General features: G+C 52.0%; 49 protein-coding genes and 1 pseudogene (1 of these 50 running past the window's edge). 30 read left to right on the top strand and 20 right to left on the bottom strand.

All coding sequences use genetic code 11. The features are described from left to right. Positions 1 to 222: 222 nt before the first annotated feature. Positions 223 to 900, bottom strand: a complete 678-nt coding sequence (locus tag OGV77_RS19325) for an isochorismatase family protein (RefSeq protein ID WP_043015737.1) — start codon at positions 898 to 900, stop codon at positions 223 to 225. Positions 901 to 916: 16 nt separating this feature from the next. Next, a complete protein-coding gene (locus OGV77_RS19330) occupies positions 917 to 1,777 on the bottom strand; it encodes a pirin family protein (protein ID WP_087051495.1) in 861 nt (286 codons plus the stop codon). Positions 1,778 to 1,885: 108 nt separating this feature from the next. Here OGV77_RS19330 and OGV77_RS19335 point away from each other — a divergent pair, with 108 nt between their 5' ends. Next, positions 1,886 to 2,797, top strand: coding sequence for a LysR family transcriptional regulator (locus tag OGV77_RS19335; RefSeq protein ID WP_087051494.1), 912 nt, complete (start codon positions 1,886 to 1,888; stop codon positions 2,795 to 2,797). 79 nt (positions 2,798 to 2,876) lie between these two features. Here the strand turns inward: OGV77_RS19335 and infA are convergent, their stop codons facing one another. The 5 genes from infA to trxB all read right to left on the bottom strand — a co-directional run bounded on the left by infA (position 2,877) and on the right by trxB (position 8,699). After that, entirely contained in the window at positions 2,877 to 3,095 is a 219-nt protein-coding gene (gene infA / locus OGV77_RS19340) for a translation initiation factor IF-1 (protein ID WP_002211347.1), read from the bottom strand. A 283-nt stretch (positions 3,096 to 3,378) separates the two neighbouring features. Further along, positions 3,379 to 4,083 (bottom strand): leucyl/phenylalanyl-tRNA--protein transferase, encoded by a 705-nt coding sequence (gene aat, locus OGV77_RS19350; RefSeq protein ID WP_075144931.1) that lies wholly within the window; start codon positions 4,081 to 4,083, stop codon positions 3,379 to 3,381. Positions 4,084 to 4,127: 44 nt separating this feature from the next. Further along, positions 4,128 to 5,849 (bottom strand): heme ABC transporter ATP-binding protein/permease CydC, encoded by a 1,722-nt coding sequence (gene cydC / locus OGV77_RS19355; RefSeq protein ID WP_043015740.1) that lies wholly within the window; start codon positions 5,847 to 5,849, stop codon positions 4,128 to 4,130. Beyond that, positions 5,850 to 7,616 carry a heme ABC transporter permease/ATP-binding protein CydD gene (gene cydD / locus OGV77_RS19360; RefSeq protein WP_043015741.1) on the bottom strand — a complete coding sequence of 589 codons (1,767 nt, stop codon included), beginning with the start codon at positions 7,614 to 7,616 and terminating at the stop codon, positions 5,850 to 5,852. It abuts the gene before it with no gap. Between the two features lie 114 nt (positions 7,617 to 7,730). Further along, positions 7,731 to 8,699: a thioredoxin-disulfide reductase gene (gene trxB / locus OGV77_RS19365; protein ID WP_016152427.1), complete on the bottom strand. Its 969-nt coding sequence runs from the start codon at positions 8,697 to 8,699 to the stop codon at positions 7,731 to 7,733. A gap of 547 nt (positions 8,700 to 9,246) precedes the next feature. Here trxB and lrp point away from each other — a divergent pair. The 8 genes from lrp (at position 9,247) to OGV77_RS19405 (ending at position 21,608) form a co-directional block, all read left to right on the top strand. Beyond that, positions 9,247 to 9,741 carry a leucine-responsive transcriptional regulator Lrp gene (lrp, locus tag OGV77_RS19370; RefSeq protein WP_002439523.1) on the top strand — a complete coding sequence of 165 codons (495 nt, stop codon included), beginning with the start codon at positions 9,247 to 9,249 and terminating at the stop codon, positions 9,739 to 9,741. Positions 9,742 to 9,875: 134 nt separating this feature from the next. After that, positions 9,876 to 13,973 (top strand): DNA translocase FtsK, encoded by a 4,098-nt coding sequence (gene ftsK, locus OGV77_RS19375; RefSeq protein WP_286502961.1) that lies wholly within the window; start codon positions 9,876 to 9,878, stop codon positions 13,971 to 13,973. A 111-nt stretch (positions 13,974 to 14,084) separates the two neighbouring features. Continuing rightward, positions 14,085 to 14,696 carry an outer membrane lipoprotein periplasmic chaperone LolA gene (gene lolA, locus OGV77_RS19380; RefSeq protein WP_043015744.1) on the top strand — a complete coding sequence of 204 codons (612 nt, stop codon included), beginning with the start codon at positions 14,085 to 14,087 and terminating at the stop codon, positions 14,694 to 14,696. A 10-nt stretch (positions 14,697 to 14,706) separates the two neighbouring features. Continuing rightward, the gene (gene rarA, locus OGV77_RS19385) at positions 14,707 to 16,050 is read left to right on the top strand and encodes a replication-associated recombination protein RarA (RefSeq protein WP_047412364.1); all 1,344 of its coding nucleotides are present in this window, start codon (positions 14,707 to 14,709) and stop codon (positions 16,048 to 16,050) included. 92 nt (positions 16,051 to 16,142) lie between these two features. Next, positions 16,143 to 17,435: a serine--tRNA ligase gene (gene serS, locus OGV77_RS19390; RefSeq protein WP_003831902.1), complete on the top strand. Its 1,293-nt coding sequence runs from the start codon at positions 16,143 to 16,145 to the stop codon at positions 17,433 to 17,435. Positions 17,436 to 17,670: 235 nt separating this feature from the next. Continuing rightward, entirely contained in the window at positions 17,671 to 20,115 is a 2,445-nt protein-coding gene (gene dmsA, locus OGV77_RS19395) for a dimethylsulfoxide reductase subunit A (protein ID WP_080625462.1), read from the top strand. A 10-nt stretch (positions 20,116 to 20,125) separates the two neighbouring features. Further along, positions 20,126 to 20,743 (top strand): DMSO/selenate family reductase complex B subunit, encoded by a 618-nt coding sequence (locus tag OGV77_RS19400; protein ID WP_003035741.1) that lies wholly within the window; start codon positions 20,126 to 20,128, stop codon positions 20,741 to 20,743. Between the two features lies 1 nt (position 20,744). Then, a complete protein-coding gene (locus OGV77_RS19405; protein ID WP_043015747.1) occupies positions 20,745 to 21,608 on the top strand; it encodes a dimethyl sulfoxide reductase anchor subunit family protein in 864 nt (287 codons plus the stop codon). Between the two features lie 108 nt (positions 21,609 to 21,716). Here OGV77_RS19405 and ycaC read toward each other — a convergent pair whose 3' ends face one another. Beyond that, a complete protein-coding gene (ycaC, locus tag OGV77_RS19410) occupies positions 21,717 to 22,343 on the bottom strand; it encodes an isochorismate family cysteine hydrolase YcaC (protein WP_043015748.1) in 627 nt (208 codons plus the stop codon). 385 nt (positions 22,344 to 22,728) lie between these two features. On the opposite strand from ycaC, the gene OGV77_RS19415 reads away from it, so the two are divergent. Together OGV77_RS19415 and OGV77_RS24920 are read left to right on the top strand one after the other, a co-directional pair. Further along, positions 22,729 to 23,877, top strand: coding sequence for an MFS transporter (locus tag OGV77_RS19415; RefSeq protein ID WP_087051451.1), 1,149 nt, complete (start codon positions 22,729 to 22,731; stop codon positions 23,875 to 23,877). 179 nt (positions 23,878 to 24,056) lie between these two features. After that, positions 24,057 to 24,125: pseudogene (locus tag OGV77_RS24920) on the top strand (transporter); the annotation flags it as partial. A 4-nt stretch (positions 24,126 to 24,129) separates the two neighbouring features. On the opposite strand, the gene OGV77_RS19420 reads toward OGV77_RS24920, so the two are convergent. Genes OGV77_RS19420 through OGV77_RS19440 form a run of 5 tightly spaced genes read right to left on the bottom strand, consistent with a single transcriptional unit; the run spans position 24,130 to position 27,898 of the window. Next, positions 24,130 to 24,567 (bottom strand): PTS sugar transporter subunit IIA, encoded by a 438-nt coding sequence (locus tag OGV77_RS19420; protein WP_087051452.1) that lies wholly within the window; start codon positions 24,565 to 24,567, stop codon positions 24,130 to 24,132. A gap of 51 nt (positions 24,568 to 24,618) precedes the next feature. After that, complete coding sequence (locus tag OGV77_RS19425) at positions 24,619 to 25,530, bottom strand: transketolase family protein (RefSeq protein WP_047412354.1); 912 nt, start codon at positions 25,528 to 25,530, stop codon at positions 24,619 to 24,621. Then, positions 25,527 to 26,327: a transketolase gene (locus OGV77_RS19430; protein ID WP_075144927.1), complete on the bottom strand. Its 801-nt coding sequence runs from the start codon at positions 26,325 to 26,327 to the stop codon at positions 25,527 to 25,529. The genes OGV77_RS19425 and OGV77_RS19430 overlap by 4 nt, the downstream gene beginning before the upstream one ends. 12 nt (positions 26,328 to 26,339) lie before the next feature. Continuing rightward, positions 26,340 to 27,605: a PTS ascorbate transporter subunit IIC gene (gene ulaA, locus OGV77_RS19435; RefSeq protein WP_042309469.1), complete on the bottom strand. Its 1,266-nt coding sequence runs from the start codon at positions 27,603 to 27,605 to the stop codon at positions 26,340 to 26,342. Positions 27,606 to 27,622: 17 nt separating this feature from the next. After that, positions 27,623 to 27,898 (bottom strand): PTS sugar transporter subunit IIB, encoded by a 276-nt coding sequence (locus tag OGV77_RS19440; RefSeq protein ID WP_042309466.1) that lies wholly within the window; start codon positions 27,896 to 27,898, stop codon positions 27,623 to 27,625. A 121-nt stretch (positions 27,899 to 28,019) separates the two neighbouring features. Between OGV77_RS19440 and OGV77_RS19445 the strand changes: the two genes are divergently transcribed. Beyond that, positions 28,020 to 28,868: a MurR/RpiR family transcriptional regulator gene (locus OGV77_RS19445; RefSeq protein WP_042309464.1), complete on the top strand. Its 849-nt coding sequence runs from the start codon at positions 28,020 to 28,022 to the stop codon at positions 28,866 to 28,868. A gap of 5 nt (positions 28,869 to 28,873) precedes the next feature. Here the strand turns inward: OGV77_RS19445 and OGV77_RS19450 are convergent, their stop codons facing one another. The 6 genes from OGV77_RS19450 to ycaO all read right to left on the bottom strand — a co-directional run bounded on the left by OGV77_RS19450 (position 28,874) and on the right by ycaO (position 36,855). Continuing rightward, positions 28,874 to 29,668 carry a PA3715 family protein gene (locus OGV77_RS19450; RefSeq protein ID WP_087051453.1) on the bottom strand — a complete coding sequence of 265 codons (795 nt, stop codon included), beginning with the start codon at positions 29,666 to 29,668 and terminating at the stop codon, positions 28,874 to 28,876. Between the two features lie 11 nt (positions 29,669 to 29,679). Next, complete coding sequence (locus OGV77_RS19455; protein ID WP_043015753.1) at positions 29,680 to 30,414, bottom strand: hypothetical protein; 735 nt, start codon at positions 30,412 to 30,414, stop codon at positions 29,680 to 29,682. Between the two features lie 25 nt (positions 30,415 to 30,439). Beyond that, positions 30,440 to 31,180, bottom strand: coding sequence for a pyruvate formate lyase 1-activating protein (gene pflA / locus OGV77_RS19460; RefSeq protein WP_003035751.1), 741 nt, complete (start codon positions 31,178 to 31,180; stop codon positions 30,440 to 30,442). Positions 31,181 to 31,490: 310 nt separating this feature from the next. Then, a complete protein-coding gene (gene pflB, locus OGV77_RS19465) occupies positions 31,491 to 33,773 on the bottom strand; it encodes a formate C-acetyltransferase (RefSeq protein ID WP_043015754.1) in 2,283 nt (760 codons plus the stop codon). Between the two features lie 59 nt (positions 33,774 to 33,832). Continuing rightward, positions 33,833 to 34,690, bottom strand: a complete 858-nt coding sequence (focA, locus tag OGV77_RS19470; protein ID WP_140389852.1) for a formate transporter FocA — start codon at positions 34,688 to 34,690, stop codon at positions 33,833 to 33,835. A 404-nt stretch (positions 34,691 to 35,094) separates the two neighbouring features. After that, positions 35,095 to 36,855, bottom strand: coding sequence for a 30S ribosomal protein S12 methylthiotransferase accessory factor YcaO (gene ycaO, locus OGV77_RS19475; RefSeq protein ID WP_043017872.1), 1,761 nt, complete (start codon positions 36,853 to 36,855; stop codon positions 35,095 to 35,097). A 136-nt stretch (positions 36,856 to 36,991) separates the two neighbouring features. Between ycaO and OGV77_RS19480 the strand changes: the two genes are divergently transcribed. From OGV77_RS19480 to OGV77_RS19545, 14 genes are all read left to right on the top strand, one after another. Continuing rightward, complete coding sequence (locus OGV77_RS19480) at positions 36,992 to 37,684, top strand: DUF421 domain-containing protein (RefSeq protein WP_043015756.1); 693 nt, start codon at positions 36,992 to 36,994, stop codon at positions 37,682 to 37,684. 212 nt (positions 37,685 to 37,896) lie between these two features. Further along, on the top strand, positions 37,897 to 38,985 hold the full coding sequence (gene serC, locus OGV77_RS19485; RefSeq protein WP_043015757.1) for a 3-phosphoserine/phosphohydroxythreonine transaminase: 1,089 nt from the start codon (positions 37,897 to 37,899) through the stop codon (positions 38,983 to 38,985). Between the two features lie 69 nt (positions 38,986 to 39,054). Next, positions 39,055 to 40,338 (top strand): 3-phosphoshikimate 1-carboxyvinyltransferase, encoded by a 1,284-nt coding sequence (gene aroA / locus OGV77_RS19490; RefSeq protein WP_087051457.1) that lies wholly within the window; start codon positions 39,055 to 39,057, stop codon positions 40,336 to 40,338. A gap of 140 nt (positions 40,339 to 40,478) precedes the next feature. Further along, positions 40,479 to 41,240, top strand: coding sequence for a metalloprotease LoiP (gene loiP, locus OGV77_RS19495; RefSeq protein WP_048225883.1), 762 nt, complete (start codon positions 40,479 to 40,481; stop codon positions 41,238 to 41,240). Between the two features lie 171 nt (positions 41,241 to 41,411). Further along, a complete protein-coding gene (cmk, locus tag OGV77_RS19500; RefSeq protein ID WP_005123561.1) occupies positions 41,412 to 42,095 on the top strand; it encodes a (d)CMP kinase in 684 nt (227 codons plus the stop codon). A gap of 113 nt (positions 42,096 to 42,208) precedes the next feature. Beyond that, complete coding sequence (gene rpsA / locus OGV77_RS19505) at positions 42,209 to 43,882, top strand: 30S ribosomal protein S1 (protein ID WP_003035776.1); 1,674 nt, start codon at positions 42,209 to 42,211, stop codon at positions 43,880 to 43,882. Between the two features lie 160 nt (positions 43,883 to 44,042). Continuing rightward, positions 44,043 to 44,327, top strand: coding sequence for an integration host factor subunit beta (ihfB, locus tag OGV77_RS19510; RefSeq protein ID WP_003035780.1), 285 nt, complete (start codon positions 44,043 to 44,045; stop codon positions 44,325 to 44,327). 205 nt (positions 44,328 to 44,532) lie between these two features. Next, a complete protein-coding gene (locus OGV77_RS19515; protein WP_087051459.1) occupies positions 44,533 to 46,797 on the top strand; it encodes a ComEC family protein in 2,265 nt (754 codons plus the stop codon). Positions 46,798 to 46,833: 36 nt separating this feature from the next. Beyond that, positions 46,834 to 48,582, top strand: coding sequence for a lipid A ABC transporter ATP-binding protein/permease MsbA (gene msbA, locus OGV77_RS19520; RefSeq protein ID WP_043015761.1), 1,749 nt, complete (start codon positions 46,834 to 46,836; stop codon positions 48,580 to 48,582). Beyond that, the gene (lpxK, locus tag OGV77_RS19525) at positions 48,579 to 49,556 is read left to right on the top strand and encodes a tetraacyldisaccharide 4'-kinase (RefSeq protein WP_087051461.1); all 978 of its coding nucleotides are present in this window, start codon (positions 48,579 to 48,581) and stop codon (positions 49,554 to 49,556) included. The genes msbA and lpxK overlap by 4 nt, the downstream gene beginning before the upstream one ends. A 41-nt stretch (positions 49,557 to 49,597) precedes the next feature. Then, a complete protein-coding gene (locus tag OGV77_RS19530; protein WP_087051462.1) occupies positions 49,598 to 50,830 on the top strand; it encodes a winged helix-turn-helix domain-containing protein in 1,233 nt (410 codons plus the stop codon). Positions 50,831 to 50,881: 51 nt separating this feature from the next. Next, positions 50,882 to 51,064 (top strand): protein YcaR, encoded by a 183-nt coding sequence (gene ycaR / locus OGV77_RS19535; RefSeq protein WP_003035793.1) that lies wholly within the window; start codon positions 50,882 to 50,884, stop codon positions 51,062 to 51,064. Then, on the top strand, positions 51,061 to 51,807 hold the full coding sequence (kdsB, locus tag OGV77_RS19540; protein WP_043015764.1) for a 3-deoxy-manno-octulosonate cytidylyltransferase: 747 nt from the start codon (positions 51,061 to 51,063) through the stop codon (positions 51,805 to 51,807). The genes ycaR and kdsB overlap by 4 nt, the downstream gene beginning before the upstream one ends. Positions 51,808 to 51,970: 163 nt before the next feature. After that, positions 51,971 to 52,864: a YcbJ family phosphotransferase gene (locus tag OGV77_RS19545; RefSeq protein ID WP_080625454.1), complete on the top strand. Its 894-nt coding sequence runs from the start codon at positions 51,971 to 51,973 to the stop codon at positions 52,862 to 52,864. Positions 52,865 to 52,957: 93 nt separating this feature from the next. Here the strand turns inward: OGV77_RS19545 and elyC are convergent, their stop codons facing one another. Beyond that, positions 52,958 to 53,722, bottom strand: a complete 765-nt coding sequence (gene elyC / locus OGV77_RS19550) for an envelope biogenesis factor ElyC (RefSeq protein WP_047412313.1) — start codon at positions 53,720 to 53,722, stop codon at positions 52,958 to 52,960. Positions 53,723 to 53,857: 135 nt separating this feature from the next. Here elyC and cmoM point away from each other — a divergent pair, with 135 nt between their 5' ends. The 4 genes in view from cmoM to mukB are tightly spaced (at most 3 nt apart) and all read left to right on the top strand, a layout consistent with a single transcriptional unit that may run on beyond the window. Continuing rightward, positions 53,858 to 54,637, top strand: a complete 780-nt coding sequence (gene cmoM, locus OGV77_RS19555) for a tRNA uridine 5-oxyacetic acid(34) methyltransferase CmoM (protein WP_087051463.1) — start codon at positions 53,858 to 53,860, stop codon at positions 54,635 to 54,637. Between the two features lie 3 nt (positions 54,638 to 54,640). Beyond that, the gene (gene mukF / locus OGV77_RS19560) at positions 54,641 to 55,963 is read left to right on the top strand and encodes a chromosome partition protein MukF (protein ID WP_043015768.1); all 1,323 of its coding nucleotides are present in this window, start codon (positions 54,641 to 54,643) and stop codon (positions 55,961 to 55,963) included. Then, positions 55,944 to 56,648 (top strand): chromosome partition protein MukE, encoded by a 705-nt coding sequence (gene mukE / locus OGV77_RS19565; protein WP_016152457.1) that lies wholly within the window; start codon positions 55,944 to 55,946, stop codon positions 56,646 to 56,648. Before mukF ends, mukE begins: the two co-directional genes overlap by 20 nt. Next, positions 56,648 to 57,671: the 5' portion of a chromosome partition protein MukB gene (mukB, locus tag OGV77_RS19570; RefSeq protein WP_043015769.1), read on the top strand. Its footprint extends 3,437 nt past the window's final position; the window shows 1,024 of its 4,461 coding nt (coding positions 1–1,024); it begins with the start codon at positions 56,648 to 56,650; its stop codon lies beyond the right edge, outside the window. Before mukE ends, mukB begins: the two co-directional genes overlap by 1 nt.

The raw sequence follows: 57,671 nt of genomic DNA on the forward strand, positions 1-57,671 counted from the left end.
GATTCGAACCCCGGATACGTTGCCGTATACACACTTTCCAGGCGTGCTCCTTCAGCCACTCGGACACCTCACCATATTGTATTGCTGCCTGACCGCTTGGGGGGCAACGGGGCGCTACTATAGGGAGTTGCGCTAAAACGGTCAAGCAGAATTTACGTGTTCACTCTCGTTTGGTTACGCAATGTACATATTCCTCCGCCCGGGCTGGCGCGGAGGAGAGGATTAGCGCTGAGAGTCCAGTTTTTCGCCGTTAGTCACGACTTCCTGAGCTTTGCCGTAGCTCTCGATCAGCAGCTGATAAGCCGGGAAGACTTTGGTATACACTTCCGCCCATTCGGCGGCGTCTTCACGGTTCCATGTGCCCTGAATTTCAGAAGCGACGGCGGCAGTATCCATTGGCACGACACCAGCCTGAACAACGCGAGCCAGGGTGATTTCCTGCGCCATTTTGCTGTAAGTACCGGAAGCGTCTATCACAGCGAAAACCTTGTAGCCTTCCGCAACCGCGCTGATGGCCGGGAAAGCCATGCACACGCTGGTAATCGTACCGGCGATAATCAGCGTTTTACGCCCCGTCGCTTTGACCGCTTTCACGAAGTCCTCGTTATCCCAGGCGTTGATTTCACCTTTACGCGCCACGTATTGGGCATGCGGCGCATTGGCGTGGATCTCTGGAATCAACGGACCGTTAGGCCCCTGTGGTACGGATGCCGTGGTAATCACCGGCATCTTTGCCAGGGTCGCCATTTTAGCCAGCGCGGCGGCACGCGCACGCAGTTCTGGCATTGGCATATCGCCGACGGTCTGGAACAGCCCGCTCTGATGATCGATAAGCAGCATGACGGAATCATTCACATCGATGACCGGACGTGAGCCATTAAAGTTTGCAGGACTGGACATATTCTTCTCCTTCGATTCAGATTTGGCCAAAGCGGCCGAAGTTAAAATCGCGTACGGCTTCAGCGATTTCTTGTTTCGTGTTCATCACAAACGGACCGTAACCCACAATCGGCTCGTTCAACGGTTCGCCAGACAGCAGCAGCACGCTGGCGTCGCTGGTGGCTTCAATGTGTAGCGTCTTGCCCTGCTGGCTTAGCACCACCAGTTGCGCTTCGCTGGCAGACGTGGTGCCGTTTACGGTGATATTGCCTTTTAATACCACCAGGGCGGTGCTCCATCCTTCAGGCTGGGACAACGTAAGCTGATGATTACGTTGCAGGCACATATCCCAGACGTTCAGCGGCGAAAAGGTATGTGCCGGGCCTTTCGTATCCTGATAGCTGCCTGCAATCACACGAACGCTGCCTGCTTCATTGGGCAGGGCGACGGTCGGAATAACATCGCTGCTGATGCCCTGATAACCCGGTACGGCCATTTTGTCTTTTGCCGGTAGATTGACCCACAGTTGCACCATTTCCAGTTCGCCACCCTGACGGGTAAATTCAGGTGAATGGAACTCTTCGTGTAATATTCCTGCACCGGCAGTCATCCACTGCACGTCGCCGGGGCCGATAATGCCGCCGCGACCGGTTGAATCACGGTGTTCAACTTCGCCGCTGTAAACGATGGTCACCGTCTCAAAACCACGGTGCGGGTGTTCGCCTACGCCGCGTTTTTCGTTACCCGGAGTGAATGTATGCGGACCGGCGTAATCCAGCAGCAGGAACGGGCTTAGTTGCTCAGCATGAGACTGGTAAGAGAACATCGAGCGGACCGGAAATCCATCGCCAACCCAGTGTGGGCGAGGTGCGGTGTAGACGCCTGTTACTTGTTTCATATGTGTCTCCTCTAAGGCGTTGTCTTGATGTGAATAAGCTTATATTCATGACAGCGAGCTGAGTAGTAGCTAAAATAATCCTCACTGTCTCATTAATAGGACAATAAAATGACGAAGCCGGATCTCAATGATTTTGCATGGTTTGTGCATGTTGTAGAGGAAGGGGGATTTGCAGCGGCGGGTAGGGCGCTTGATGAACCAAAATCAAAACTGAGCCGACGTATAGCGCAACTGGAAGAGAGGCTGGGAGTCCGACTGATTCAGCGAACCACCCGCCAGTTTAACGTGACGGAAGTTGGGCAAACCTTTTACGAACACTGTAAGGCGATGTTGGTTGAAGCGCAGGCGGCGCAGGATGCCATCGCCGCGTTACAGGTTGAACCGCGTGGGATTGTGAAGCTGACTTGTCCTGTTACGTTGCTGCATGTGCATATCGGGCCAATGCTTGCCCGTTTTATGGCGCGTTATCCTGACGTATCCGTACAACTGGAGGCCACTAACCGCCGCGTGGACGTTGTTGGAGAAGGCCTGGACGTGGCGATCCGCGTCAGGCCCCGGCCATTTGAGGATAGCGATCTGGTGATGCGCGTGCTGGCGGACAGGGGACATCGTTTATATGCCAGTCCGCAGTTAATTGAGCAAATGGGGGCGCTACACTCTCCGGCGGAGCTGACACGCTGGCCGGGCCTGAGTCTGGCCTCGGGTAAACATGTGCATCGGTGGGAGTTATTTGGCCCGCAGGGTGCGCGGGCAGAGGTACATTTCACGCCGCGAATGATTACCACCGATATGCTGGCGTTACGTGAAGCCGCAGTCGCTGGCGTAGGTGTTGTGCAACTTCCGCAGTTGATGGTAAAAGATCAATTAGCCGAGGGTGAACTGGTCGCGTTGCTTGACGGCTGGGAACCTAAGCGAGAAATTATTCACGCCGTCTTCCCATCACGCAGGGGATTATTACCTTCAGTGCGCGCATTAGTGGATTTCTTAACGGAAGAATATGCGCGGATGATTGAGGATTAAATACCTGACCTCAGCCCACAAAAAAGGCCGGTTAAACCGACCTTTTATAATCTGGACGCCATTCGGGCGTTAAAAACAATCAGCGACTACGGAAGACAATGCGGCCTTTGCTCAGGTCGTACGGGGTCAGCTCAACAGTCACTTTGTCGCCCGTCAGGATGCGGATATAGTTTTTACGCATTTTACCGGAGATGTGTGCAGTAACCACGTGACCGTTTTCTAACTCTACGCGGAACATGGTATTAGGTAACGTATCGAGAACGGTACCCTGCATTTCAATATTGTCTTCTTTGGCCATCTAATCCTCTGGGGTATCACTACCGTAATTTGAACCGGCAAGATAATGCCGAAGTTCTTTTAATAAGTAAAGATTTGTGCGTTTAAAACACAGCAAATCGGGTTTGGCGCATTACTCTAACCACACAGCAAAGCTGCACTTAAAGCGCAACGTGTAAGGGAACGAGGAGATAAACGATAGGCGTTGCCTGACGCGAACTGTTCCTTAACGGCGGCGGGGTAATGGGCTAAACCAACTCTGCGCGACAATTATAACACCCCGACAAAAAATGTGCCGAAAACATTCACCTCTGAGGTAAAAATAACGTCCTGGGAACCCAGAAATGGCTCGGTAGCCGCTGCTGACGCAGTCTGCTCAGGTGCTCAAGGTACTCCCGACGCGGTGTTTCGACCGCCCCCAGCGAAGCTGTGTGGCTATTTAATACCTGGCAGTCGATTAATTTTCCGCCCTGACGGATAAATTCAGCGCAAAAAACAAGCAGTGCGGTTTTGGATGCATTTTCCTGACGGCTGAACATCGATTCGCCACAAAACAATGTACCTTGCGCCACACCATACATACCGCCCACTAATTCATTGTGTCGCCACACCTCAATAGAGTGCGCATGCCCCAGTTCGTGCAGGCGATGGTAAGCGTCCACCACATCATGCGTTATCCAGGTACCTTCCTCCCGGTCATTCGCGCAGCCTTCAATCACCTGACCAAACGCGTAATTGAGCGTCACGCGATAAGGCGAATTTTTATGAAAGCGTTTCATGCTGCGGCTGAGGTGAAATTTCTCGGGCCAAAGAATAGCGCGCGGATCGGGCGACCACCAGAGGATGGGGTCGCCGGGTGAAAACCATGGGAAAATACCGCGCTGGTAGGCCATCAGCAGGCGGGCGGGACTGAGATCGCCGCCAAGCGCCAACAAACCGTTAGGCTCGCGTAAAGCGCCTTCCGGTGACGGGAAGGCTATAGAATGGCGGGACAGTTGCACCAGGCGCATGACAGCGAAACTCCACTACGCGAGTTTGATCGTTCAATAATAGCTTACAGACGTTGCTTAAACTGGTAATAACGCCCCTGCCTGGCTAACAGATCTGCGTGATTACCTTGCTCAATAATTTGTCCGTTGTCCATTACTATTATTTGATCAAAACGCGACAACCCGCGCAGGCGGTGTGTCACCATCAGTACGGTTTTATTGCGCATGACATCGCTAATTAATTCAAGCATTTGGCTTTCCGTTGTGGCATCAAGCCCTTCGGTAGGTTCATCCAGCAGCATTAGCGGAGCATCGTGCAATAAGGCGCGGGCGATAGCCAGACGACGGAGCTCACCGCCAGAAAGCTGACGACCGCCTTCACCCAGCCAGGCGTTGAGTCCATCATTCTCAAGCAGTTTGTCCAGACCGACGCGGCGCAACATCGCGGCTAATGCGTCATCGTCGGCGTGCGGTGCCGCCAGCAGCAGGTTATCGCGAAGGGTTGCGCTGAACAGGTGTACGCGCTGCGGCACGACGCTGATGCACTGGCGCAGCGTGGCTTCACTAAGGGTAGCAATCGGCTGCTCGTTAATCAGGATTTCGCCACCCTGCGGATCCCATGCGCGGGTCAACAATTGCAGCAGCGTTGATTTGCCGCAGCCGGTACGACCAAGAATCGCAATGTGTTCACCGGGTGAGGCTTGCAGGGAAAGGGTATCGAGCGCTTTTTGTGCCTGACCCGGGTAGCTGAATGACACATCGCGTAGCGTAAGGGTGACCTGCTCAGGAACCGGAGAGCCGGCATCCGGGAAGGTAACTTCTGGCTGCTGTTCGGTTAACTCGGTGATGCGCAGCGCGGAGGCAATGACCTGACCGAGATGCTGAAACGCACCGGTGACTGGCGCCAACGCTTCGAACGCCGCCAGCGCACAGAAAACAAACAGCGCGATCAGTGCGCCTGGCTGGGTGTTGCCGCCCACGCCGCCTGAGGCCATCCATAACATCATTATTACCGCCAGCGCGCCAACTAACAGCATGACCGCCTGTGACAGCGCGGTTAATTCAGACTGGCGTCGCTGGGCTTCGTGCCACTGTAACTCGGTGGCTTCCATTTGAGCGCGGTAGCGTTCACTGGCGCCAAAAATGGTCAATTCAGCCTGGCCTTGCAGCCAGGACGTTAACTGCTGACGATATTGTCCACGCAGATGCGTCAGACTTTGTCCGGTGCTCTTGCCTGCCTGATAAAAGAGCGGGGGCAGGATAAATAAGGTCAGCAGCATAATACCGCCGAGAGTGATAGCCAGCGTGAAATCGAGAACGCTTAGCCCCAGTGTAACTACCATAATGACGACAAAAGCGCCCACTAGCGGAGAGAGTACGCGTAAGTACAGATGATCGAGCGTGTCGACATCTGCTACGATGCGGTTGAGCAATTCCCCCTGTCCATAACGAGACAGGCCAGCAGGCGAGAGCGGCAAGAGTTTGCTGAAGGTATAAATACGCAAATGTTGCAGCACGCGGAACGTGGCGTCGTGGCTGACCAGGCGCTCGAAATAACGCCCCGCGGTACGGGTGATTGCTGCACCACGTACGCCTGCGGCAGGAAGCATATAGTTAAAGCTGTAAATCCCGGTGACACCAACCACCGCAGAAGCCGACAGGAACCAACCTGAAAGCGTCAGCAAACCAATACTTGCCAGCAGCGTGACGATCGCAAGAACGATCCCCAGCGTTAACATCCATTTGTGACGTTTATACAGCGTCAGATAAGGTAGCAAAGCGCGCATTCAGATATCCTCCTGACGATGAGCCAGTAATGTCGCAAAAGCCCCGTTGGCTGAGCTAAGTTCGGTCCAGGTGCCTTGTTCAACGATCTGCCCGTCCTGCATCACCCAGATAGCGTCCCAGTCGGTAAGATCTTCCAACTGGTGTGTCACCATCAGCGTGGTCTGGCGGCGTGATGCCGCGTTCAACGCCTGCATCACGCGTTGTTCGCTGTGCGCATCAAGGCTGGCGGCGGGTTCGTCCAGCAGCAGTAACTGACAGGGATTGAGTAAGGCGCGAGCCACGGCAACGCGTTGCGCTTGTCCGACGGAAAGTCGAGCCGCCTGATCGCCTACTGGCGTATCCACGCCCTGCGGAAGCAGGGGTAAAAACTCGCTGACCCAGGCGCTGTCGAGTGCGGCCTGTAGCTGCTCCTCGCTGGCATCGGGGCGAGCCAGCAGCACGTTTTCACGTAACGTGGCGGCTGGAAGCTGCGGGTTTTGCCCGACCCATGACAGTTGTTTACGCCAGCAATCAGGCGACAAATCACGCAGCTCAAAGCCGTTAATTCGCAGCGATCCCTGATAAGAGAGGAAACCAGACAGGACATTGAGCAGCGAACTTTTGCCGGAACCGCTGCGTCCAACCAGTACAGCGCGTTGACCGGCTGCCAGGGTAAAGTTGAGCGGCCCGGCCAACACTTTGCCTTCCGGCGAGGTGATGACCAGATCTTGCGCTTCAATTGAAACGGCGTCTTTCGTCGCCAGCTCAATGTCGCCACGCTCTGGATGAGCCAGCGGGGTTTCCATAAAGGTTTTCAGGCTGTCTGCTGCACCAACGGCTTGCGCTTTGGCGTGATAAAAGGTGCCCAGATCGCGCAGTGGCTGGAAAAATTCCGGCGCAAGAATGAGCGCGAGGAAGCCAGCAGCCAACGTGACGCCCGTCCCGTAGTGGCCGAAATCGAGCTCTCCGAGGTAGGAAAAACCGAAGTAAACCGCGACCAACGCAATAGAAAGCGATGTAAAGAACTCAAGGACACCGGATGACAGGAATGCCAGGCGCAGGACTTCCATGGTGCGCTGGCGGAAATCCTGTGACGCAGCGCGGATGCTTTCCGTTTCGGCTTCACCACGACCAAATATTCTTAGCGTCTCCATGCCCCGCAGACGATCAAGGAAATGGCCGCTGAGACGAGCAAGAGCCTGAAAATTGCGGCGGTTAGCATCGGCTGCGCCCATACCGACCATTGCCATAAACAATGGGATCAGCGGAGCTGTTCCGAGCAGTATAAGAGCGGCCACCCAGTTTGACGGGAACACCGCAGCCACAATCAATAACGGGACGCATACGGCCAGCGCCATTTGCGGCAGATAACGCGCATAGTAGTCATGCATATCGTCAATCTGCTCCAGGATAAGCGTAGCCCAGCTCCCGGCTGGTTTACCCTGTATCCAGGCAGGACCTGCCTGTTGCAGACGATCAAGCACCTGGCGGCGAATTTCAAAGCGAATATGCTGCCCTGCGTGAAACCCGACCCGCTCGCGTAACCAGACGACCCATGCCCGCAGGATGAAAATCAATACCAGCACGATGAAAGGAAGCAGAAGCGCCTCTCGGGGAATATTGGCCATTATCATATGGTCCAGAATTCGGGCCATGAGCCAGGCCTGAGCGACGATTAACAGACCGCTCACGAATCCCAACAGGCGTGAAATGTTCAGCCATCGTTGGGAAATTACACTTTGCTGTTTTAACCAGCGGGTCAGCTCTTTTTGACGGGTTTTATTCATTGCACGCTTAGCAGGTGAGTTATTGGAATTTTTGGGCAGGGCAATGTTACAACGAGGCAAAAATAAAGGCGACTTATAGTCGCCTTTTTTACTTTTGTTACTGATTTGTAAAACTTATTTGCAAGCGTCCGCCAGACCGTCGAGATAACGTTCGGCATCAAGCGCAGCCATACAGCCCGTGCCCGCAGAGGTGATCGCCTGGCGATAAATATGGTCCATCACGTCACCGGCTGCGAAGACACCCGGAATGCTGGTTTGTGTGGCATTACCGTGAATACCGGACTGAACTTTGATGTAGCCATTTTCCAGCTCAAGCTGACCGTCGAAAATGGCGGTATTCGGGCTGTGACCGATAGCGACAAACAAACCGGCAACGTCCAGTGACTCCACGTTGTCAGTGTTTTGCGTATCGCGCAGACGCAGTCCGGTAACGCCCATTTGATCGCCGGTCACTTCTTCCAGCGTGCGGTGGGTGTGCAGCACGATGTTGCCGTTTTCAACTTTATCCATCAAACGCTTGATGAGAATTTTTTCGGCGCGGAAGCTGTCGCGGCGGTGAATCAAATGCACTTCAGATGCGATATTAGCAAGATACAGCGCTTCTTCAACAGCGGTGTTGCCGCCGCCGATCACCGCAACTTTTTGGTTACGGTAGAAGAAACCGTCGCAGGTCGCGCAGGCGGAAACGCCACGGCCTTTGAATGCTTCTTCCGAGGGTAGACCCAGATAACGCGCTGAAGCGCCGGTAGCGATGATCAACGCGTCACAGGTGTATTCACCGCTGTCGCCGGTCAGACGGAAAGGACGATTTTGCAGATCAACTTTGCTGATGTGATCGAAAATGATTTCAGTATCAAATTTGGTCGCATGTTCGTGCATACGCTCCATCAGCAGGGGGCCCGTGAGATCGTGCGGATCGCCAGGCCAGTTTTCCACTTCTGTCGTTGTGGTCAACTGACCACCTTTTTCCATACCGGTAATCAGTACCGGTTGCAGGTTAGCGCGCGCAGCGTAGACCGCAGCGGTATATCCTGCAGGGCCAGAGCCCAGAATAAGAAGTTTACTGTGTTTGGTTGCGCCCATGAGATCCCCATAGTTGTTGGCAGGCAATGAGCAGGATTGTAGGGAATTTGCAGGCGTAAAAAAAGAGTATGGCGATTTTGTTAACAATATGTGTAATAGCAGAAACCGATGAGCGGGTGAATTAGGCGTAATACTATAACGATTTCTACTTAAAATCGGTCAGTTATAAGGTGATAAAATGACGATTTTCCATCACTGCGAATGAATAACTGGCATGTTGTACTAAAAATCGATGTTTTGCTTTGACAATCACCTGCTGTTTTGCGAAAACATTCAAGGAAGAAAAAAACTGTGTCATGTATATGCTGCATAATCATGCATGTAGATACCATGTTTACCGTGTTAGCGAAATCTACGCATGGTGTGGACAGATGCCATTCGTGATGTCGATAGCCGCCGACAGGCAACGGTCTTCTCACCATAAGCCCAGGCATTGCGAACCGAAAATCCCTCTGGGTTGCGGTTTATTTTGATGGGTAGCGGCTCTGAACAGTGATGTTGGTAGAGTCAGGCAGGAGTAGGGAAGGAATACAGAGAGACAATAATAATGGTAGATAGTAAGAAGCGCCCTGGCAAAGATCTCGACCGTATCGATCGTAACATTCTTAATGAGCTGCAAAAGGATGGGCGTATTTCTAACGTCGAGCTTTCTAAACGTGTGGGACTTTCACCAACGCCCTGCCTTGAGCGTGTGCGTCGGTTGGAAAGACAGGGTTTCATTCAGGGCTATACAGCGCTGTTAAACCCACATTATCTGGATGCATCACTTCTGGTTTTTGTTGAGATTACTCTGAATCGTGGCGCCCCGGATGTGTTTGAACAATTTAACTCTGCGGTACAAAAACTTGAAGAAATTCAAGAGTGTCATTTGGTTTCCGGTGATTTCGACTATTTGCTGAAAACACGCGTACCGGATATGTCGGCATATCGTAAGCTGTTGGGGGAAACCCTGCTGCGTCTGCCTGGCGTGAATGACACACGTACCTATGTAGTAATGGAAGAAGTCAAACAGAGCAATCGTCTGGTAATTAAGACGCGCTAACACGGAACAGGTGCAAAATCGACGCAGTTTGATTACACTCCTGTTAATCCATACAGCAACAGTGCCGGGGTGACCCGGTGCTGTTGTCCGTTTTAGCATCGGGCAGGAAAAGCCTGAAACCTGGAGAGCCGTTTTTGAGCCAGGAATACACTGAAGACAAAGACGTCACATTGACGAAGTTAAGCAGCGGGCGCCGACTTCTGGAAGCGCTACTGATTCTTATTGCCCTTTTTGCCGTCTGGTTGATGGCTGCCTTACTCAGCTTTAACCCTTCGGATCCCAGTTGGTCGCAAACCGCGTGGCACGAACCTATCCATAATCTGGGCGGAATACCCGGAGCATGGCTGGCGGACACGCTGTTCTTTATTTTCGGCGTCATGGCCTACACCATTCCCGTCATCATTGTCGGCGGCTGCTGGTTTGCATGGCGACACCAGGCCAGCGACGAATACATCGATTATTTTGCCGTTTCGCTGCGCATTATTGGCGTTTTGGCACTGATTCTCACCTCCTGCGGGCTTGCCGCAATCAATGCCGATGACATCTGGTATTTCGCCTCTGGCGGCGTGATCGGCAGTCTGCTCAGTACGACGCTGCAACCCTTACTGCACAGCAGCGGCGGTACGCTGACGCTATTGTGCATTTGGGCTGCGGGATTAACGCTGTTTACCGGCTGGTCGTGGGTGAGTATTGCGGAAAAACTGGGCGGTTGGTTACTCAATATCCTGACCTTTGCCAGCAACCGTACCCGCCGCGACGATACCTGGGTCGATGACGAAGAATATGAAGATGAAGACGAGTCTGTCGATGCCGCTGATGGCAAACCCCATGAATCGCGCCGGGCTCGTATTCTGCGCGGTGCGTTAGCGCGTCGTAAGCGTCTGGCGGAGAAATTTACCAACCCGCTTGGCCGTCATACCGATGCGGCGCTGTTCTCCGGCAAACGCATGGATGATGAAGACGAAATTGAATACAGCGCCCGTGGCGTTGTTGCCGATCCTAACGATGTGCTGTTTTCTGGTAATCGCGCGACGCTGCCTGAATATGACGAACTCGACCCACTGCTGAATGGTCATTCGGTGACAGAGCCAGTAGCCGCCGCCGCGGCAGCTACAACGGCCGCGCAGGCCTGGAGCGCGCCGGTTGATCCGCTGCTGCAAACATCGCCCGTGACCAGCACTGTTCTGGAACAACAGGCCCCAGCCGTAGCCTGGCAAACCGCGCCTGGCCCGCAAACCGGTGATGCGGTGATTGCACCAGCGCCAGAAGGTTATCCGCAGTCATCCCAGTACGCGCAGCCTCCGGTACAACAGCAGTATGAGCCATGGCAGCAGCCGGTTGTGGAGCAGAATCCGCAGCCGCAATATTACGCGCCACAGACCGCTGAACCCGCTTATGCGCAACCCGTTGCGCCGCAACCGCAGGCGTTCACCACGGAGCAAAACTGGCAACCTGAATCCACTTTTCAGCCGGAACCTGTGCAACAACCTGTGTATCAGCAGGAAGCAACCTTTCAACAAAATTCCACGCTCCAGCAGCCTGTTTATCAGCCGGAGCCCGTGCCGCAACCTGCGTATCAGCAGGAATCAACTCTTCAACAGAACAATACGTTCCAGCAGCCTGTAGTTGAACAACCTCCTGTGGTGGAATCTGAACCGCTGGTAGAAGAGGTTAAACCGACTCGTCCGCCGCTCTACTATTTTGAAGAAGTGGAAGAGAAACGTGCGCGCGAGCGCGAGCAACTGGCTGCATGGTATCAACCGATACCAGAGCCTGTTCAGGAGCCTGAACGTGTTAAGCCGTCTATGCCATCTATGCCGACGGCTTCATCCATTCCGCCCGTTGAGTCTGTTGCTGCCGTTGCGCCGCTGGCTGCCGGTGTAAAAAACGCCGCATTAGGAGCGGGGGCCGCTGCCGCAGCACCTGTCTTTAGCCTTGCGGGTAGCGGTGCGCCGCGTCCACAGGTGAAAGAGGGTATTGGTCCGCAGTTACCGCGTCCGAATCGAGTGCGCGTACCTACTCGTCGGGAATTGGCGTCGTATGGCATCAAATTGCCGTCACAGCGTATGGCTGAAGAGAAAGCGCGCGAAGAGCAGCTTGATACAGATGCGTACAGTGACGATGAAATTGATGCGATGCAGCAAGATGAGCTGGCGCGTCAGTTTGCCCAATCGCAGCAGCACCGCTATGGCGAAGAGTATCAGGATGATACCAATCACACTGATGACGAAGATTCAGCCGCAGAAGCGGAACTGGCTCGCCAGTTTGCCTCTTCCCAGCAGCAACGCTATTCCGGTGAACAGCCTGCCGGGGCAAATCCGTTCTCGCTCGATGACTTTGAATTTTCGCCGATGAAAACGCTGGTGGATGAGGGCCCGCATGAGCCGTTGTTTACGCCAGGCGTAATGCCGGAGTCTGCGCCACAGTACCAGGAACCTGTCGCACCGCAGCAGCATTATCAGCAACCGGCGCAGCCAGTCGCACCGCAGCAGCATTATCAGCAACCGGCGCAGCCAGTCGCACCGCAGCAGCAATATCAGCAACCGGCGCAGCCAGTCGCACCGCAGCAGCAATATCAGCAACCGGCGCAGCCAGTCGCACCGCAGCAGCATTATCAGCAACCGACGCAGCCAGTCGCACCGCAGCAGCACTATCAGCAGCCAGCACAGCCGGCTACACCGCCAACGCAGGATAGTCTGATCCATCCGCTCCTGATGCGTAATGGCGACAGTCGTCCGGCGCACCGTCCAAGTACGCCGCTGCCATCGTTAGATTTGCTCACACCGCCGCCGAGCGAAGTTGAGCCGATAGATACTTTCGCGCTGGAGCAAATGGCACGTCTGGTGGAAGCGCGTCTGGCGGATTTCCGCATTAAAGCCGATGTGGTGAACTACTCTCCTGGCCCGGTGATTACCCGCTTTGAGCTTAATCTGGCTCCTGGGGTTAAAGCGGCGCGTATTTCTAACCTGTCGCGAGATCTGGCGCGTTCGTTGTCCACCGCGGCGGTACGTGTGGTTGAGGTTATACCAGGCAAACCGTATGTCGGACTGGAGTTACCGAATAAAAAACGTCAAACCGTTTATCTGCGTGAAGTGCTGGATAACGCTAAATTCCGTGATAACTCATCTCCGCTGACCGTGGTGCTGGGTAAAGATATTGCGGGCGAACCGGTGGTGGCCGATCTGGCAAAAATGCCGCACCTGCTGGTAGCAGGGACAACCGGATCCGGTAAGTCTGTTGGGGTGAACGCCATGATCCTCAGCATGCTGTACAAGGCGCAGCCGGAAGACGTTCGCTTTATCATGATTGACCCGAAAATGCTGGAACTGTCGGTTTATGAAGGCATTCCGCATCTGCTGACCGAAGTCGTGACCGACATGAAAGATGCTGCTAACGCCTTGCGCTGGAGCGTCAATGAAATGGAACGTCGCTATAAGCTGATGTCAGCGCTTGGCGTGCGTAACCTTGCCGGTTATAACGAGAAAATCGCTGAAGCCGCCCGCATGGGACGTCCGATTCCGGACCCGTACTGGAAACCGGGTGACAGCATGGATGTTCAGCATCCGGTGTTGGAAAAACTGCCGTATATCGTTGTGCTGGTGGATGAATTCGCCGACCTGATGATGACAGTTGGCAAAAAGGTGGAAGAACTGATTGCTCGTCTGGCGCAAAAAGCGCGTGCGGCGGGGATCCACCTGGTGCTGGCAACCCAGCGGCCGTCGGTTGACGTTATCACCGGTCTGATTAAAGCAAACATCCCGACCCGTATCGCTTTTACCGTGTCGAGTAAAATTGACTCGCGTACCATCCTTGACCAGGGCGGAGCGGAATCGCTGTTGGGTATGGGTGACATGCTTTATTCCGCACCAAACTCGACGATCCCAGTGCGTGTTCACGGCGCCTTTGTCCGCGATGAAGAAGTTCACGCAGTGGTTCAGGACTGGAAAGCGCGCGGTCGTCCACAGTACGTCGACGGCATTACTTCTGACAGCGAAAGCGAAGGCGGCGGTGGCGGCTTTGATGGTGGCGAAGAGTTGGATCCGCTGTTCGATCAGGCGGTAAACTTTGTGACCCAGAAACGCAAAGCCTCAATCTCCGGCGTCCAGCGTCAGTTCCGTATCGGATACAACCGAGCGGCGCGCATCATCGAGCAGATGGAAGCGCAGGGTATTGTCAGCGAACAAGGGCATAATGGTAATCGTGAAGTGCTGGCTCCGCCGCCCTTCGAATGATTGCAAAGTTAAGTAATTCAGTATTTTCTACTTTCCTCATGCTGATTTTTGGCCTGAAATGGATAGCGGAGGGATCTCCCCGTTGGGAGTGACGTATTTTGAGGAATAACGATGAAAAGAATCGCAATCACCTGTGCATTACTGTCGAGTTTTATGGTGAGCAGCGTCTGGGCTGACGCTGCCAGCGACCTGAAAAGTCGCCTGGATAAAGTCAGTAGCTTCCATGCCAGCTTTACTCAGAAGGTCACGGACGGTAGCGGCGCGGCGGTGCAGGAAGGTCAGGGTGACTTATGGGTTAAACGTCCTAATCTGTTTAACTGGCATATGACGCAACCTGATGAGAGCATCCTGGTTTCCGATGGTAAAACGCTGTGGTTCTTCAACCCGTTTGTTGAGCAGGCGACTGCGACCTGGCTGAAAGACGCTACGGGCAATACGCCATTTATGCTGATTGCGCGTAACCAGGCAAGTGACTGGCAGCAGTACAACATTAAGCAAAACGGCGATGATTTCGTGCTGACGCCAAAAACCAGCAGCGGCAACCTGAAGCAGTTTACTATCAATGTTGGGCGTGACGGGACTATCCACCAGTTTAGCGCCGTTGAACAAGACGATCAGCGCAGCAGCTATCAGCTGAAATCTCAGCAGAATGGTGCGATTGAACCCTCTAAATTCACCTTTACCCCGCCGCAAGGTGTAACGGTTGACGATCAACGTAAGTAGAGGCGTGTGAGTGAGCAATCTGTCGCTCGACTTTTCTGATAATACTTTTCAGCCACTGGCCGCGCGTATGCGGCCAGAAAATTTAGCGCAGTATATCGGCCAGCAGCATCTGCTGGCTGCGGGTAAGCCCTTGCCGCGCGCTATCGAGGCCGGACATCTGCACTCCATGATTTTATGGGGGCCGCCGGGGACGGGGAAAACCACGCTTGCCGAAGTTATTGCCCGTTACGCTAACGCCGATGTCGAACGAATTTCGGCAGTGACCTCTGGTGTAAAAGAAATTCGTGAAGCGATTGAGCGTGCGCGTCAGAATCGTAACGCGGGCCGGCGTACGATCCTGTTTGTGGATGAAGTTCACCGTTTTAATAAAAGCCAACAGGATGCGTTTTTACCGCATATTGAAGACGGTACCATCACGTTTATTGGCGCAACCACTGAAAACCCCTCGTTTGAGCTGAACTCGGCGCTGCTGTCGCGTGCGCGCGTTTACTTACTGAAATCGTTAACCACCGACGATATTGAACAAGTGCTTGACCAGGCGATGTCAGACAAAGTGCGGGGTTACGGCGGCCAGGATATCGTACTGCCTCCAGAGACGCGTCGGGCGATAGCTGAACTGGTCAATGGTGACGCGCGTCGGGCGCTGAATACGCTGGAAATGATGGCCGATATGGCCGAAGTTGATGATTCTGGCAAGCGCGTATTGAAGGCCGAGTTGCTCACTGAAATTGCCGGTGAACGCAGCGCGCGTTTCGACAACAAAGGCGATCGCTTTTACGATCTCATCTCCGCATTACACAAGTCAGTACGCGGCAGCGCCCCGGATGCGGCGCTTTATTGGTATGCGCGAATCATCACCGCTGGTGGCGATCCGCTGTACGTTGCCCGTCGCTGTCTGGCGATTGCCTCTGAAGATGTCGGCAACGCAGATCCGCGCGCCATGCAGGTGGCGATCTCCGCATGGGATTGCTTTACCCGTGTGGGACCCGCAGAAGGTGAACGAGCCATTGCTCAGGCGATTGTTTATCTGGCCTGCGCGCCGAAAAGTAATGCGGTTTACACCGCCTTCAAAGCTGCGCTGGCTGATGCCCGCGAACGTCCGGATTACGACGTGCCGGTTCACCTGCGCAACGCGCCAACGAAGCTGATGAAAGAGATGGGCTACGGTCAGGAGTATCGTTATGCCCATGATGAGCCTAATGCCTATGCCGCCGGAGAAGAGTACTTCCCGCAGGAAATGGCACAAACACGCTATTATCACCCCACAAACAGAGGTCTTGAAGGCAAGATTGGCGAAAAGCTCGCCTGGCTCGCCGGACAGGATCAAAATAGCCCTATAAAACGCTACCGTTAGTGTTATCGTTGCGGTAATGTTGTCTCTGTATCCCTGTGACCGCAGGCTGTGGTCACTTTCTCCTATTTTAATTCGATAAGCACAGGATAAGCATGCTCGATCCCAATCTGCTGCGTAATGAGCCAGACGCAGTCGCAGAAAAACTGGCAAGCCGGGGCTTTAAGCTGGATGTAGATAAGCTGCGCGCTCTTGAAGAGCGTCGTAAAGTTCTGCAGGTACAAACTGAAAACCTGCAGGCAGAGCGTAACTCTCGATCGAAATCCATCGGCCAGGCAAAAGCGCGCGGGGAAGATATCGAGTCTTTACGTCTGGAAGTGAACAAACTGGGCGAAGAGCTGGATGCCGCGAAAGCTGAACTTGATACCTTACAGGCCGAGATCCGCGACATTGCGCTGACCATTCCTAACCTGCCAGCGGACGACGTTCCGGTGGGTAAAGATGAAAATGACAACGTCGAAGTCAGCCGTTGGGGTACGCCGCGTGAGTTTGATTTTGAAGTGCGCGATCACGTTACCCTGGGTGAAATGCACACGGGTCTTGATTTCGCTGCGGCAGTTAAGCTGACCGGCTCTCGTTTCGTCGTCATGAAAGGGCAGATCGCGCGTATGCACCGTGCGCTGTCTCAGTTCATGCTGGATCTGCACACCGAACAGCATGGCTACAGCGAAAACTACGTTCCGTATCTTGTTAACCATGACACGCTGTACGGTACAGGCCAACTGCCGAAATTCGCGGGCGATCTGTTCCACACGCGTCCGCTGGATGAAGAAGCGGACAGCAGCAACTATGCGCTGATCCCAACGGCGGAAGTGCCGCTGACCAACCTGGTACGTGACGAAATCATTGACGAAGATGCGTTGCCGATCAAAATGACCGCGCATACGCCTTGCTTCCGTTCTGAAGCTGGTTCTTACGGTCGTGACACTCGTGGTCTGATCCGTATGCACCAGTTCGATAAAGTTGAGATGGTGCAGATCGTTCGCCCGGAAGACTCGATGGATGCGCTGGAAGAGATGACCGGTCATGCCGAGAAAGTCCTGCAATTGTTGGGTCTGCCATACCGTAAGATCATCCTGTGCACAGGTGACATGGGCTTCGGCGCATGCAAAACTTACGATCTGGAAGTGTGGATCCCGGCGCAGAACACCTATCGCGAAATTTCTTCTTGCTCCAACGTGTGGGATTTCCAGGCTCGTCGTATGCAGGCGCGTTGCCGTAGCAAATCCGACAAAAAGACCCGTTTAGTGCATACGCTGAACGGTTCCGGTCTGGCGGTTGGGCGTACGCTGGTTGCGGTGATGGAAAACTATCAGCAGGCTGATGGCCGTATTCAGGTTCCTGAAGTGTTACGTCCGTACATGAATGGCCTGGAATTCATCGGCTAAGCTACCTTTCTCTGCTAAAAAAGCGCCTCAGGGCGCTTTTTTTATGCCCGTTTGACGTCGGACAATAACGGCTACTCCCATAGGAGTAATACTGCCTTCGAATGAAAGTCAGTATTTATCTCTGTCTTTTAGCAAATTCAGTATTTAACAGCCTGTATATCGATATTAACGTTATATAAAAAACTATACAGCGAGTGTTTGTATTTTTTTATTGTGAGCAGCAGAGTGAGCCACTATGAAAACTAAAATCCCCGATGCCGTGCTGGCAGCTGAGGTTAGTCGCCGCGGTTTGGTGAAAACGACGGCAATAGGCGGACTGGCGGTGGCCAGTAGCGCGTTTACCCTGCCATTTACCCGTATTGCAAATGCCGCAGAAGCCCTTAATCCGTCACAGATTAATGAGAAGGTGATCTGGAGCGCATGTACGGTGAACTGCGGTAGCCGCTGCCCGCTGCGTATGCATGTGGTCGATGGTGAAATAAAGTATGTCGAAACCGACAACACCGGCGATGACAACTATGACGGTCTGCACCAGGTGCGCGCTTGTCTGCGTGGTCGCTCCATGCGTCGTCGCGTCTATAATCCCGATCGGCTGAAATACCCGATGAAACGCGTCGGCAAACGTGGAGAAGGCAAATTTGAGCGCATCAGTTGGGATGAAGCCTACGACATCATTGCCAGCAATATGCAGCGTCTTATTAAAGACTACGGCAACGAGTCTATCTACCTGAACTACGGCACCGGTACGCTGGGCGGCACCATGACGCGCTCGTGGCCGCCGGGTAAAACGCTGGTAGCACGGTTGATGAACTGCTGCGGCGGCTACCTTAACCACTACGGTGACTACTCTTCAGCGCAAATCGCTGCCGGGTTGAACTACACTTACGGCGGCTGGGCTGACGGTAACAGCCCGTCAGACATTGAAAACAGCAAGTTGGTGGTTCTGTTCGGGAATAACCCTGGTGAAACCCGTATGAGCGGGGGTGGGGTAACCTATTACCTTGAACAGGCGCGTCAAAAATCCAATGCCCGCATGATCATTATCGATCCCCGCTACACGGATACCGGCGCTGGTCGTGAGGATGAATGGATCCCGATCCGTCCAGGAACTGATGCGGCGCTGGTTAATGGTCTGGCGTATGTCTTGATCACCGAAAACATGGTTGACCAACCGTTCCTCGATAAGTACTGCGTAGGTTACGACGAGAAAACCTTACCGGCCGATGCGCCGAAGAACGGTCACTACAAGGCGTATATTCTAGGGCAGGGCAAGGACGGTATTGCCAAGACTCCGGAGTGGGCGGCGCAGATTACTGGTATTCCCGCTGATCGAATCGTCAAACTGGCGCGTGAAATCGGTAGCGCTAAACCAGCATACATCAGCCAGGGATGGGGACCGCAGCGTCACGCCAACGGTGAAATAGCGACCCGCGCCATTTCTATGCTGGCTATCCTGACCGGTAACGTAGGGATCAACGGCGGCAACAGCGGGGCGCGTGAGGGCTCATATAGTTTGCCGTTTGAACGTATGCCTACGCTGGAAAACCCTGTTGAAACCAGCATTTCGATGTTCATGTGGACGGACGCGATTGAGCGAGGCCCGGAGATGACGGCCCTGCGTGACGGCGTACGCGGTAAAGACAAGCTTGATGTTCCTATTAAGATGATCTGGAACTATGCCGGTAACTGCCTGATTAACCAGCATTCTGATATCAACCGTACGCATGAAATCCTGCAGGATGAGAACAAATGCGAGATGATCGTCGTCATCGACTGCCATATGACTTCCTCGGCGAAATACGCGGACATTTTGCTGCCGGACTGCACCGCATCTGAGCAGATGGACTTCGCGCTGGATGCCTCCTGCGGCAACATGTCCTATGTGATTTTCACCGATCAGGCGATCAAGCCGCGATTCGAATGCAAGACTATTTACCAGATGACCAGCGAGCTGGCGAAGCGCCTTGGCGTCGAGCAGCAGTTTACAGAAGGTCGTACTCAGGAAGAGTGGATGCGCCATCTCTACGAGCAGTCGCGCAAAGCGATTCCTGAACTGCCAACGTTTGAAGAATTCCGTAAACAAGGGATCTTTAAACAGCGCGATCCGCAAGGGCATCACGTGGCGTATAAGGCATTCCGTGAAGATCCTAAAGCTAATCCGCTGACCACGCCGTCAGGTAAGATCGAAATTTATTCGCAGCAGCTTGCTGAGATCGCGGCAACCTGGGAGCTTCCTGAAGGTGATGTGATCGATCCCCTGCCGATTTACACCCCTGGCTTTGAGAGCTTAAACGATCCGCTGGTGGAGAAATTCCCTCTGCAGTTGACCGGCTTCCACTATAAGTCTCGCGTCCACTCGACCTATGGCAACGTAGATGTTCTGAAAGCATCCTGCCGCCAGGAAATGTGGATCAACCCGATGGATGCGCAGCGACGCGGCATTAACAACGGCGACAAGGTGCGCATCTATAACGACCGCGGTGAAGTGCATATCGAGGCGAAGGTCACACCACGTATGATGCCCGGCGTGGTGGCATTAGGAGAAGGCGCCTGGTATGACCCGGATGCAAAACGCGTGGATCAGGGCGGGTGCATTAACGTTCTGACGACCCAGCGTCCGTCTCCTCTCGCGAAGGGGAACCCGTCACACACGAACCTTGTTCAGGTTGAAAAGGTGTAAGGAGTAGCCGATGACAACCCAGTATGGATTTTTTATTGATTCCAGTCGTTGCACCGGTTGCAAAACCTGCGAACTGGCCTGCAAAGATTTCAAAAATTTAACCCCTGAAGTCAGCTTCCGCCGCATTTATGAATACGCAGGCGGTGACTGGCAGGAGGACAACGGCGTCTGGCATCAGAACGTCTTTGCCTATTACCTCTCCATTGCCTGTAACCACTGTGAAGATCCGGCCTGTACCAAGGTATGTCCGAGCGGTGCGATGCACAAACGTGAAGATGGCTTTGTCGTAGTCGATGAAGATGTGTGCATTGGCTGTCGGTATTGCCACATGGCCTGTCCTTACGGCGCACCGCAGTACAACGCTGAAAAAGGGCACATGACTAAATGTGACGGCTGCCATGAGCGCGTCGCTGAAGGCAAAAAACCTATCTGCGTGGAGTCCTGCCCACTGCGTGCGCTGGATTTTGGTCCGATTGAAGAGTTGCGCAAAAAACACGGTACTTTGGCAGCGGTCGCGCCACTGCCGGGCGCGCACTTTACCAAACCGAGTATTGTCATCAAACCTAACGCCAATAGCCGCCCGACCGGGGATACAACAGGCTATCTGGCTAATCCGAAGGAGGTGTAAGATGGGAAGTGGATGGCATGAATGGCCGCTGATGATCTTCACGGTCTTCGGACAGTGTGTGGTTGGCGGCTTTATCGTTCTGGCGCTGGCGTTGATGAAAGGCGACTTACGCCCAGAATCGCAGCAGCGCGTGATTGCCTGCATGTTCGGGCTGTGGGTATTAATGGGCATTGGCTTTATTGCTTCCATGCTCCATCTGGGCTCGCCGATGCGCGCTTTTAACTCACTCAATCGCGTAGGATCTTCTGCATTAAGTAATGAGATTGCCAGTGGCTCAATCTTCTTTGCTGTTGGCGGTATCGGCTGGTTGCTGGCTACGTTGAAAAAAATGTCGCCCGCATTACGTAATCTGTGGTTAGTTGTCACCATGGTGCTGGGCGTGGTTTTTGTCTGGATGATGGTACGCGTGTATAACACCATCGATACCGTGCCGACCTGGTACAGCGTCTGGACGCCGCTGGGCTTCTTCCTGACGATGTTTATGGGCGGGCCGCTGCTGGGATATCTGTTACTCAGAATTGCTGGCGTGGATGGTTGGGCAATGCGCCTGCTGCCGGCTATCTCAGTGCTTGCTCTGGTCGTGAGCGCCATCATGTCTGTCATGCAGGGGGCTGAACTGGCGACGATCCACAGTTCGATTCAACAGGCTTCTGCGCTGGTTCCGGATTACGGATCGCTTATGGCGTGGCGGATTGTGGCGCTGGCATTAGCGCTGTGCTGCTGGATTGTGCCGCAGGTGAAGGGCTACCAGCCTGCCGTTCCGCTGCTTTCCGTGGCGTTTATTTTGCTTCTGGTCGGTGAGCTGATTGGTCGTGGCGTGTTTTACGGTTTGCATATGACCGTTGGTATGGCGGTGGCGGGTTAATTTATAGTATCTCGGATTAACTCAAGTCTTATCAGGCCTGCACGATCTGTAGGCCTGATAAGTGAAGCGCCATTAACAATACATCAGGCCAGGGGGGTCGCCCTGGTTTTACTTCTGCTTGGTCAACGTGTCGTAGCTGGTCATCAGATTGCGATAATCCGGAATGTGATTCGAGAACAACGTCGCCAGACCTTCGACATCGTTACGCCAGTCGCGGTGCAGCTCACATGCGACGCCGAACCATGTCATCAATTGAGCACCGGCCTGCGACATCCGATCCCATGCTGAATGGCGGGTAATTTCATTAAATGTGCCTGAAGCATCGGTGACAACAAAGACGTCAAAACCTTCTTCAATCGCCGAGAGCGCAGGGAAGGCAACGCAAACTTCCGTCACGACACCGGCGATAATCAGCTGCTTTTTGCCGGTCGCTTTTACTGCTTTCACGAAATCTTCGTTATCCCACGCGTTAATGTTTCCTGGGCGAGCAATATAAGGCGCATCGGGAAATTGAGCTTTTAGTTCCGGCACCAGCGGCCCATTTGGTCCAGTCTCAAAACTGGTTGTCAGAATCGTCGGGAGTTTGAAGTATTTTGCTAAGTCACCGAGCGCAAGCACGTTGTTTTTAAATTTATCGGGATCGATATCCCGAACCAGAGAGAGCAGGCCAGCCTGATGGTCGACCAGCAGTACTGCCGCATTATCTTTATCAAGTCTTACGTAAGGTTTAGTCATGGTATTTCTCCTGTTCTGCATCGGTGGGGGAAATTTGATGAGTTTAAGTCTACGAAAAGAACGATATTTGGATTAGATAGATAAATAAGAACTCACTGTTCTATTTTGAAGACAATGTAGCTCTGTATCCCGCATAGAGTTTAGTAAGAAATAAAAGTAAGGGGAGTCCATGAAATTTTTCGACTGAACGCAACGCGAGATTTTTGTTTTAGATCAATAAAAACAAGCAGATGTGTTTTTGTGCTTTTTATCTATTCACATTAAGAATCAGTAATGCAAATCGATCGTGCTGAAAGCGCCTCAGCCCTCTGATTACGCCGATTGACAATGTTTTTGGCAGTGGCATGATGCGCATGAAATTTGAACTTCCTCACGGTTTTTATTCATGTCCACCTATACCCGTCCCGTCATGCTATTGCTATGCGGGCTGCTTCTGTTGACCCTGGCGATCGCCGTGTTAAACACGCTCGTCCCGCTTTGGCTCGCCCATGAAAATCTGCCCACATGGCAGGTAGGCGTGGTGAGCTCGTCCTATTTTACCGGTAATCTGGTAGGGACGTTGCTGACCGGGTATTTAATAAAACACCTTGGTTTTAATCGCAGCTATTACATCGCCTCGCTTATTTTTGCCGTAGGTTGTGTCGGGCTGGGGATTATGGTGGGATTCTGGAGCTGGATGACATGGCGCTTTATTGCCGGTGTTGGCTGCGCCATGATTTGGGTGGTAGTGGAAAGTGCGCTGATGTGCAGTGGGACTTCGCGTAATCGCGGACGTTTGCTTGCCGCTTATATGATGATCTATTACGTGGGGACGTTTTTAGGCCAGTTGCTGGTTAGTAAAGTATCAACTGAATTGATGAACGTTCTGCCGTGGGTGACGGGTACAATCCTGGCTGGCGTTTTACCACTGCTCTTTACGCGCATTGCCAATCAGCAGGGTAATGAACAGCAGTCTACGCCTATTGTCTCCATGCTGAAGCTGCGACAGGCGCGTCTGGGCGTTAACGGCTGTATTATTTCCGGGATTGTATTGGGGTCCTTGTATGGCCTGATGCCGCTGTATCTCAACCATCAGGGGGTGAGCAACGCCAGCATTGGTTTCTGGATGGCGGTTCTGGTTAGCGCCGGTATCCTGGGGCAATGGCCGATTGGCCGTCTGGCGGATAAGCTGGGACGCCTGCTGGTTTTACGCGTTCAGGTTTTCGTGGTAATCGTCGGGAGTATTGCCATGCTGAATCAGGCGGCGATGGCGCCCGCGTTGTTTATGTTGGGGGCGGCAGGTTTTACTCTCTACCCGGTAGCGATGGCCTGGGCCTGTGAAAAGGTGGAACACCATCAACTGGTCGCCATGAATCAGGCATTGTTATTAAGCTATACCGTGGGCAGCCTGCTTGGTCCTTCATTTACCGCGATGCTGATGCAGAATTATTCAGATAGCTTGCTGTTTATCATGATCGCCAGCGTATCGTTTATTTATTTACTGATGCTGTTGCGTAAGACGGGCCATACGCCCAATTCTATTGCGCATATTTGACCTGATTTAACAGAATACGAACAGGTTCCCATACATACTGTTTATGTATGCTTTATGGGAACCTGCATTATTTAATCACACGCTTTTGCCCTGAAAATAAAGTGTGCAGAAGATTATAGTTTTACACCCTGCCGTTTCCGCTCGCTCATTTTACCGCGCATAATCCCACGCCTGATTTTATCGTGACGCCGTTTGTGCTGGTAGGATTGGGGCTGATTTTCCCGCTTCTGGCGCGCAGGAAACAGTAATGCGTTAACTCACTTCAAGAATAGAGAGAAGCTGCGCCAGGCTGGTGGTATGGGATAACTGGTGTAAGCGCTCCGCTTCATCCAGCCAGCACACCAACTGTTGGATCATTTCGATATGTTGAGTGCTGTTGGCTGCGGCAAGAACAATGATTAACCGCACATCCGGGTGTCCGGGAAACAGGACTGCTTCTTTCAGGCTCAATAGCGACAGATGTGTTTTACTGCCCATCACGCCTTCATCCGGTCGAGCATGAGGCAGGGCAAATTCTGGACTTAATATATACCATGGGCCATGTTTTTCTGTTTCATGGATGATTGCCTGAGTATAACTATGTGTAATTACGCCTTGCACTTCGAGAGGGTGACAGGCCAACTGCACGGCTTCCTGCCAGGTGCCGCATTGTTCGCGAAACTGCCAGGCTGAAAATAGCGTAGATAGCATTGTTTTATCCCTATTGTAGTTGGCAGACCGTGTAACGGTCTGCCAACCAGATTATTTGAGTGCTTCACAGATTGCAGAGGCTGAAATTCCGTATTTCTCTTTCAACTGCCGGCTGTTGCCCGATTCGGTGAATGTGTCCTGAGTACCAAGCCGACACAATCGTGAGTTGATTCCTTCTTCAGCCAGCACTTCAGCAATCAGGCCACCCAGTCCGCCGTTAATCGTATGATTTTCAATCGTGACGATACGTGGGCAATTGGCAATGAGGTGCAGGAAACGCTGACGATTGAACGGTTTTAGCGTTGCCACATGAATCAGTTTGCCCCTTTTCCCCTGCGCACTGAGCTGGGCGTAACCCGTACTCGCTTGTTCAAGAACTGTTCCTTCATAAACAATGGCGAAGTCGTTGCCTGAACTCTCCACGGCCTCGATATCGGATACTCGGGGGACAACTGATTTATCGCGTACGGGCATCGGTTCCCGGGCAACACGAATGTAGACAGGGCCGGGGATGTTTACTGCCTGCTCAAATGCAGCCTCAACTTCTTCGGCATCTGCCGGAGTCAGAATCGTGATTCCTGGCAATACACGAGTCAGGGCTAGATCTTCCAGCGCATGGTGCGAAGCGCCATCCGGGCCGTCATCCATACCTGGATGGCTACCGACCAGCTTAATGTTGGCCTTTGCGTAACAAGCCTGACGAAGCTGTGTCCATGCTGTACCAGTCACGAACATCGCGAAGTTAACGTAAAAAGGAATGTTACCTTCCAATGCCTGACCTGTGGCGAAACTCATCGCGGAGCCTTCGGCAATTCCCATTTCAAAGAATGCTTCAGGCCAGATCTTCTGAAACTGATCGGTGCGGGTGGAGCTCGCCAAATCGCTGTCGATAACGACAACTGGATAGCCTTTCTCCCTCAAAGCGAGTAGGGCATTACCAATCTCATCGCGTGGTGCTCTCATGACTGTAATTCCTCCATAGCTTGCTGGTATTGTTCCGCACTGGGTGTTTTAGAATGCCAGTCGCCGTTATTTTCCATATAGCTCACGCCGCTGCCTTTGGTGGTGCGGGCGATAATAGCTACCGGCTTGCCTTTCAGATAACGAGATAGCTGCAAAGTGTCGGCAACCTGGCACATGTTGTTACCATCCTGTAGCTCAAGTACGTGCCAGCCAAAATTACGGATTTTGTCGGCCAGTGGCTCGAGATTGATGACGTCATTGACCGGATCGTGTGAGGAAAAACCGTTGTAGTCGATGATGGCGACCAGATTGTCCATCCGCATATGAGCGGCCTGTTGCAGTGACTCCCATATTTGGCCTTCGTGCATCTCACCATCGCCGATGATTGCGAAAACGCGGTTGGGATCCCCCGCGCGATTTTTGGCAGCAGCCATCCCCAAGGCAATTGACAGACCCTGGCCAAGCAGTCCAGTCGTTGCATCCACATCGGGAAGTGATTTCACGCTCGGATGTCCCTGCAGACGCGAGTTAATCTGACGAAAGGTGCTAAATTCGCTGCGGGATATTTTCCCCAATTGATACAGCATGGCGTACTGTGCCGCGACGGCGTGGCCTTTACTCATCACCACCCGGGCACGAGGTGTTTCATTCAGACGAACTTCTTCATGATAAATCCAGGTCAGAATATCAATAATGGAGAGTGCGCCGCCGGGATGACCAATACCGGATTCGTAAATAATGGTGACAATATCGCGGCGGGCAGCTCGCGCATGAGATTTCAATTCATCAATATTCATGTTTACTCCTTATCAGGGCAGCATTTTGCCGATGTAATACACCACCAGACCAAGCGCGACGAAATCGGTTTCCGGGAAGCTGGTACCGGAAAGTCCTACCGATTCCATAATTGGGTAGATAAGTGCGGGACCAATGCCGATGAGAATGCCTGTAATAAAGCTTCCTACCACTGCGCCTTTCCAGCCTCCTGAAGCGTTGCCAAAGACGGCAGCCGTTGCCCCAATGAAGAAATAGGGGATCGCGACGGGGATGATTACCGTCTGACCAATCAGCGCAAGTATCCCCATCACCACCAGTCCGCCGACGAACGAAGAGATAAAACCAAGTACGGTAGCGGTTGGCGCGTAAGGGAATACAACCGGGCAGTCGAGCGCCGGTTTGGCATTAGGAATGAATTTTTCCGAGATCCCGAGAAATGCCGGAACGATCTCTGAAAGCAGTAAACGAACACCGGTAATAATGATGTAAAGCGAGGCGGTAAAGGTCAGTGACTGAAAAAGCGGGTAGACCAACCAGTGCATGCCACCTGCTACCGCGGTAACCGCTGTTTTCCCTGCTGCCAGTGCGGCGATGTAATAGAAAATACTGACCGAAATAGAGACTGAGACAATGTAGTCTTTAAAAATCCCCAGCCATCCGGGGAGATTCAGTTTCTCCGTCGACTCTTTGGGATCGCCGACCTTCGAGCCAATCCAGCCTGAGGCCGCGTAAGCCAGTGTGACATAATGACCCATGGCGATTTCATCATTTCCGGTGATCTTACGCATCCACGGTTGGGCAATGGCCGGGTAGATGCAGGCAGCAAGGCCTAACAATACAGAACCAACCATAATCGTAACGCCATCGCTGTAACCGAGCGCTTTCAGCGTGACGGTGAGCAATGCCGAGAGATACAGATTATGTTGGCCGGTCAAAAAAATGTATTTAAACGGTGTAATACGGGCAAAAAGTAAGTTCCAGCCAAAGCCGATAACCATGATGAGTGATACGCACATGGCAAATTTGGTTTGGGCCAGGCCGGTTAGCGCCTCCGCCAACGGCATCACTCCTTTGAGTCCAAATCCATCGCTAAACAATGTCTGGAAATTACCCAGTGATGTCACCGCCAGCCCCGCGCCACCCGCAAAGACCAGAAATCCAACGATGGTTTTGAAGGTGCCGGATAATACTTTTTCAATCGGCTTGCGTTGAATGAGCAGACCGATTAATGCAATAAATCCAACTAAAAGTGGGGTTACACCCAAAATGTCGAATACAATAAACCTGAGGAGATCCATATTGCCTCCGGGAGAGGTTAGTTGCCCTGAATTACGCTGGTGAGCGCAGTTTCCATTTCTTCGCTATTCATCAAGTCGGTTATACCGATGGCTCTGAATCCAGCAGCTTCGATTTCATCGGTGAGGTCGCGCATGGTGATAACAAAATCAATCCCTTGCCAGGTGGCAAGACCGGACAATACGTCATGTTCGAGTTCAATATCCCAGCCATGCTTGTCGATGATTTTTTGCGCTTTGATTTTGAGCATTAAGGAACTGCCCATACCGGTACGACAGACAATGAGACCTTTCATTTATTTTTCTCCTGTTTTGTAAAAATAATTATTTTCATTGCTCTTGTTGTGAAAAAAATTATTATCTTAACGTGGGCAGAAAGATGTGACTGTGTTTGCATTTTGAGCAAAAAGGCGAAAAATGAGTCAGATTGACACTAACTTACTGATAAACATCAGAAATGAGGCTGGAGGGTTAAGCCCAATTCTGGAAAAAGTGGGCCGTTTTGTGACGGAGAACCCTGATTTTGTGATGAGACATACGATCACAGAGTTAGCGGATTCTATTGAAACCAGTGAAGGGAGTATTACCCGTTTTTGCCGCGCATTTGGTTTTAAAGGTTTTTCTGATTTCAGAACTGCGCTTGCGCTGGAGCAGGGAGCTGCGCGTCCTGAAGAGCAGGAAAATGATGAGGTCTCTGCCGTAGTGGCGAGCATTCGTGACAGCCATGCCATCATTAATACGCAAGAATTACAGGCTGCTGCGGCGTGGATCAACCAGGTTAATTCTGTCGCGATATACGCTGTTGGTACGGCGGTGCCCGTCGCGCTGTTCTTACAAATGAACCTGATTAAAATGGGTAAGGCGGCAAGTTTTGTCGATCGTTTTTACCTCACAACCTCATCCATGATGGTTGAACCGCAGAGCCAGGGAATCATTGTGGTGCACACTGAGCAGGCATCGGCTGATATGATGCAAGCGCTGGCGTTGGCGAAGCAGCATGGCGCGCGGATCCTTTCGCTGACCCGCGGCACCTTTGCGCCGCTTAGCCGTCTTTCGGACTGGAATCTACAGGCCGCCGTAGCCCTGAAGGGTGAGGGGGAGTATGGTTTCGCAGAAATCGCCGGTGCAATGATGGTGGCGGACAAATTACTCAATGCGCTGGAGGAGCAAGATGAGCGCTATGCGGAGTGCCGTAAAGCGCATCAGAAGAGCATTTTCTCAATTGAAAGCGTGGCGAATAAGCTCTCGGAATATTTTATGTCCTGAACCGTTTACTCAAGCGGCGCCAGATTTTTGGGGACGACATACTGTTTTCCATTATAAAGCAGGGTCCAGCTCGCCTTGCTGGACTTATCTTTTGAGGTACACTCAGCATCAGCCTGAAGATTGGCGTTGGATGCTACACTTTTCTCGCTTACACGAATATCAACGTATCCATTATGCGAGTCAGGCGTAAGTGAGAGGGTACGAGTAATATCGTTGAATGTTCCTTCACAGTTCCCGTCCCATTCCCCGGTACTGTTTTCAAGGACGATACCGTTTAATATCGTTCGTAGTTGGTCATTTTCAATAACAAACAGCGATAGCACATCTTCACTAAATGGATTTACACGGGAACTGCCGGTGCGGGCTATCCGCAAGCCAAATGCGGTTTGGTTAGTGGCGACTTTCCATCGAGCGGTATCCAGTATCAGACCGGAAATTCGAATAGCGTCGTCATTCATCCTTTCGGGCAGGCGTAATCGTTGTTTAACGTCGAGGCTCGCGGAGTCTAGTACCAAAAGTTCCAGATCGCCAGTATGATCGTAATCGTTATCCTGTTGTGCCATCAGCGGAATCGCCGCCAATGTCAGTTCCGGGTGAGCGGGCCAGACGCGGCAAATTACGCTTTGCGCTGAGTTGCCCGTGATATCGATAACCTGATTGCTTTTGGTGAGCATCTTACCTTCCGCTGCTGGTTTTGCCTCCGGCCACGCATGCTGCACAATGGCGTTGATATCACAGGTGCCGGCGGCATTCGTACTCTGAGCGAACAGCAAAAAAAATGCTGAAACAAGTACTCTCATCGTGAAATCCTTTAGTGGCCTGAGAGGTAGAAGTGGGCAGCAACCAGCTCACTGTCGGTTAAATCAATGATTATTGGTACATGACCAGGGCGGTATAACAAGGAATCAATGGGCAAGCCATCGTTACCTTTTTGCATATCTACCGTGATTTTCAGCCCATTATCAAGGGGAAAAACCAGGTAACGTTTTTCGGTATCAACAATCTGGAGCTTATATTTTTCAAGAGATTCCATGGTTTGCGCGACGTAGTAAGCGTGGTCGGCGCTGGTTTCATTACCGTCTTCTTCACTGACTGACGGATCTAATTGGAACCTGGCGGTTATCAAACTGGCTTGTGTAATTTCCTGTTTTTGCGCTGCGGGTAATTTATTGTTATCTAACTGATAGTCAGGTGTGTCAGCAACCCAACGATAATCAATTATCTTCCAGGGGGACTCTTTTGGAATCTTTAATGGGAGAGGGAAACACTCTGCTGCGTTGATGCAGATTTTGTTATCAGCGACTTTATAAATATTGCCCATTCGGGTATCGAACGGCGTTGAGCGTAGCGCATCGATATCACTTTGACTGTACGGATTGCATTCGGCACAGCGAGCAAAGGAGTTATCGTAGAAGAAAGCGACTGTTTCTTCGGTAGTGTCATCGTTATACAGATAACGAATCTTCGGTCCGGAATCTGACCGGACCGAAGCTGTATGGAATATAAAGAGCAGTGCGAATATTCCGTATCGCAAAAATCTATCCATGATTTACTTCCTTAATGCATAAACATTAATACATCACTTTATGTCCATATTGCTCGAGAATGCCTTTCACGCGCTCCATGGTCTCTTTCTTTGGTGGCTTGACGCCATCCAGTTTGTACTCTTCGCCCATTGCCACCCATTTGTGTTTGCCCAGCTCGTGATATGGCAGCAGCTCGATTTTTTCAACGTTGCCCATATCGCGGGTAAACTCACCCAGGCGGTGCGCAGAGTCGTCATCGTCAGACCAGCCAGGCACGACAACGTAGCGGATCCACACTTTGATGTCTTTATTGGACAGGTAACGCGCGAACTCCAGCGTACGATGGTTCGATACGCCGACCAGATTCTGATGGATTTCATCGTTCATCTGTTTGAGATCGAGCATGACCAGGTCGGTGACTTCCAGCAACTCATCGATAACCGGATCGTAGCGGCGAACAAAGCCGTTAGTATCCAGACAGGTATGAATACCTTCTTTTTTACAGGCCCGAAACCAGTCACGTACGAATTCAGCTTGCAGAATAGCTTCGCCGCCGGACGCCGTCACACCGCCACCGGATGCGTTCATAAAGTGGCGGTAGGTCACGACTTCTTTCATTAACTCGTCGACGGTGACTTCTTTGCCGCCGTGCGTATCCCATGTGTCACGGTTATGGCAATACAGGCAGCGCATCAGGCAGCCCTGGAAGAAGGTAATAAAACGGATGCCCGGGCCATCAACAGTGCCACAGGATTCAAAGGAGTGAATGCGACCAATAACTGACATTGCGGTGTATCTCCAGGTGTGGCCCATCCGGGGCCTGTGTTAGTGCACAGTTATTAACTGTGTCGAGTCTGTTTTGGCTGCTATCCATACTTTTCGTCTTTCAAGCTGCATCTTTGTTAGCTACCTTCGCTCACCCCAGTCACGTACTTCTGTACGCTCCAGGGGATTCACTCCGTTGCCGCCTCAATGCAACTCGAAATCCATCGAGTATATAAGTATAGATAGCTGACAAAGCAGGCTATTAAAAAGGCCCCACTTACGTGGAGCCTTTATTGTACGCTTTTTAAAGTACGATTTCAGTCAAAACCAATTACATGGTCTGAGTGAAGGTACGAGTAATAACGTCCTGCTGCTGTTCTTTAGTCAGGGAGTTAAAACGTACAGCGTAGCCAGAAACACGAATGGTCAGCTGCGGATATTTTTCCGGATGTTCCATCGCATCCAGCAGCATTTCACGGTTCATGACGTTCACGTTCAGGTGCTGACCACCTTCGATGGACGCTTCATGGTGGAAGTAACCATCCATCAGACCAGCCAGGTTGGTCTTACGAACTTCGTCGTCTTTACCCAGTGCGTTCGGAACGATAGAGAAGGTGTAAGAGATACCATCTTTAGCGTAAGCAAACGGCAGTTTAGCAACGGAGGTCAGAGAGGCAACAGCACCTTTCTGGTCACGACCGTGCATTGGGTTAGCACCCGGTCCGAACGGCGCGCCAGCACGACGACCATCTGGGGTGTTACCGGTTTTCTTACCATAAACCACGTTAGAGGTGATGGTCAGAACAGACTGAGTCGGGATAGCGTTACGATAAGTAGTCAGTTTCTGAATTTTCTTCATGAAACGTTCTACCAGGTCAACCGCCATATCATCAACGCGAGGGTCGTTGTTACCAAACTGCGGGTATTCGCCTTCGATTTCGAAGTCTACAGCCAGACCGTCTTCATCACGAATCGGTTTAACTTTCGCATATTTGATTGCAGACAGGGAGTCAGCAGCAACGGACAGACCAGCGATACCACACGCCATGGTGCGGATAACGTCACGGTCATGCAGCGCCATCAGAGAGGCTTCGTAGCTGTACTTGTCGTGCATGTAGTGGATAACGTTCAGCGCGGTGACATACTGTTTAGCCAGCCAGTCCATGAAGTGATCCATGCGGTCCATAACTTCGTCGAAGTTCAGAACGTCGCCTTTGATCGGTTCAGATTTAGGACCAACCTGCATTTTCAGTTTTTCATCAACGCCGCCGTTGATTGCGTACAGCATGGTTTTCGCCAGGTTTGCACGCGCACCGAAGAACTGCATTTGTTTACCAACAACCATCGGGCTTACGCAGCAAGCGATAGCGTAATCGTCGTTGTTGAAGTCCGGACGCATCAGGTCATCGTTCTCGTACTGCAGAGAAGAGGTGTCGATGGACACTTTAGCGGCGAATTTCTTGAAGTTCAGAGGCAGTTTTTCAGACCACAGAACGGTGATGTTCGGCTCCGGAGAAGGACCCATGGTGTACAGGGTGTTCAGGAAGCGGAAGCTGTTTTTGGTAACCAGAGTACGGCCATCAACGCCCATACCACCGATAGATTCAGTTGCCCAAATCGGGTCACCGGAGAACAGTTCATCATATTCAGGAGTACGCAGGAAACGAACCATACGCAATTTCATGACCAGGTGGTCAATCATTTCCTGAGCGTCTTGCTCGGTGATTTTGCCTGCTTTGATATCACGTTCGATGTAAGCATCCAGGAAGGTGGATACGCGACCGAAGGACATTGCTGCGCCGTTCTGAGATTTAACAGCGGCCAGGTAGCCGAAGTAAGTCCACTGGATAGCTTCCTGAGCGTTGGTAGCCGGACCAGAGATATCGCAGCCATATTTAGCAGCCATTTCTTTGATCTGACCCAGTGCACGGTGCTGTTCAGCAATTTCTTCACGCAGACGGATAGTTGCTTCCAGGTTTACGCCGTTTTCCAGATCGGACTGCAGAGAGACGAACTGAGCGTATTTGTCTTTCATCAGGTAGTCGATACCGTACAGCGCAACGCGACGGTAGTCACCGATGATACGGCCACGGCCATACGCATCTGGCAGACCAGTCAGAACACCGGATTTACGGCAGTTCAGAATGTCTTTGGTGTAAACATCGAATACGCCCTGGTTGTGGGTTTTACGGTATTCGGTGAAGATTTTTTTCAGCATCGGGTCCAGTTCGCGATTGTACGCTTTGCAGGAACCTTCAACCATTTTGATGCCGCCAAACGGAATGATTGCACGTTTCAGCGGAGCTTCAGTCTGCAGACCAACGATTTTCTCGAGCGCTTTGTTGATGTAGCCAGCGTCGTGAGAAGTGATGGTAGAAGCAACGGAGGTGTCAAAGTCAACAGGCGCGTGAGTGCGGTTTTCCTGTTTAACGCCTTCCATCACGCTGTCCCACAGTGCAGTGGTCGCATCAGTTGCGCCAGCCAGGAAGGACTCGTCACCCTCATACGGAGTGTAGTTTTTCTGAATGAAGTCACGGACGTTTACTTCATTCTGCCAGTCACCTTTGGTAAAACCTTCCCAGGCTGTGGCTAACTTTTCATTAAGCTCGGACATGTAACACCTACCTTCTTAAGTGGATTTTTTATTTACTGCGTGTAATGGGCATCATCAGATTAATGATGATCGTTACCACGCAGATAAATGACCCAGTATGTCAACCCGACCAACAAACCGCCGCCGATAATGTTACCGATCGTAACCGGAATCAGGTTATCGGTGATGAAGTTCATCACGGTCAGGTGAGAAAAATTCTCCGGAGAAGACCCAACAGCGGCCCAGAATTCCGGGGTGGCGAAATCGCGTATTACAATACCCATAGGGATCATAAACATGTTTGCGATACTGTGCTCAAAACCGCTGGCAACAAACATTGCGACCGGTAATACCATGATAAACGCTTTGTCCATCAGGCTGCGGCCCGAGTAGCTCATCCATACCGCCAGGCACACCATCAGGTTAGCCAGGATGCCAAGACTTACCGCCTCAACAAAAGTATGGTGCACTTTGTGGTCGGCTGTCTGCAGGACGTTGAGCCCCCACGCGCCGTTGGCGGTCATGTATTCGCCGGAAAGCCACATCAGTAGCACGAAGAGCAAGCAACCAACCAAGTTACCGACATAAACGTTAAGCCAGTTTTTAGCCAATTGGCCCCAGGTAATACGACCACTGGCTTTTGCTACGACAATCAATACGGTTGAGGTAAAGAGGTCTGCGCCGCAGACAACACAAAGAATCAGCCCCAGGGAAAAGCAGATACCACCTACTAATTTTGCCATGCCGAAAGGCATAGCTCCGGTACCGGTTGTGGCGGTGATATAGAAAACAAAGGCAATTGAAATGAATACACCGGCAGTAATTGCCAGATAGAACGTCTTAAGCGGATGTTTCGTTGCTTTATAGACGCCTGCTTCTTCGGCAACTTTGGCCATTGCAGCAGGAAGAATAAGATCAAAAGGGTTGTCAGCTTTCACACTAACTCTCTCTTTATTAAGTCGGCGACGAGATACTAACAAAGCATTATAGATGAGAATTTGATATAGATCATATCTCGCCTGGCTTATAGGCCCGTAAGACGCATGGTTTTTATGCGATTACGGAGTAACTTGTTGATTATCCATATAAAAATAAATTTTAAAAATTATAAAGTGAGTTGAATTTTTTCTTTTTGTCTCCTGTCAGACGGTTAATTAAAATGGAGTAATTGAGATAAAAAACCACATTAATAAGCTAATTTTTTTAATATCAACTACTAATATTTAACCTTGTTTTTACATTTATTTTTTGATTTGACCAAAATAAAAAACAGGGCGCATAAAGCGCCCCGTAATATAGCCCAGACAATACCTTTAGCCTACTCAGCGCAGGTTGATTGTCACTATTTTGACCAGTGTGCAGCTTTCGCGCGCTGCAGTTTTTCGTAGGCTTTCAGCAGAGACTGATGCGCCGGGAAAGCCTGCAGATCGCTATCAACGGGTTGCAGCCCGTAGAACGGCGCTTCGCCACTTAATGCCGCACTTGCCGCTTCAACCGCATCGGCTCCGTACATGCGAACGAATGCGTTCAGATATTGCAGCGGTTGGCGATCTTCTTCCTGAGATAGCAGTAGCAGCGTTTGCAGGCAGCGGTAGTAGTTGGCTCTTTCAGCGCTAAAGACAGATGCGTTGAATTCCATCGTCCATTCAGTCCAGATCAGCGCCTGTTCCAGGTCGCCACCGGCCAGCGCCAGCATCACTTTAAGCTCGCCAATGCGCAGGGTATACCAACCGTTATCCGCACCGGTCGCCAGACCAAGCAGTTCACGTACACGGGTGAAGTCGTCAAAGCCTTCTTCGTCCAACTGTTCGATCAGATTGAGATAGTCTTCTTTATCCCATTCACTGCCTGGCAGAGAGAGGATGGTGTCACGCAGATGGGCACCCATGGCGTTGTTGGCTAACCACAGATCTTCTGCCGGATAGATGTCAGACATTCCCGGAACAATAATACGGCAGGCGTAAACGCTCAGATGCTCATAGTCGGCGATATACACTTCTTTATCTTCAGCATTGAAGATAGCCATCAGGGTGGCGAACTCTTCTTCCGTAGTGCCGGAGAAATTCCAGTCAACGAACGGATAGTCGGCATCCTGCTTGAACAGATCCCAGGAGATCAGGCCGCTGGAATCAATGAAGTGGGTTTCAAGGTTAGTGTGTTCCGCCACTTCTTCATCGTCGAACGTCGGCGGGGTGAAGACATCAAGATCTTTCAGACCACGGCCCTGCAACAGTTCAGTGACGGTACGCTCCAGCGCAACACCGAAATCCGGGTGCGCGCCGAAGGAAGCAAAGCAGGTACCGTTGGCTGGGTTGAACAAGACAACGCAAATCACCGGGTACTTGCCGCCCAGCGAGCCATCGTAGGCGAAAATTGGGAAACCTTCCGCTTCCAGTTTGGCAATGGACTCCACCACTGCTGGATAGCGCGCCATCACTTCAGCCGGGATTTCCGGCAGGCTGATGCTTTCCGCGATAATGCGGTTCTTCACATGACGTTCAAAGACTTCAGACAGGCCCTGAACACGCGCTTCGTTACGCGTGTTACCCGCAGACATGCCGTTAGAAACATACAGATTGCCGATAATGTTCATCGGAATATAGACAGTCTGGTTATCCGACTGGCGGGTAAACGGCAGGCCGCAGACGCCACGTTCTTCATTACCAGACTGTAGATCGATAAGCATGCTGCCGGTCAATTCGTTATCTGGATCGTAAAACGCACGCAGACGTGTATCCAGCAGACCTTCTGGTACGTCGTCATTTTCAGTCAGCGGGAACCATTTTTCGTTCGGGTAATGTACGAACGGGCTGTTGGCGATAGTTTCACCCAGCCAGAAATCCGCAAAGAAATAGTTAGTCGACAGACGCTCAAAATATTCGCCCAGCGCGGAAGCCAGCGCCGCTTTTTTCGTCGCACCTTTACCGTTGGTGAAGCACAGCGCGCATTCTTTGTCGCGAATATGTACCGACCAGACGTTAGGAACGGGATTCAACCACGAGGCTTCTTCAATTTGAAAACCGAGGTCGAGCAATTTTTGCTGGAAGCGAGCGATGGAGTCTTCCAGAGCGGCATCTTTGCCGGGGATAAATGTTTGCGTCATGAAAATCACTTTTGTCGTACGGAAAGCGCGCAATGATACGGGTTTTCAATGAACGGCGCTATCGTCGCCGGAGTTCAGGCGTAAATAAAAGTATTAGCTATGCTTTCCTACAGCCAACCACGTTTAGAGCATAATAATGAAAGCTTTCGATTTACACCGTATGGCGCTTGATAAGGTGCCCATGGATTTTCTGGGAGAAGTCGCGCTACGCAGCCTCTATACCTTTATATTGGTTTTTCTGTTTTTAAAAATCACCGGACGTCGCGGCGTACGCCAGATGTCGCTTTTTGAAGTCTTGATAATCCTTACGCTGGGTTCTGCGGCGGGAGACGTGGCATTTTATGACGATGTTCCAATGTTGCCGGTGCTGGTGGTCTTTATTACTCTTGCCGTGCTGTATCGGCTGGTGATGTGGCTGATGGCGCATAGCGAAAAAATGGAGGATTTGCTGGAGGGGAAACCCGTCGTGATCATTGAGGACGGAGAGCTGGCATGGTCAAAGCTCAGTAGCGCCAATATGACGGAATTCGAATTCTTTATGGAACTGCGTTTGAACGGTGTGGAGCAACTGGGGCAGGTGAAACTGGCTATTCTGGAGACGAACGGGCAAATCAGCGTCTACTTCTTTGCCGATGAAGACGTAAAACCGGGGCTCAGTATTCTGCCTAAACGCTGTACGCAACGATTTAAAGTCATACCTGAAGCAGGGGACTATGCCTGCATACGTTGTAGCGAAGTGGTGCACATGAACGCCGGAGATCACCAATTATGTCCGCGCTGTGCAAATCCAGAATGGTCGAAGGCCAGTCGGGCAAAACGGGTCACCTGACAGCGAAAATCTCGGTTTTTACCCGTCAATCCGATAGATTCTGTTGTGTGACGGATGACACATTTTTACCCTGGTCAGTTTTACCCATTGCGGCGCGTGTCACTGAATGATAAAACCGATATCCACAGGAATAACTTATACCAATGTCTGTCACCGGATTATCGTCAATGACAGGATGTTGATTGGACAACAACACAACGTGGTGAGGGGAAATGGCTCAGGTCTTCAATTTTAGTTCAGGTCCGGCAATGTTACCGGCAGAAGTTCTTAAACTGGCTCAACAGGATCTTCGCGACTGGAACGGTCTTGGCACGTCGGTGATGGAAATTAGCCATCGTGGCAAAGAATTCATCCAGGTCGCAGAAGAAGCGGAGCAGGATTTTCGCGATCTTCTCAGCATCCCCTCCAACTATAAAGTGTTATTCTGCCATGGCGGTGGTCGCGGACAATTCGCCGGTATCCCGTTAAATATTCTCGGTGATAAAACAACTGCGGATTACGTCGATGCCGGTTACTGGGCCGCCAGCGCAATTAAAGAAGCGAAAAAGTACTGCACGCCAAACGTTATCGATGCCAAAGTTACCGTTGACGGACTGCGCGCTGTTAAGCCAATGAGCGAATGGCAGCTTTCTGACAACGCGGCGTATCTGCACTATTGTCCGAATGAAACCATCGATGGTATTGCGATCGAAGAAACGCCGAATTTTGCCAGCAACGTGGTGGTCACGGCGGATCTGTCCTCTACCATTCTTTCCGCACCGCTTGACGTTAGCCGCTATGGCGTAATTTACGCCGGGGCGCAGAAAAACATCGGCCCGGCCGGGCTGACAATTGTTATCGTACGCGAAGATTTGCTGGGTAAAGCCCATGTGTCCTGCCCGTCAATCCTCGACTATACCGTGCTGAACGACAACGACTCCATGTTCAATACGCCGCCAACCTTTGCCTGGTATTTATCTGGCCTGGTCTTTAAATGGCTGAAAGAGCAGGGCGGTGTTAACGCGATGGATAAAATTAACCAGCAAAAAGCGGAACTGCTGTACGGCGTCATTGATAACAGTGATTTCTATCGTAACGATGTGGCGAAATCCAACCGTTCACGCATGAACGTCCCGTTCCAGTTGGCTGACAGCGCACTGGATAAACTCTTCCTGGAAGAGTCATTCGCTGCGGGTCTGCACGCGTTGAAAGGGCACCGTGTGGTCGGCGGTATGCGCGCGTCCATCTACAATGCAATGCCGCTTGAAGGTGTAAAAGCGCTGACCGATTTCATGGTCGATTTCGAGCGTCGCCGCGGTTAATCTGCTGTATTTTTCATCCCCACAGCCTGTCTGTGGGGTTTTTATGTCTGTTTTTGAGAGTCGAGTTTCATGGAATCCCTGACGTTACAACCCATTGCGCGGGTGGATGGCACCATCAATCTGCCTGGATCCAAAAGTGTTTCTAACCGCGCTTTGCTGCTGGCTGCATTAGCAAATGGCACCACTGTCCTGACCAACCTGCTGGACAGCGATGATGTCCGCCATATGCTTAATGCTCTGAATGCGTTAGGGATCAGCTATACCCTTTCTTCCGATCGCACGTGTTGCGAGATAATCGGTAACGGCGGTGCGCTGCACGCAGAAGGTGCAGTAGAGCTGTTCCTTGGCAATGCCGGAACCGCAATGCGCCCGCTGGCCGCAGCGTTATGTCTGGGCGCCAATGACATTGTGTTGACGGGCGAACCGCGCATGAAGGAGCGTCCAATTGGTCATCTGGTTGATGCGCTGCGCCAGGGCGGAGCGAATATTGAATACCTGGAGCAGGAAAACTATCCGCCTTTACGTTTGCGCGGTGGCTTCACCGGGGGACAGGTTGAGGTAGACGGTAGCGTATCCAGCCAATTCCTGACTGCGCTGTTGATGACTGCGCCGCTGGCGCCGCAGGATACGACGATCGCAATCAAAGGCGAACTGGTATCCAAACCTTACATTGATATCACACTGAACCTGATGAAAACGTTTGGTGTTGAAATTGAGAATCAGAACTACCAGCGCTTTGTCGTACAAGGGCAGCAGCAGTATCAGTCTCCGGGGGCATATCTGGTCGAAGGTGATGCTTCTTCCGCCTCCTATTTCCTCGCGGCGGGGGCCATTAAAGGCGGTACGGTAAAAGTAACCGGGATTGGCCGCAACAGTATGCAGGGCGATATTCGCTTCGCTGATGTACTGGAAAAAATGGGGGCGACTATTACCTGGGGCGATGACTTTATTGCCTGTACCCACGGTGAACTCAATGCGGTAGATATGGATATGAACCATATTCCTGATGCGGCGATGACTATTGCTACGGCTGCGCTGTTCGCAAAAGGGACGACCACACTGCGTAACATCTACAACTGGCGCGTCAAAGAGACCGACCGCCTGTTCGCGATGGCGACTGAGCTGCGTAAAGTGGGCGCGACCGTTGAAGAGGGCGAAGACTATATTCGCGTCACGCCGCCTGTGGCGTTACAGTTTGCAGATATCGCGACCTACAACGATCACCGCATGGCGATGTGTTTCTCGCTGGTGGCGCTCTCTGACACGCCGGTGACCATTCTGGATCCGAAATGTACGGCCAAAACCTTCCCGGATTATTTCGAACAGCTGGCGCGTATTAGTACTCCTGCCTGATTCTCCCGGAACGCCGGTCCTCCAGGACTGGCGTTCCGAGGTCCGTAACCGCACTGTTTTTATGCTTTCAACTAATGCTAATTTGTTGATGATTTAACTTATTTATTTGTTTTTACTATAAATATCAACGGAAGATTAGCATGAAGCATAAATCACTCTTTTTGGCGTTAGCAGTTTCCGCCACGTTGCTGGCTGGTTGTAAAAATGGTGTGAATGGCGACCTTGTTGCCAGTTCCGGTATGGCTGCTTATAAAGCAGCGACACTTTCTGATGCTGATGTCAAAGCCCTCTCTAACAGTTCATGTAAGCAGATGGATAGCGAAAATCAGCTGGCGGGCGCGAAAAGCAAGTACACTAAGCGCCTGAATAAAATTGCGAAAGCGTTGGGGAATAACATTGATGGAACGCCGGTTAACTATAAAGTTTATATGACCAGTGATATCAATGCCTGGGCAATGGCGAATGGATGCGTACGTGTTTATTCGGGCTTGATGGACCTGATGACCGACAATGAAATAGAAGGCGTGCTGGGTCATGAGCTGGGCCATGTTTCTTTAGGGCACTCGCGTAAAGCAATGCAGACCGCGTATGCCACTCTGGCTGCGCGTGATGCTATTTCTGCGACCAGCGGCGTCGCTTCTCAGCTTTCCCAGTCTCAGTTGGGCGATTTGGCAGAAGGCGTGATTAATTCAGCGTTCTCCCGTAGTCAGGAATCAGATGCGGATGACTTTTCCTATGACTTGCTGAAAAAACGCGGTATTGACCGTCAGGGCTTAGTGACTGCGTTTGATAAGTTTGCCACGATGGACGCAGGCCATGCCAAATCGCTGATGGATTCTCACCCAGCATCTGACGATCGCGCTCAGCATATGCGTGAACGCATCGCTGCAGATAAAAAGTAAATCAGTGTCATCTTCCGGGCTGGTTTCTCACCAGCCCGCTATAATTGCGCAATTCTTCCTCATATCGTTACAGACTAATCGGGTTTTTACACTCTGTGTTAACGATTATTTGCGTTGGCGCGTATAATGCGCGGCGTTCACGTTAACGTATGCCCGTTTAAGGAGAAAAAGATGACGGCAATTGCCCCGGTTATTACCATTGATGGCCCAAGCGGTGCAGGTAAAGGCACCTTGTGCAAGGCAATGGCGGAAGCATTGCAGTGGCATCTGTTAGATTCAGGCGCGATCTACCGCGTACTGGCGCTCGCAGCGTTGCATCACCATGTTGATGTCACATCTGAAGATGCCCTGGTACCGCTTGCCTCACACCTGGATGTGCGTTTTATCTCAACGGACGGCAACCTTGAAGTCATTCTGGAAGGTGAAGATGTCAGCGGCGAAATCCGCACCCAGGAAGTGGCGAATGCCGCCTCTCAGGTCGCTGCGTTTCCTCGCGTACGTGAAGCGCTGTTACGCCGTCAACGCGCGTTTCGTGAAGCGCCCGGTCTGATCGCCGACGGACGTGACATGGGGACCGTGGTGTTCCCGGATGCGCCGGTGAAAATTTTTCTGGACGCCTCCTCGCAAGAACGTGCGCATAGACGTATGCTACAGTTGCAGGAAAAGGGCTTTAGTGTTAACTTTGAACGCCTTTTGGCCGAGATCGAAGAACGCGATTATCGCGATCGTAACCGTGCTGTAGCGCCGCTGGTTCCCGCTGCTGATGCTTTAGTTTTGGATTCAACCCGATTAAGCATTGAGCAAGTGATTGAAAAAGCGTTACAATACGCGCGCCAAAAACTGGCACTCGCTTAAGTGCGACCGAATTTGCAGTACCCCCGTTGCAATGGATTGACAGCGGGTATGTTAAACAACCCCATCCGGCATGGAGCCAGGTGGACGTTAAATATGAAACCTGAAGATTAAACATGACTGAATCTTTTGCTCAACTGTTTGAAGAATCCTTAAAAGAAATCGAAACCCGTCCGGGTTCCATCGTTCGTGGTGTTGTTGTTGCTATCGACAAAGACGTAGTACTGGTTGACGCTGGTCTGAAATCTGAGTCCGCCATTCCGGCAGAGCAGTTCAAAAACGCCCAGGGCGAGCTGGAAATCCAGGTTGGTGACGAAGTTGACGTTGCTCTGGATGCAGTAGAAGACGGCTTCGGTGAAACCCTGCTGTCCCGTGAAAAAGCTAAACGTCACGAAGCTTGGATCACGCTGGAAAAAGCTTACGAAGAAGCTGCAACCGTTACTGGTGTTATCAATGGCAAAGTCAAGGGTGGCTTCACTGTTGAGCTGAATGGTATTCGCGCGTTCCTGCCGGGTTCCCTGGTAGACGTTCGTCCGGTCCGCGACACGCTGCACCTGGAAGGCAAAGAGCTTGAATTCAAAGTAATCAAGCTGGATCAGAAGCGCAACAACGTTGTTGTTTCCCGTCGTGCCGTTATCGAATCCGAAAACAGCGCAGAACGCGATCAGCTGCTGGAAAACCTGCAGGAAGGCATGGAAGTTAAAGGTATCGTTAAGAACCTCACTGACTACGGTGCATTCGTTGATCTGGGTGGCGTTGACGGCCTGCTGCACATCACCGACATGGCATGGAAACGCGTTAAGCATCCGAGCGAAATCGTAAACGTTGGCGACGAAATCACTGTTAAAGTGCTGAAGTTCGACCGCGAGCGTACTCGTGTATCTTTGGGCCTGAAACAGCTGGGCGAAGATCCATGGGTAGCTATCGCTAAGCGTTATCCAGAAGGTACCAAACTGACTGGTCGCGTGACCAACCTGACCGACTACGGCTGCTTCGTTGAAATCGAAGAAGGCGTTGAAGGCCTGGTTCACGTTTCCGAAATGGATTGGACCAATAAAAACATCCACCCGTCCAAAGTTGTTAACGTTGGCGATGTAGTGGAAGTTATGGTTCTGGATATCGACGAAGAACGTCGTCGTATCTCCCTGGGTCTGAAGCAGTGCAAAAACAACCCATGGCAGCAGTTCGCGGAAACCCACAACAAGGGCGACCGTGTTGAAGGTAAAATCAAGTCTATCACTGACTTCGGTATCTTCATCGGCCTGGACGGCGGCATCGACGGCCTGGTTCACCTGTCTGACATCTCCTGGAACGTTGCAGGCGAAGAAGCAGTTCGTGAATACAAAAAAGGCGACGAAATCGCAGCAGTTGTTCTGCAGGTTGACGCAGAGCGTGAGCGTATCTCTCTGGGCGTTAAACAGCTCGCAGAAGATCCGTTCAACAACTGGGTTGCACTGAACAAGAAAGGCGCAATCGTAAACGGTAAAGTCACTGCAGTTGACGCTAAAGGCGCAACCGTAGAACTGGCTGACGGCGTTGAAGGTTACCTGCGCGCTTCTGAAGCTTCCCGCGACCGCGTTGAAGATGCAACTCTGGTTCTGAGCGTTGGCGACGACGTTGAAGCTAAATTCACCGGCGTTGATCGTAAGAACCGCGCAATCAGCCTGTCTGTTCGTGCTAAAGACGAAGCTGATGAGAAAGATGCAATCGCAACTGTTAACAAACAGGAAGATGCTAATTTCTCTAACAACGCAATGGCTGAAGCTTTCAAAGCAGCTAAAGGCGAGTAATATCGAGTGCTCCTAAATCCTTTGTGCTGTTAACAGCACAAAGGGTGACGAGTAGCTTGACAGATTACAGGATTCGTCCTGTAATCAATGACAAAGGGCGGCTAAGGCCGCCCTTAATCAATGCAGCAGCTAATTATGCCTTTAAGGAACCGGAGGAATCATGACCAAGTCAGAATTGATTGAAAGACTTGCAACCCAGCAACCTCATATTCCCGCGAAAGCGGTTGAAGATGCAGTGAAAGAAATGCTGGAACATATGGCCTCGACTCTTGCGCAGGGCGAGCGTATTGAAATCCGCGGTTTCGGCAGCTTCTCTTTGCATTACCGCGCACCGCGCACCGGACGTAATCCGAAGACCGGTGATAAAGTGGATCTGGAAGGAAAATACGTTCCGCACTTTAAACCAGGTAAAGAACTGCGCGATCGCGCCAATATTTACGGTTAAGTTTTAGCGAGACTTAACGCCGAGAAAAGCACCCGCATGGGTGCTTTTTTCATTTCTGCCTGCCCATCCTGGAATCCTCCTCCCAGTTAATTTGTACGTTACATGCGCTGTTAAATACCAGCGGAACACACGCCGTATAACGCTAAATTGGCACCAGACAACCGGCGCATATTACCGCACACTTCCTGTTACAGGGAGGTGACTGATGAAAATAACAACGGTTGGTACGTGTGCATTATTCGGCATTCTCCCGCTTATGCTCTTACCTGGGCTACCTGACATGCTGTGCATCAGCGTCGTATTTTGCCTGTCATGCTTGCTCTGTCTTATTTCTCGCAGGCCTGTACGTTTCGCCGGAGTAACCCTGCTGTTTTTTCTTTGGGGCGTTCTCGCCGCGAAAGATGCGCTGTGGGCCGGTAATACGCTGCCTGCGAAAACCCAGCAGGCTATCGTGCGGATAACCGCAACCGATAACATGACAACGCACTACGGCCAGATCACGCATCTGCAGGGGAAGCGGATATTTCCCGCCATCGGAATTATTCTGTATGGACAGTACTTACCCGACGACGTTTGCGCGGGTCAGACATGGGCGATGACGCTGAAGGTTCGGGCTGTACATGGCCAATTGAACGGGGGCGGGTTTGATAGCCAGCGTTACGCGTTGGCGCAGCACCTGCCGCTGACGGGAAGATTTTTGCAGGCTTCGGCTATCTCACCACAATGCAGTTTGCGTTCGCGGTATCTCTCCTCGCTGAAAACTGCGCTCGCCGATTATCCCTGGCAGCAAGTCATATTGGGTCTGGGAATGGGGGAGCGTTTATCGGTGTCACAAGAGGTGAAAACCATTATGCGTGATACCGGTACGACCCATTTGATGGCTATTTCCGGGCTGCATATTGCGTTTGCCGCACTTCTGGCTGCAGGGTTAGTTCGCGCGGGACAATTTTTTATGCCAGCCAGTTGGATTTGCTGGCAGGTTCCTTTAGTAGGTGGGGTTGTCTGTGCAATATTCTATGCCTGGCTAACGGGACTACAGCCCCCGGCATTACGGACGGTTGTTGCGCTGCTGGTCTGGGGGGCGCTAAAACTCAGTGGCAGGCAGTGGAGTGGATGGTCGGTTTGGGTCTGCTGTCTGGCAGCCATTCTGGTGGTGGATCCTGTCGCCGTTCTTTCACAGAGTCTGTGGTTGTCTGCTTTTGCCGTTGCGGCACTTCTGTTCTGGTATCAATGGGTTCCGATGCCAGATTGGCCGCTATCGCGCGTTGGACGCCAGTTTCTGGCGCTTGCTCATTTGCAATTGGGAATTACGCTTCTGCTTCTGCCAGTGCAAATCGCGATGTTTCATGGTATCAGCCTGACCTCATTTCTGGCGAATTTATTCGCCGTACCTCTGGTCACCTTTATTTCTGTACCGTTGATATTAGCAGGCATGATCGTGCATTTAACCGGGCTGGCGATGATTGAATCGGGCCTGTGGTATTTAGCAGATCGCTCGCTGGCGCTGTTATTTTGGGGGCTCAGGAGCCTGCCTGAAGGGTGGATCAATATTGATGCACGTTGGCAATGGCTTGCATTTTTACCCGCACTCCTGCTCATCGTATATCGATTGAACGTCTGGCGAACGCTACCGGTAGTTTGTGTCACAGTGCCCCTTTTATTGAGCAGCCCGTTCTGGCAAACGTCACGTACTGACGTGTGGCAAGTGCATATGCTGGATGTCGGGCAGGGGCTGGCGATGGTGATTGCGCGTAATGGGAAAGCGCTGCTTTACGATACTGGTCTGGCATGGCCTGAAGGCGATAGCGCGCAACAGCTGATTATTCCGTGGTTACGCTGGCACAATCTGGAGCCGCAAGGGGTAATTTTAAGCCATGAGCATATGGATCACCGGGGCGGGTTGCGCTCGCTGCAGCAAGCCTGGCCGTCGTTATGGATAAGAAGTCCATTAGGTTGGGAAGGGCATCTTCCGTGCTTTCGTGGGGAGCGCTGGCAGTGGCAAGGGTTAACCTTCACTGCGCACTGGCCGGTACGTGGAAGCACAGATGCGGGGAATAACCACTCCTGCGTGGTAAAGGTCGATGATGGGAATCAGAGTATTCTGCTGACCGGCGATATTGAGTCTCCCGCTGAACAAAAAATGCTAAGTCACTATTGGCAGCATCTGCAGTCTACGGTGGTGCAGGTTCCGCATCATGGCAGCAATACCTCATCATCACTGGCGCTGATTCAGCGGGTGGGCGGACAGGCCGCGTTAGCCTCTGCATCCCGTTATAATGCCTGGCGTCTACCGTCCTGGAAAGTGGAGCAACGTTATCGACAACAAAATTATCAATGGCTGGATACACCACATCAGGGGCAGATTACGCTGGATTTTTATCCAAAAAACTGGCGAGTACGTAGCTTGCGGGATCAGATTTTACCTCGTTGGTATCATCAGTGGTTTGGCGTGTCGGATGATAACGGGTAGAATATGCGGCTATTCTAACAAATGCTGGTTTTTTGAATGCATAACGATAAAGATCTCTCTACGTGGCAGACGTTTCGCCGACTATGGCCAACCATAGCGCCTTTTAAATCGGGTCTGATCGTGGCGGGTATAGCGTTAATACTTAACGCGGCCAGCGATACCTTCATGCTATCGCTCCTTAAGCCATTACTGGATGATGGTTTTGGTAAAACGGATCGCTCGGTGCTGCTGTGGATGCCGCTGGTGGTCATTGGACTAATGGTTCTCCGCGGCTTTACCAGCTATGTTTCTAGTTACTGCATCTCATGGGTGTCAGGCAAAGTGGTCATGACCATGCGTCGCCGCTTGTTTGGTCATATGATGGGTATGCCGGTCTCCTTTTTTGATAAGCAGTCTACAGGTACGCTGCTGTCACGTATTACCTATGATTCAGAGCAGGTAGCGTCCTCGTCTTCCGGCGCGCTGATCACCGTGGTACGTGAAGGGGCTTCAATTATTGGCCTGTTTATCATGATGTTTTATTACAGCTGGCAACTGTCGTTGATCCTGATTGTACTGGCGCCAATTGTTTCAGTGGCTATTCGTATAGTTTCTAAGCGCTTTCGTAGCATCAGTAAAAACATGCAAAACACCATGGGGCAGGTTACGACCAGTGCGGAGCAGATGCTAAAAGGGCACAAAGAAGTTCTGATTTTTGGTGGTCAGGAAGTCGAAACCAAGCGCTTCGATAAAGTCAGCAACAAGATGCGCTTGCAGGGCATGAAGATGGTTTCTGCCTCTTCTATCTCCGATCCTATCATCCAGCTGATCGCGTCTCTGGCGCTGGCCTTCGTGTTGTATGCAGCCAGCTTCCCAAGCGTGATGGAAAACCTGACAGCAGGGACAATTACGGTTGTCTTCTCGTCAATGATCGCGCTGATGCGTCCATTGAAATCGCTGACCAACGTCAACGCGCAGTTCCAGCGCGGTATGGCGGCATGCCAGACCTTATTTACGATTCTGGATAGCGAGCAGGAAAAAGACGAAGGTACACGCGTAATCGAACGTGCTACCGGTAATCTTGAGTTCCGCAACGTGACTTTCACCTATCCAGGACGTGAAGTGCCTGCGCTGCGCAATATCAACCTGAACATTCCAGCGGGCAAAACCGTTGCTTTGGTTGGGCGTTCGGGTTCAGGGAAATCCACCATCGCCAGCCTGATTACGCGCTTCTACGATATTGATGAAGGGCAGATCCTGATGGACGGACACGATCTACGCGAATATACCCTGGCATCCCTGCGCGATCAGGTTGCATTGGTTTCGCAGAATGTGCACCTGTTTAACGATACGGTTGCCAACAACATCGCCTATGCGCGTACCGATTTGTACAGCCGCGAGCAGATCGAAAAAGCGGCGCAAATGGCCTACGCCATGGATTTCATCAACAAGATGGACAATGGCCTCGATACGGTGATTGGCGAAAACGGCGTCCTGCTTTCCGGTGGTCAGCGCCAGCGTATCGCTATCGCACGCGCCTTGTTGCGTGACAGTCCGATTCTGATCCTTGATGAAGCAACGTCGGCACTCGATACCGAATCTGAACGCGCGATTCAGGCTGCTCTGGATGAGTTACAGAAAAACCGTACTTCTCTGGTGATTGCCCACCGCCTTTCTACCATCGAACAGGCGGATGAAATCATCGTGGTGGAAGACGGTATTATTGTTGAGCGCGGAACCCATAGCGAGCTGATTGAGCAGCGTGGGGTGTATGCGCAATTACACAAAATGCAATTCGGTCAATGATCGCACGAATCTGGTCTGGTGAGTCGCCGCTGTGGCGACTGTTACTCCCACTCTCCTGGTTGTATGGCCTGGTGAGTGGCGGGATCCGTTTATGCTACAAGCTTGGGATTAAACGCGCATGGCGTGCGCCAGTGCCGGTTGTGGTGGTCGGAAACCTAACCGCCGGCGGCAATGGCAAAACACCGGTGGTGATTTGGCTGGTTGAACAACTACGGCAACGTGGGATCCGCGTGGGCGTGGTGTCGCGTGGTTATGGCGGGAAAGCGCCTGCTTATCCGCTGTTGCTGACCGCTGATACTACTACCGCAGAAGCGGGCGATGAACCGGTGCTGATCGCCCAACGTACCGGCGTGCCGGTGGCGGTATCCCCGGTAAGATCGGATGCGGTAAAAGCCATTTTGGCCCAACATGACGTGCAGATTATTGTGACAGACGATGGTCTACAGCACTATCGTCTGGCGCGAGATGTTGAAATCGTGGTTATTGATGGCGAACGTCGGTTTGGCAATGGCTGGTGGCTTCCCGCTGGTCCTATGCGGGAGCGCGCAGGTCGGCTTAAATCGGTTGATGCGACTATCGTTAACGGTGGCGTTGCGCAGCCAGGGGAAATCCCTATGCGACTTGAACCGGGGCTGGCCGTTAATTTACGCACGGGTGAACGCCGCGATGTGGCGCAGTTGACCAATATTGTCGCCATGGCGGGCATTGGCCACCCACCGCGTTTTTTTGCCACGCTGCAAGCGTGTGGTGCCAGCATACAAAAAAGCATTGCGCTGGCAGACCATCAGTCTCTGACCTACAGTGACGTCAGTGCGTTTGTAGACGCCGGACAAACGCTGGTAATGACGGAAAAAGATGCGGTTAAGTGCCGGGCATTTGCCGATGAAAACTGGTGGTATTTACCTGTTGACGCTCATTTGTCAGGCGATCGGCCTGATGTGTTGTTGGATAACTTAATCTCGCTGACTCGCTAACTGATTCACGCTGCGGCAGCGAATCATTTATGAGGCCATAAATGTCGTTGCCGCGTCTTTCTTTGACGGATGCCCGTCATCTTCACCTTGCCGCTCAAGGGCTGCTGAAAAAAACACGCCGTCGGGCAACCCCAGCAGATATTCTTACCACCATTTCTCGCATGTCGTTACTGCAAATCGATACCATCAATATTGTGGCGCGCAGCCCTTACCTGGTGCTGTTTAGTCGTTTGGGCGATTATTCCCCCCAGTGGCTGGATGACGCATTGCAGCAGGGCGCATTGATGGAATACTGGGCGCACGAGGCCTGCTTTTTGCCGCGCAGCGACTTTATGCTGATACGCCACCGCATGCTGGCCCCGGAGAAAATGGGCTGGAAATATAAAGCGGCATGGATGAAAGAACATGCGCATGAAATTGAGCAACTGCTCCAGCACATCCAACATAACGGACCAGTACGCTCTGCCGATTTTGAGCATCCGCGCAAGGGGGTCAGCGGCTGGTGGGAATGGAAGCCGCATAAGCGTCATCTTGAAGGGCTGTTCACTGCCGGGAAAGTCATGGTGGTGGAACGGCGTAATTTCCAGCGAGTGTATGATCTAACCCATCGCGTCATGCCGCACTGGGATGATGAACGCGACCTGCTTTCGCAGGAAGATGCTGAAAGCGCCATGCTGGATAACAGCGCCCGTAGCCTGGGGATTTTTCGCGAACAGTGGCTGGCAGACTACTACCGTCTCAAGCGCCCGGCGCTAAAAAATTGGTGTAACGTGCGCGCGCAGCAGCAACAAATTATTCCTGTCGACGTCGAAGGGCTGGGAACCCTGTGGCTGCACAGTCACTTTCAGCCGCTGCTGGAGCAGGCGCTGGCGGGTAAATTAACGGCGACCCATAGCGCAGTATTATCGCCCTTTGATCCGGTGGTCTGGGATCGTAAACGGGCAGAACAGCTATTCGATTTTAGCTACCGGCTGGAATGTTATACACCGGCGCCGAAACGTCAGTATGGTTATTTCGTCTTGCCGTTGCTGCATCGCGGGCAATTAGTTGGGCGGATGGATGCCAAAATGCACCGTAAAACGGGCGTGCTGGATGTGATTTCATTGTGGTTACAGGATGGCGTCAAACCTGGGGTTACTCTGCAAAAAGGATTGTTTCAGGCGATTGATGATTTTGCCCGCTGGCAGCAGGCAACACGCGTGACGCTGGGACGCTATCCTGAAGGTTTATTTGCTGATGTACGCCATGGTTGGGAAATAGACCCAGCCCTTTAAGCGATTATGTTAATATTTACGGATTCACAATCCGGTCCATCTGGAGGAACTATGGATCATCGTCTGCTTGAAATCATTGCCTGCCCGGTATGCAATGGCAAACTCTGGTTTAACCAGGAAAAACAGGAATTGATTTGTAAACTGGATAACCTTGCTTTCCCACTGCGTGATGGTATTCCCGTTTTACTGGAAACTGAAGCCCGCGTTCTGACTGCTGATGAGAGTAAATCATGAGTTTTGTGGTCATTATTCCTGCGCGATATGCGTCCACACGTTTGCCGGGCAAGCCGCTGTTGGATATCAACGGCAAGCCGATGATCGTGCATGTTCTGGAGCGTGCGCGTGAATCTGGCGCTGAACGTATTATCGTTGCGACCGATCACGAAGATGTCGCTCGCGCGGTAGAAGCGGTGGGTGGCGAAGTATGCATGACTCGCGCCGATCACCAGTCCGGTACGGAGCGTCTGGCGGAAGTCGTTGAGAAATGTGGTTTTAGCGATGATACCGTTATTGTGAACGTACAGGGTGATGAGCCGATGATCCCGGCGGTCATTATTCGCCAGGTCGCAGAGAATCTGGCGCAGCGCCAGGTCGGTATGGCGACACTTGCGGCCCCGATTCACAGTGCGGAAGAGGCATTTAACCCGAATGCGGTAAAAGTCGTTCTGGACGCCGAAGGGTATGCGCTCTATTTTTCACGCGCGACCATCCCGTGGGATCGGGATCGTTTTGCCAGGAGCCTGGAAACGGTGGGTGACACTTTCCTGCGCCATCTGGGTATTTACGGCTATCGCGCCGGTTTTATCCGCCGCTATGTTAACTGGCAGCCCAGCCCGCTTGAGCATATTGAAATGCTGGAGCAGCTACGTGTGCTGTGGTACGGCGAAAAAATTCACGTTGCCGTCGCCAAAGAAGTACCCGGTACCGGCGTAGACACTGCCGAAGATCTTGAGCGCGTTCGCGCCGAAATGCGTTAGTTTTTCTCACGACACTCCCCCTGGTAACGCGAATTTTTGGGAGGAGTGTCGTATCGTTACGCTTTCCCCCCACTTTTCTTTTCATCAATTGATCTCATCCGGGTGACATCTGTCTGCACGACGCTCATTATGAAAGCAGTAGCATTTATGAGGGCAATCTGAAATGGAACAGTTGCGTGCCGAACTCAGCCATCTGTTGGGTGAAAAACTCAGTCGTATAGAATGCGTGAATGAAAAAGCGGATACGGCCCTGTGGTCGCTGTATGACAGCCAGGGAAATCCGATGCCGCTGATGGCGAGGAGTTTCACCACGCCGGGTATGGCGCAGCAGCTGGCATGGAAAACCTCTATGCTGGCGCGCAGTGGTACGGTTCGAATGCCAGTCATTTATGGGGTCTTAACGCACGAGGAGCATCCCGGTCCTGATGTGCTGCTGCTTGAGCGTCTACGCGGCGTACCAGTGGAAGCGCCAGCCCGAACGCCTGAACGCTGGGAACATTTGAAAGATCAGATAGTAGAAGGTCTGCTGTCATGGCATCGGCAGGATAGCCGTGGCTGCGTGGGAATGGTGGATAACACGCAAGAGAATATCTGGTCATCCTGGTATCGTCAGCGCGTTGAGGTGCTGTGGACTACGCTAAATCAGTTCAACAATACCGGGCTGACGATGCAGGATAAGCGGATCCTGTTTCGCACCCGTGAGTGTTTGCCCGCCTTATTTGAAGGGTTCAATGATAACTGCGTGCTGATCCACGGTAATTTCAGTTTACGTAGCATGCTCAAAGACGCCCGCAGCGATCAGCTTCTGGCGATGGTGGGACCGGGGTTGATGCTGTGGGCGCCAAGAGAATATGAACTGTTTCGCCTGATGGATAATGCGCTGGCCGAAAGCCTGCTTTGGCAGTACCTGCAACGCGCGCCAGTGGCGGAGTCATTTATCTGGCGGCGCTGGTTGTACGTGTTATGGGATGAGGTCGCGCAACTGGTCAACACCGGACGTTTTAATCGCTCCAACTTTGACCTAGCGACAAAATCATTGCTGCCGTGGCTCGCCTGATGAACACGTGAACATCTTACGTGGCCTACAATTTTGCGCTGAACACGTAGGCCTGATAAGACGCGTCAGCGTCCCCATCAGGCAAAAATGCTATCAATGTTCCGATCCTTTTAGCCACTGCCAGATGCGTCCCAGGGTTTCATAACCCACACGATCGCTATGCATTAGCCAGACAGGTGAAGGAATTGCGCGCTCCCACGGATTAAGCGGTGAATCAATCGCTAACTGATTGGCCGGTGCTGGCAGCGGATGTAGCCCGGCCTGCTGGAAGAAAATCATGGCACGCGGCAAGTGCGAGGCAGAGGTTACCAGCAGGAACGGCGCGTTGCCGATGGCCTGCTTTACCGCTGCGGCTTCTTCTTCGGTATCTTTGGGTTGATCCAGGGTGATGATGTCATCGACTGGTACCCCCAGCGACTGCGCTACGCGGGCTCCCGCTTCTGCAGTACTGACGTTATTGCTCTTTGCCGCAGCACCGGTAAAGATAAGCTTCGATCCCGGGTTAGCACGCCAGAGGCGAATACCTTCATTCAGACGCGGAAGGCTGTTGTTGATCAGGTTAGAACTTGGCGCCCACTGAGGATTCCAGGTATACCCTCCGCCCAGCACTACAATGTATTCCACTTTTTGCGTATCCTGCCATGTTGGATAACTGTCCTCAATTGGTTTCAGCAGACTGTCGGCGACGGGTTGTAAGCTAAGAAGTAACAGCGCCAGCCAACTCAGGCTAATACACACTTTCCCCGTTTTCTGAAAGCGGCTGAACCAGACCAGCGCCAGGCCGATGCCCATCACAAGCAGCATCAACGGAAGCGGCAGCATCATACCGCCAATCACTTTCTTCAGCGTAAAAAGCATTCTTTTTGGTTCCTTTTTTAACCATACAGCAGGGGATCTGCAGGGATATTACACCAGGAAGGTTCATTCTCGGCGTGGGTGTGACAAAATAGCGGTTTTACTTAGTCACCCTAAAGCCAGTATGTGGAGAGCCCGATGCGGGACCGCAATTTTGATGACATTGCAGAGAAGTTTTCCCGTAACATTTACGGCACCACCAAAGGTCAGCTTCGTCAGACGATCCTCTGGCAGGATCTGGACAAACTTCTTGTCGGCTACGCGGGTCAAACATTGCATGTGCTTGATGCGGGTGGCGGAGAAGGGCAGACAGCTATTCTGATGGCGCAGCGGGGCCATCACGTTACCTTGTGCGATCTTTCTGCTGAGATGGTGGCGCGAGCGCAACGGGCGGCAAAAGAGCAAGGTGTGAGCGACAACATGCATTTTATACATTGTGCCGCTCAGGACATCCCACAGCATTTGGATTCTCAGGTTGATCTGATATTGTTTCATGCTGTGCTGGAATGGGTGGCCGACCCGCAAGCCGTCTTAAAAACACTGTGGTCGATGTTACGCCCGGGCGGTGCTTTATCGCTGATGTTCTACAATGCAAACGGTCTGTTGATGCGTAATGTGTTGGTCGGTAATTTCGGCTATGTACAGCAGGGAATGTATAAAAAGAAACGGCGCACGTTGTCTCCCGATTTTCCGCGCGACCCTCAGCAGGTCTATGGCTGGCTGGAGGAGATTGGCTGGGAGATAACCGGTAAAACGGGCGTGAGGGTGTTTCATGATTATCTGCGTGATAAACAAAAACAGCATGACTGTTTTGACGCTTTAACAGAAATAGAAACGCGCTATTGTCGCCAGGAGCCGTTTATCAGCCTTGGACGTTATATTCATGTCACCGCGCGCAAACCGCAGATGCAAGGATAATTTATGAGTGAATTTTCCCAGACAGTCCCCGAACTGGTTGCCTGGGCCAGAAAAAATGACTTCTCCATCTCTCTGCCGGTAGACAGACTTTCGTTCCTGCTGGCGGTTGCCACACTAAACGGTGAGCGACTCGACGGCGAGATGAGTGAAGGTGAACTGGTGGATGCGTTCCGCCATGTGAGTGATGCGTTTGAGCAAACCAGCGAAACCATCGGCGTACGCGCCAACAACGCGATCAACGATATGGTACGTCAACGTCTGCTGAACCGCTTTACCAGCGAGCAGGCGGAAGGCAACGCCATTTACCGTTTAACGCCATTGGGAATTGGCATCACGGATTACTATATTCGTCAGCGTGAATTCTCTACGCTACGTCTTTCGATGCAGTTGTCGATTGTTGCAGGTGAACTGAAACGCGCGGCGGATGCGGCAGCGGAAGGCGGCGATGAGTTCCACTGGCATCGCAACGTCTATGCGCCATTGAAATACTCGGTGGCGGAGATTTTCGACAGTATTGATCTGACCCAGCGCATCATGGATGAACAGCAGCAGCAGGTAAAAGACGATATTGCGCAACTGCTGAATAAAGACTGGCGGGCGGCTATTTCCAGCTGTGAACTGCTGCTTTCTGAAACGTCTGGTACGCTGCGTGAACTGCAGGATACGCTGGAAGCGGCGGGGGATAAGCTGCAGGCTAACCTGTTACGCATCCAGGACGCTACGATGACGCATGACGATTTACATTTCGTCGATCGGCTGGTATTTGACTTACAAAGCAAGCTTGACCGTATTATCAGTTGGGGTCAGCAGTCTATTGATTTGTGGATCGGCTACGATCGTCACGTGCATAAGTTTATCCGTACCGCGATCGATATGGATAAAAACCGTGTCTTTGCCCAGCGTCTGCGTCAGTCCGTGCAGACCTATTTTGACGAACCGTGGGCGCTGACCTATGCCAACGCCGATCGTCTGCTGGATATGCGTGACGAGGAGATGGTGCTGCGTGACGAAGAGGTCACCGGTGAGCTTCCGGCAGATCTGGAATATGAAGAATTTAACGAGATCCGTGAACAGCTGGCGGCGATCATCGAAGAACAGTTGGCTATCTACAAATCCAGACAAACACCACTGGATCTCGGTTTGGTAGTGCGCGAGTATCTGGCGCAATACCCACGTGCGCGTCATTTCGACGTCGCGCGTATTGTTATCGATCAGGCGGTACGCCTTGGCGTAGCGCAAGCAGATTTCACCGGACTGCCAGCCAAATGGCAGCCGATTAATGATTACGGAGCCAAGGTACAGGCGCATGTCATTGACAAATATTGAACAAGTGATGCCGGTAAAGCTGGCGCAGGCGCTGGCGAATCCGTTATTTCCGGCGCTGGATAGCGCCTTACGTTCGGGCCGTCACATCGGTCTGGATGAACTGGATAATCATGCCTTCCTGATGGATTTTCAGGAATATTTTGAAGAGTTTTACAGCCGCTATAACGTGGAATTGATCCGTGCGCCGGAAGGGTTCTTCTACCTTCGCCCGCGTTCAACGACGCTCATTCCCCGTTCGGTCCTGTCTGAACTGGACATGATGGTCGGTAAAATTCTTTGCTATCTCTATCTAAGCCCGGAACGCCTGGCGAACGAAGGGATTTTTACTCAGCAAGAGCTTTACGACGAACTGCTAACGCTGGCTGATGAAGCGAAGCTGCTGAAGCTGGTGAACAACCGTTCAACCGGTTCAGACGTTGATCGTCAGAAGCTCCAGGAAAAGGTTCGTTCTTCGTTAAACCGCCTGCGCCGTTTAGGCATGGTGTGGTTTATGGGCCACGACAGCAGCAAATTCCGGATTACGGAATCCGTTTTCCGCTTTGGCGCGGATGTGCGCAGCGGTGACGATCCGCGCGAAGCGCAGCGTCGCTTAATTCGTGATGGCGAAGCGATGCCGGTCGAGAACCGCCTGCAGCTCAACGATGAGCCTGAAGAGAATCAGCCGGACAGTGGAGAAGAAGAATAATGATTGAACGCGGTAAATTTCGCTCACTTACGCTGATTAACTGGAATGGTTTTTTTGCCCGTACGTTCGACCTTGACGAACTGGTTACCACGCTGTCCGGTGGTAACGGTGCGGGTAAATCCACCACCATGGCGGCATTTGTTACGGCACTCATCCCGGACTTAACGCTGCTGCATTTCCGTAACACCACCGAAGCCGGGGCAACCAGCGGTTCACGTGACAAGGGCCTGCACGGTAAGCTGAAGGCGGGTGTCTGTTACTCAATGCTCGATGTCCTCAACTCGCGCCATCAGCGCGTGGTCGTGGGTGTGCGTCTGCAACAGGTTGCCGGTCGCGATCGCAAAGTGGATATCAAACCGTTTGCCATTCAGGGACTGCCGATGTCGGTGCAGCCAACCCAATTGGTGACAGAAACGCTGAATGAACGCCAGGCGCGCGTGCTGTCCCTCTCTGAGCTGAAAGAGAAGCTTGATGAGATGGAAGGCGTGCAGTTTAAGCAGTTCAACTCAATAACTGATTATCACTCGCTGATGTTCGATCTGGGCATCATTGCCCGCCGCCTGCGCTCCGCGTCTGACCGTAGTAAATTCTATCGTCTGATTGAAGCCTCGCTGTACGGCGGGATCTCCAGCGCCATTACCCGTTCACTGCGTGACTACCTGCTACCAGAAAATAGCGGCGTACGTAAAGCGTTCCAGGATATGGAAGCCGCGCTGCGTGAAAACCGTATGACGCTGGAAGCGATTCGTGTAACCCAGTCTGACCGCGACCTGTTTAAGCATTTGATCAGCGAAGCGACCAACTATGTGGCCGCGGATTATATGCGCCACGCCAACGAACGTCGTATTCATCTCGATAAAGCGCTGGAATACCGTCGTGAGCTGCATACTTCACGCAAACAGCTGGCGGCAGAGCAGTATAAGCACGTGGATATGGCGCGCGAGCTGGGTGAGCACAACGGGGCGGAAGGCGATCTGGAAGCGGATTACCAGGCCGCGAGCGATCACCTTAATCTGGTGCAAA

It is taken from the genome of Citrobacter sp. Ce129, assembly GCF_030334545.1.
GTDB classification, from domain to species: domain Bacteria; phylum Pseudomonadota; class Gammaproteobacteria; order Enterobacterales; family Enterobacteriaceae; genus Citrobacter; species Citrobacter europaeus.

What these genes read in the sequence shown, in the direction of transcription:
- OGV77_RS19325 (WP_043015737.1), bottom strand. Translation starts at nt 900, where the DNA reads ATGTCCAGTCCTGCAAACTTTAATGGCTCACGTCCGGTCATCGATGTG.
- OGV77_RS19330 (WP_087051495.1), bottom strand. Translation starts at nt 1,777, where the DNA reads ATGAAACAAGTAACAGGCGTCTACACCGCACCTCGCCCACACTGGGTT.
- OGV77_RS19335 (WP_087051494.1), top strand. Translation starts at nt 1,886, where the DNA reads ATGACGAAGCCGGATCTCAATGATTTTGCATGGTTTGTGCATGTTGTA.
- infA (WP_002211347.1), bottom strand. Translation starts at nt 3,095, where the DNA reads ATGGCCAAAGAAGACAATATTGAAATGCAGGGTACCGTTCTCGATACG.
- aat (WP_075144931.1), bottom strand. Translation starts at nt 4,083, where the DNA reads ATGCGCCTGGTGCAACTGTCCCGCCATTCTATAGCCTTCCCGTCACCG.
- cydC (WP_043015740.1), bottom strand. Translation starts at nt 5,849, where the DNA reads ATGCGCGCTTTGCTACCTTATCTGACGCTGTATAAACGTCACAAATGG.
- cydD (WP_043015741.1), bottom strand. Translation starts at nt 7,616, where the DNA reads ATGAATAAAACCCGTCAAAAAGAGCTGACCCGCTGGTTAAAACAGCAA.
- trxB (WP_016152427.1), bottom strand. Translation starts at nt 8,699, where the DNA reads ATGGGCGCAACCAAACACAGTAAACTTCTTATTCTGGGCTCTGGCCCT.
- lrp (WP_002439523.1), top strand. Translation starts at nt 9,247, where the DNA reads ATGGTAGATAGTAAGAAGCGCCCTGGCAAAGATCTCGACCGTATCGAT.
- lolA (WP_043015744.1), top strand. Translation starts at nt 14,085, where the DNA reads ATGAAAAGAATCGCAATCACCTGTGCATTACTGTCGAGTTTTATGGTG.
- serS (WP_003831902.1), top strand. Translation starts at nt 16,143, where the DNA reads ATGCTCGATCCCAATCTGCTGCGTAATGAGCCAGACGCAGTCGCAGAA.
- dmsA (WP_080625462.1), top strand. Translation starts at nt 17,671, where the DNA reads ATGAAAACTAAAATCCCCGATGCCGTGCTGGCAGCTGAGGTTAGTCGC.
- OGV77_RS19400 (WP_003035741.1), top strand. Translation starts at nt 20,126, where the DNA reads ATGACAACCCAGTATGGATTTTTTATTGATTCCAGTCGTTGCACCGGT.
- OGV77_RS19405 (WP_043015747.1), top strand. Translation starts at nt 20,745, where the DNA reads ATGGGAAGTGGATGGCATGAATGGCCGCTGATGATCTTCACGGTCTTC.
- ycaC (WP_043015748.1), bottom strand. Translation starts at nt 22,343, where the DNA reads ATGACTAAACCTTACGTAAGACTTGATAAAGATAATGCGGCAGTACTG.
- OGV77_RS19415 (WP_087051451.1), top strand. Translation starts at nt 22,729, where the DNA reads ATGTCCACCTATACCCGTCCCGTCATGCTATTGCTATGCGGGCTGCTT.
- OGV77_RS19420 (WP_087051452.1), bottom strand. Translation starts at nt 24,567, where the DNA reads ATGCTATCTACGCTATTTTCAGCCTGGCAGTTTCGCGAACAATGCGGC.
- OGV77_RS19425 (WP_047412354.1), bottom strand. Translation starts at nt 25,530, where the DNA reads ATGAGAGCACCACGCGATGAGATTGGTAATGCCCTACTCGCTTTGAGG.
- OGV77_RS19430 (WP_075144927.1), bottom strand. Translation starts at nt 26,327, where the DNA reads ATGAATATTGATGAATTGAAATCTCATGCGCGAGCTGCCCGCCGCGAT.
- ulaA (WP_042309469.1), bottom strand. Translation starts at nt 27,605, where the DNA reads ATGGATCTCCTCAGGTTTATTGTATTCGACATTTTGGGTGTAACCCCA.
- OGV77_RS19440 (WP_042309466.1), bottom strand. Translation starts at nt 27,898, where the DNA reads ATGAAAGGTCTCATTGTCTGTCGTACCGGTATGGGCAGTTCCTTAATG.
- OGV77_RS19445 (WP_042309464.1), top strand. Translation starts at nt 28,020, where the DNA reads ATGAGTCAGATTGACACTAACTTACTGATAAACATCAGAAATGAGGCT.
- OGV77_RS19450 (WP_087051453.1), bottom strand. Translation starts at nt 29,668, where the DNA reads ATGAGAGTACTTGTTTCAGCATTTTTTTTGCTGTTCGCTCAGAGTACG.
- OGV77_RS19455 (WP_043015753.1), bottom strand. Translation starts at nt 30,414, where the DNA reads ATGGATAGATTTTTGCGATACGGAATATTCGCACTGCTCTTTATATTC.
- pflA (WP_003035751.1), bottom strand. Translation starts at nt 31,180, where the DNA reads ATGTCAGTTATTGGTCGCATTCACTCCTTTGAATCCTGTGGCACTGTT.
- pflB (WP_043015754.1), bottom strand. Translation starts at nt 33,773, where the DNA reads ATGTCCGAGCTTAATGAAAAGTTAGCCACAGCCTGGGAAGGTTTTACC.
- ycaO (WP_043017872.1), bottom strand. Translation starts at nt 36,855, where the DNA reads ATGACGCAAACATTTATCCCCGGCAAAGATGCCGCTCTGGAAGACTCC.
- OGV77_RS19480 (WP_043015756.1), top strand. Translation starts at nt 36,992, where the DNA reads ATGAAAGCTTTCGATTTACACCGTATGGCGCTTGATAAGGTGCCCATG.
- serC (WP_043015757.1), top strand. Translation starts at nt 37,897, where the DNA reads ATGGCTCAGGTCTTCAATTTTAGTTCAGGTCCGGCAATGTTACCGGCA.
- aroA (WP_087051457.1), top strand. Translation starts at nt 39,055, where the DNA reads ATGGAATCCCTGACGTTACAACCCATTGCGCGGGTGGATGGCACCATC.
- loiP (WP_048225883.1), top strand. Translation starts at nt 40,479, where the DNA reads ATGAAGCATAAATCACTCTTTTTGGCGTTAGCAGTTTCCGCCACGTTG.
- cmk (WP_005123561.1), top strand. Translation starts at nt 41,412, where the DNA reads ATGACGGCAATTGCCCCGGTTATTACCATTGATGGCCCAAGCGGTGCA.
- rpsA (WP_003035776.1), top strand. Translation starts at nt 42,209, where the DNA reads ATGACTGAATCTTTTGCTCAACTGTTTGAAGAATCCTTAAAAGAAATC.
- ihfB (WP_003035780.1), top strand. Translation starts at nt 44,043, where the DNA reads ATGACCAAGTCAGAATTGATTGAAAGACTTGCAACCCAGCAACCTCAT.
- OGV77_RS19515 (WP_087051459.1), top strand. Translation starts at nt 44,533, where the DNA reads ATGAAAATAACAACGGTTGGTACGTGTGCATTATTCGGCATTCTCCCG.
- msbA (WP_043015761.1), top strand. Translation starts at nt 46,834, where the DNA reads ATGCATAACGATAAAGATCTCTCTACGTGGCAGACGTTTCGCCGACTA.
- lpxK (WP_087051461.1), top strand. Translation starts at nt 48,579, where the DNA reads ATGATCGCACGAATCTGGTCTGGTGAGTCGCCGCTGTGGCGACTGTTA.
- OGV77_RS19530 (WP_087051462.1), top strand. Translation starts at nt 49,598, where the DNA reads ATGTCGTTGCCGCGTCTTTCTTTGACGGATGCCCGTCATCTTCACCTT.
- ycaR (WP_003035793.1), top strand. Translation starts at nt 50,882, where the DNA reads ATGGATCATCGTCTGCTTGAAATCATTGCCTGCCCGGTATGCAATGGC.
- kdsB (WP_043015764.1), top strand. Translation starts at nt 51,061, where the DNA reads ATGAGTTTTGTGGTCATTATTCCTGCGCGATATGCGTCCACACGTTTG.
- OGV77_RS19545 (WP_080625454.1), top strand. Translation starts at nt 51,971, where the DNA reads ATGGAACAGTTGCGTGCCGAACTCAGCCATCTGTTGGGTGAAAAACTC.
- elyC (WP_047412313.1), bottom strand. Translation starts at nt 53,722, where the DNA reads ATGCTTTTTACGCTGAAGAAAGTGATTGGCGGTATGATGCTGCCGCTT.
- cmoM (WP_087051463.1), top strand. Translation starts at nt 53,858, where the DNA reads ATGCGGGACCGCAATTTTGATGACATTGCAGAGAAGTTTTCCCGTAAC.
- mukF (WP_043015768.1), top strand. Translation starts at nt 54,641, where the DNA reads ATGAGTGAATTTTCCCAGACAGTCCCCGAACTGGTTGCCTGGGCCAGA.
- mukE (WP_016152457.1), top strand. Translation starts at nt 55,944, where the DNA reads ATGTCATTGACAAATATTGAACAAGTGATGCCGGTAAAGCTGGCGCAG.